The 57,431-nt window shown below is 63.0% G+C and carries 50 protein-coding genes and 1 pseudogene (1 of these 51 only partly in view); 31 read left to right on the top strand and 20 right to left on the bottom strand.

Annotated elements, in window-relative coordinates; all coding sequences use genetic code 11:
* Nucleotides 1-481 precede the first annotated feature (481 nt).
* A complete protein-coding gene (locus PQR42_RS14325; RefSeq protein ID WP_408385432.1) occupies nucleotides 482-3,685 on the top strand; it encodes an enterotoxin A family protein in 3,204 nt (1,067 codons plus the stop codon).
* Nucleotides 3,686-3,691: 6 nt separating this feature from the next.
* Here PQR42_RS14325 and cobA read toward each other — a convergent pair whose 3' ends face one another.
* The 6 genes from cobA to PQR42_RS14355 form a co-directional block, all read right to left on the bottom strand.
* Entirely contained in the window at nucleotides 3,692-4,450 is a 759-nt protein-coding gene (gene cobA / locus PQR42_RS14330; RefSeq protein ID WP_408385431.1) for a uroporphyrinogen-III C-methyltransferase, read from the bottom strand.
* Nucleotides 4,451-4,508: 58 nt separating this feature from the next.
* Nucleotides 4,509-5,822 (bottom strand): sulfate adenylyltransferase subunit 1, encoded by a 1,314-nt coding sequence (locus tag PQR42_RS14335; RefSeq protein WP_408385429.1) that lies wholly within the window; start codon nucleotides 5,820-5,822, stop codon nucleotides 4,509-4,511.
* A 21-nt stretch (nucleotides 5,823-5,843) separates the two neighbouring features.
* The gene (gene cysD / locus PQR42_RS14340) at nucleotides 5,844-6,806 is read right to left on the bottom strand and encodes a sulfate adenylyltransferase subunit CysD (protein ID WP_408214668.1); all 963 of its coding nucleotides are present in this window, start codon (nucleotides 6,804-6,806) and stop codon (nucleotides 5,844-5,846) included.
* Between the two features lie 110 nt (nucleotides 6,807-6,916).
* Nucleotides 6,917-7,663, bottom strand: coding sequence for a phosphoadenylyl-sulfate reductase (locus PQR42_RS14345; RefSeq protein WP_408214671.1), 747 nt, complete (start codon nucleotides 7,661-7,663; stop codon nucleotides 6,917-6,919).
* On the bottom strand, nucleotides 7,660-8,199 hold the full coding sequence (locus tag PQR42_RS14350; protein WP_408214674.1) for a DUF934 domain-containing protein: 540 nt from the start codon (nucleotides 8,197-8,199) through the stop codon (nucleotides 7,660-7,662). The genes PQR42_RS14345 and PQR42_RS14350 overlap by 4 nt, the downstream gene beginning before the upstream one ends.
* A 22-nt stretch (nucleotides 8,200-8,221) precedes the next feature.
* Nucleotides 8,222-9,901, bottom strand: a complete 1,680-nt coding sequence (locus PQR42_RS14355) for a nitrite/sulfite reductase (RefSeq protein ID WP_342960081.1) — start codon at nucleotides 9,899-9,901, stop codon at nucleotides 8,222-8,224.
* 221 nt (nucleotides 9,902-10,122) lie between these two features.
* On the opposite strand from PQR42_RS14355, the gene PQR42_RS14360 reads away from it, so the two are divergent.
* The 3 genes from PQR42_RS14360 to PQR42_RS14370 all read left to right on the top strand — a co-directional run bounded on the left by PQR42_RS14360 (nucleotide 10,123) and on the right by PQR42_RS14370 (nucleotide 12,680).
* On the top strand, nucleotides 10,123-11,064 hold the full coding sequence (locus PQR42_RS14360; RefSeq protein WP_408214678.1) for a CysB family HTH-type transcriptional regulator: 942 nt from the start codon (nucleotides 10,123-10,125) through the stop codon (nucleotides 11,062-11,064).
* A 32-nt stretch (nucleotides 11,065-11,096) separates the two neighbouring features.
* Nucleotides 11,097-12,266, top strand: a complete 1,170-nt coding sequence (locus PQR42_RS14365) for an ABC transporter substrate-binding protein (protein WP_408385426.1) — start codon at nucleotides 11,097-11,099, stop codon at nucleotides 12,264-12,266.
* A 153-nt stretch (nucleotides 12,267-12,419) separates the two neighbouring features.
* Complete coding sequence (locus tag PQR42_RS14370; RefSeq protein WP_012432018.1) at nucleotides 12,420-12,680, top strand: hypothetical protein; 261 nt, start codon at nucleotides 12,420-12,422, stop codon at nucleotides 12,678-12,680.
* 45 nt (nucleotides 12,681-12,725) lie between these two features.
* On the opposite strand, the gene PQR42_RS14375 is transcribed toward PQR42_RS14370, so the two are convergent.
* From PQR42_RS14375 to PQR42_RS14400, 6 genes are all read right to left on the bottom strand, one after another.
* Nucleotides 12,726-13,880, bottom strand: a complete 1,155-nt coding sequence (locus tag PQR42_RS14375) for a Gfo/Idh/MocA family protein (RefSeq protein ID WP_408385424.1) — start codon at nucleotides 13,878-13,880, stop codon at nucleotides 12,726-12,728.
* 30 nt (nucleotides 13,881-13,910) lie between these two features.
* Nucleotides 13,911-14,960, bottom strand: coding sequence for a sugar phosphate isomerase/epimerase family protein (locus PQR42_RS14380; protein WP_408385423.1), 1,050 nt, complete (start codon nucleotides 14,958-14,960; stop codon nucleotides 13,911-13,913).
* A 78-nt stretch (nucleotides 14,961-15,038) separates the two neighbouring features.
* Complete coding sequence (locus PQR42_RS14385; RefSeq protein ID WP_408214690.1) at nucleotides 15,039-16,001, bottom strand: substrate-binding domain-containing protein; 963 nt, start codon at nucleotides 15,999-16,001, stop codon at nucleotides 15,039-15,041.
* 89 nt (nucleotides 16,002-16,090) lie between these two features.
* Nucleotides 16,091-17,104, bottom strand: a complete 1,014-nt coding sequence (locus PQR42_RS14390) for an ABC transporter permease (protein WP_408214693.1) — start codon at nucleotides 17,102-17,104, stop codon at nucleotides 16,091-16,093.
* Complete coding sequence (locus PQR42_RS14395; protein ID WP_408214696.1) at nucleotides 17,085-18,572, bottom strand: sugar ABC transporter ATP-binding protein; 1,488 nt, start codon at nucleotides 18,570-18,572, stop codon at nucleotides 17,085-17,087. The genes PQR42_RS14390 and PQR42_RS14395 overlap by 20 nt, the downstream gene beginning before the upstream one ends.
* Nucleotides 18,573-18,575: 3 nt before the next feature.
* The gene (locus tag PQR42_RS14400) at nucleotides 18,576-19,655 is read right to left on the bottom strand and encodes a LacI family DNA-binding transcriptional regulator (protein WP_408214699.1); all 1,080 of its coding nucleotides are present in this window, start codon (nucleotides 19,653-19,655) and stop codon (nucleotides 18,576-18,578) included.
* A gap of 281 nt (nucleotides 19,656-19,936) precedes the next feature.
* Between PQR42_RS14400 and PQR42_RS14405 the strand changes: the two genes are divergently transcribed.
* The 5 genes from PQR42_RS14405 to PQR42_RS14425 all read left to right on the top strand — a co-directional run bounded on the left by PQR42_RS14405 (nucleotide 19,937) and on the right by PQR42_RS14425 (nucleotide 24,033).
* Complete coding sequence (locus PQR42_RS14405; RefSeq protein ID WP_408214702.1) at nucleotides 19,937-20,590, top strand: protein-L-isoaspartate O-methyltransferase family protein; 654 nt, start codon at nucleotides 19,937-19,939, stop codon at nucleotides 20,588-20,590.
* 57 nt (nucleotides 20,591-20,647) lie between these two features.
* Nucleotides 20,648-20,971 carry a rhodanese-like domain-containing protein gene (locus tag PQR42_RS14410; protein ID WP_091796474.1) on the top strand — a complete coding sequence of 108 codons (324 nt, stop codon included), beginning with the start codon at nucleotides 20,648-20,650 and terminating at the stop codon, nucleotides 20,969-20,971.
* A gap of 643 nt (nucleotides 20,972-21,614) precedes the next feature.
* On the top strand, nucleotides 21,615-22,085 hold the full coding sequence (locus PQR42_RS14415; RefSeq protein ID WP_408385422.1) for a DUF2844 domain-containing protein: 471 nt from the start codon (nucleotides 21,615-21,617) through the stop codon (nucleotides 22,083-22,085).
* Nucleotides 22,086-22,115: 30 nt separating this feature from the next.
* A complete protein-coding gene (locus tag PQR42_RS14420) occupies nucleotides 22,116-23,435 on the top strand; it encodes a DUF3443 domain-containing protein (RefSeq protein WP_408385420.1) in 1,320 nt (439 codons plus the stop codon).
* A gap of 145 nt (nucleotides 23,436-23,580) precedes the next feature.
* Nucleotides 23,581-24,033, top strand: a complete 453-nt coding sequence (locus tag PQR42_RS14425; RefSeq protein ID WP_408385418.1) for a DUF2844 domain-containing protein — start codon at nucleotides 23,581-23,583, stop codon at nucleotides 24,031-24,033.
* A gap of 318 nt (nucleotides 24,034-24,351) precedes the next feature.
* Here PQR42_RS14425 and PQR42_RS14430 read toward each other — a convergent pair whose 3' ends face one another.
* Entirely contained in the window at nucleotides 24,352-24,486 is a 135-nt protein-coding gene (locus PQR42_RS14430; protein WP_408385606.1) for a hypothetical protein, read from the bottom strand.
* 35 nt (nucleotides 24,487-24,521) lie between these two features.
* Here PQR42_RS14430 and PQR42_RS14435 point away from each other — a divergent pair.
* Nucleotides 24,522-25,616 (top strand): annotated as a pseudogene (locus tag PQR42_RS14435) (DUF3443 domain-containing protein); the annotation flags it as partial.
* A 101-nt stretch (nucleotides 25,617-25,717) separates the two neighbouring features.
* On the opposite strand, the gene PQR42_RS14440 reads toward PQR42_RS14435, so the two are convergent.
* The gene (locus tag PQR42_RS14440; RefSeq protein ID WP_408493654.1) at nucleotides 25,718-26,722 is read right to left on the bottom strand and encodes an aminotransferase class III-fold pyridoxal phosphate-dependent enzyme; all 1,005 of its coding nucleotides are present in this window, start codon (nucleotides 26,720-26,722) and stop codon (nucleotides 25,718-25,720) included.
* A gap of 169 nt (nucleotides 26,723-26,891) precedes the next feature.
* On the opposite strand from PQR42_RS14440, the gene urtA reads away from it, so the two are divergent.
* The 13 genes from urtA to ureG all read left to right on the top strand — a co-directional run bounded on the left by urtA (nucleotide 26,892) and on the right by ureG (nucleotide 39,601).
* Nucleotides 26,892-28,190: an urea ABC transporter substrate-binding protein gene (gene urtA, locus PQR42_RS14445; protein WP_132375782.1), complete on the top strand. Its 1,299-nt coding sequence runs from the start codon at nucleotides 26,892-26,894 to the stop codon at nucleotides 28,188-28,190.
* 201 nt (nucleotides 28,191-28,391) lie between these two features.
* Nucleotides 28,392-30,053 carry an urea ABC transporter permease subunit UrtB gene (urtB, locus tag PQR42_RS14450; protein WP_408385415.1) on the top strand — a complete coding sequence of 554 codons (1,662 nt, stop codon included), beginning with the start codon at nucleotides 28,392-28,394 and terminating at the stop codon, nucleotides 30,051-30,053.
* Between the two features lies 1 nt (nucleotide 30,054).
* Nucleotides 30,055-31,239 carry an urea ABC transporter permease subunit UrtC gene (gene urtC / locus PQR42_RS14455; protein WP_408385413.1) on the top strand — a complete coding sequence of 395 codons (1,185 nt, stop codon included), beginning with the start codon at nucleotides 30,055-30,057 and terminating at the stop codon, nucleotides 31,237-31,239.
* On the top strand, nucleotides 31,236-32,099 hold the full coding sequence (gene urtD, locus PQR42_RS14460) for an urea ABC transporter ATP-binding protein UrtD (RefSeq protein ID WP_408214723.1): 864 nt from the start codon (nucleotides 31,236-31,238) through the stop codon (nucleotides 32,097-32,099). The genes urtC and urtD overlap by 4 nt, the downstream gene beginning before the upstream one ends.
* 33 nt (nucleotides 32,100-32,132) lie before the next feature.
* On the top strand, nucleotides 32,133-32,825 hold the full coding sequence (gene urtE / locus PQR42_RS14465; RefSeq protein WP_408214726.1) for an urea ABC transporter ATP-binding subunit UrtE: 693 nt from the start codon (nucleotides 32,133-32,135) through the stop codon (nucleotides 32,823-32,825).
* A gap of 117 nt (nucleotides 32,826-32,942) precedes the next feature.
* Nucleotides 32,943-33,824 carry an urease accessory protein UreD gene (locus PQR42_RS14470; RefSeq protein ID WP_408385597.1) on the top strand — a complete coding sequence of 294 codons (882 nt, stop codon included), beginning with the start codon at nucleotides 32,943-32,945 and terminating at the stop codon, nucleotides 33,822-33,824.
* Between the two features lie 380 nt (nucleotides 33,825-34,204).
* Nucleotides 34,205-35,008 (top strand): transporter substrate-binding domain-containing protein, encoded by an 804-nt coding sequence (locus tag PQR42_RS14475; RefSeq protein ID WP_132375792.1) that lies wholly within the window; start codon nucleotides 34,205-34,207, stop codon nucleotides 35,006-35,008.
* Nucleotides 35,009-35,183: 175 nt separating this feature from the next.
* Entirely contained in the window at nucleotides 35,184-35,486 is a 303-nt protein-coding gene (gene ureA, locus PQR42_RS14480; RefSeq protein WP_011487082.1) for an urease subunit gamma, read from the top strand.
* Between the two features lie 19 nt (nucleotides 35,487-35,505).
* Nucleotides 35,506-35,811, top strand: coding sequence for an urease subunit beta (locus tag PQR42_RS14485; protein ID WP_408214733.1), 306 nt, complete (start codon nucleotides 35,506-35,508; stop codon nucleotides 35,809-35,811).
* Nucleotides 35,812-35,869: 58 nt separating this feature from the next.
* On the top strand, nucleotides 35,870-37,576 hold the full coding sequence (ureC, locus tag PQR42_RS14490) for an urease subunit alpha (RefSeq protein WP_408214736.1): 1,707 nt from the start codon (nucleotides 35,870-35,872) through the stop codon (nucleotides 37,574-37,576).
* 3 nt (nucleotides 37,577-37,579) lie between these two features.
* The gene (gene ureE, locus PQR42_RS14495; RefSeq protein WP_408385411.1) at nucleotides 37,580-38,269 is read left to right on the top strand and encodes an urease accessory protein UreE; all 690 of its coding nucleotides are present in this window, start codon (nucleotides 37,580-37,582) and stop codon (nucleotides 38,267-38,269) included.
* A complete protein-coding gene (locus PQR42_RS14500) occupies nucleotides 38,256-38,936 on the top strand; it encodes an urease accessory protein UreF (RefSeq protein WP_408385595.1) in 681 nt (226 codons plus the stop codon). The genes ureE and PQR42_RS14500 overlap by 14 nt, the downstream gene beginning before the upstream one ends.
* Nucleotides 38,937-38,947: 11 nt before the next feature.
* Nucleotides 38,948-39,601, top strand: a complete 654-nt coding sequence (gene ureG / locus PQR42_RS14505; protein ID WP_408214744.1) for an urease accessory protein UreG — start codon at nucleotides 38,948-38,950, stop codon at nucleotides 39,599-39,601.
* A gap of 4 nt (nucleotides 39,602-39,605) precedes the next feature.
* On the opposite strand, the gene PQR42_RS14510 is transcribed toward ureG, so the two are convergent.
* The 5 genes from PQR42_RS14510 to PQR42_RS14530 form a co-directional block, all read right to left on the bottom strand.
* The gene (locus PQR42_RS14510; RefSeq protein WP_408385409.1) at nucleotides 39,606-40,223 is read right to left on the bottom strand and encodes a Fic family protein; all 618 of its coding nucleotides are present in this window, start codon (nucleotides 40,221-40,223) and stop codon (nucleotides 39,606-39,608) included.
* Nucleotides 40,224-40,481: 258 nt separating this feature from the next.
* Complete coding sequence (gene waaA, locus PQR42_RS14515) at nucleotides 40,482-41,798, bottom strand: lipid IV(A) 3-deoxy-D-manno-octulosonic acid transferase (RefSeq protein ID WP_408385407.1); 1,317 nt, start codon at nucleotides 41,796-41,798, stop codon at nucleotides 40,482-40,484.
* A gap of 67 nt (nucleotides 41,799-41,865) precedes the next feature.
* On the bottom strand, nucleotides 41,866-42,750 hold the full coding sequence (kdoO, locus tag PQR42_RS14520; protein WP_408385405.1) for a Kdo hydroxylase KdoO: 885 nt from the start codon (nucleotides 42,748-42,750) through the stop codon (nucleotides 41,866-41,868).
* A gap of 49 nt (nucleotides 42,751-42,799) precedes the next feature.
* Entirely contained in the window at nucleotides 42,800-43,801 is a 1,002-nt protein-coding gene (waaC, locus tag PQR42_RS14525) for a lipopolysaccharide heptosyltransferase I (RefSeq protein ID WP_408385403.1), read from the bottom strand.
* Between the two features lie 242 nt (nucleotides 43,802-44,043).
* Nucleotides 44,044-45,438 (bottom strand): phosphomannomutase/phosphoglucomutase, encoded by a 1,395-nt coding sequence (locus tag PQR42_RS14530; protein ID WP_408214754.1) that lies wholly within the window; start codon nucleotides 45,436-45,438, stop codon nucleotides 44,044-44,046.
* A 292-nt stretch (nucleotides 45,439-45,730) separates the two neighbouring features.
* On the opposite strand from PQR42_RS14530, the gene PQR42_RS14535 reads away from it, so the two are divergent.
* The 8 genes from PQR42_RS14535 (at nucleotide 45,731) to PQR42_RS14570 (ending at nucleotide 55,192) form a co-directional block, all read left to right on the top strand.
* Nucleotides 45,731-46,993, top strand: a complete 1,263-nt coding sequence (locus PQR42_RS14535; protein ID WP_408214902.1) for an oligosaccharide flippase family protein — start codon at nucleotides 45,731-45,733, stop codon at nucleotides 46,991-46,993.
* On the top strand, nucleotides 46,990-47,820 hold the full coding sequence (locus tag PQR42_RS14540; RefSeq protein WP_408214757.1) for a glycosyltransferase: 831 nt from the start codon (nucleotides 46,990-46,992) through the stop codon (nucleotides 47,818-47,820). The genes PQR42_RS14535 and PQR42_RS14540 overlap by 4 nt, the downstream gene beginning before the upstream one ends.
* Before the next feature lie 39 nt (nucleotides 47,821-47,859).
* Nucleotides 47,860-49,008, top strand: coding sequence for a glycosyltransferase family 4 protein (locus tag PQR42_RS14545; RefSeq protein WP_408214760.1), 1,149 nt, complete (start codon nucleotides 47,860-47,862; stop codon nucleotides 49,006-49,008).
* A gap of 12 nt (nucleotides 49,009-49,020) precedes the next feature.
* Nucleotides 49,021-50,043 (top strand): UDP-glucose 4-epimerase GalE, encoded by a 1,023-nt coding sequence (gene galE / locus PQR42_RS14550; protein ID WP_408385401.1) that lies wholly within the window; start codon nucleotides 49,021-49,023, stop codon nucleotides 50,041-50,043.
* Between the two features lie 223 nt (nucleotides 50,044-50,266).
* The gene (locus PQR42_RS14555; protein WP_408214766.1) at nucleotides 50,267-51,484 is read left to right on the top strand and encodes an ABC transporter substrate-binding protein; all 1,218 of its coding nucleotides are present in this window, start codon (nucleotides 50,267-50,269) and stop codon (nucleotides 51,482-51,484) included.
* Nucleotides 51,485-51,603: 119 nt separating this feature from the next.
* Nucleotides 51,604-52,479: a branched-chain amino acid ABC transporter permease gene (locus PQR42_RS14560; RefSeq protein WP_132375813.1), complete on the top strand. Its 876-nt coding sequence runs from the start codon at nucleotides 51,604-51,606 to the stop codon at nucleotides 52,477-52,479.
* Nucleotides 52,480-52,487: 8 nt separating this feature from the next.
* Complete coding sequence (locus PQR42_RS14565; protein WP_408385399.1) at nucleotides 52,488-54,428, top strand: branched-chain amino acid ABC transporter ATP-binding protein/permease; 1,941 nt, start codon at nucleotides 52,488-52,490, stop codon at nucleotides 54,426-54,428.
* 29 nt (nucleotides 54,429-54,457) lie between these two features.
* Entirely contained in the window at nucleotides 54,458-55,192 is a 735-nt protein-coding gene (locus PQR42_RS14570; protein WP_310812798.1) for an ABC transporter ATP-binding protein, read from the top strand.
* A gap of 40 nt (nucleotides 55,193-55,232) precedes the next feature.
* Here PQR42_RS14570 and PQR42_RS14575 read toward each other — a convergent pair whose 3' ends face one another.
* Nucleotides 55,233-57,431: the 3' portion of an acetoacetate--CoA ligase gene (locus PQR42_RS14575; RefSeq protein WP_408385397.1), read on the bottom strand. It continues 897 nt past the right edge of the window; the window shows 2,199 of its 3,096 coding nt (coding positions 898-3,096); its start codon lies beyond the right edge, outside the window — the gene reads right to left on this strand; it ends in the stop codon at nucleotides 55,233-55,235.

The following is a 57,431-nucleotide window of genomic DNA, read 5'->3' on the forward strand; positions in this document are numbered from 1 at the left end:
GTTTCCGGATTCCCTAGGCATTCCCGGCAACCCACTTCCTGGAGCATCGAACATGCGCGTCTGCGATACGAACCAACGCTACATCCCTTGCGGTAGCAACGACGTCCCGACCGATCAGCAGAACGCAGACGGTTCAACGTCCAGTCAAGACATCTCCAAAAACGGTACAGGGCAAACGGGCACGCAGGCCTCGGATGCGGCAGGAAAAGCCCACCCCGCGCCGCCGACCACGCAAGTTGGAAACGCCCCCGGACCTCGCCTCACCACGTCCCAACGCGTGAAGCTCGACGCTGGCCGGCACGGGTCCGATGCATTCAGTGCAAGCACGTCGCCCACACAAGGTAGGTCAACGGCAGGGAGCGGCCGCGCGGCCAGCCATGCGCTCCGCACCGGCTCGCCCTCGCACGCGCTGCCTGCACACGCTGCCGAGCCCCACGAGAGCGTACGGGTCGAACGCGGTGTGGGTTCAAGCAAATGCGTCATGGATCGCGGCGGCAACGCGCTAAGGGACGGCGCCGTGGATTCCGAACGAATCGATCAGCGCGATTACCCGGAAAGCCAGGATCAGGTGCACGGCGGGTTATGCGAAGGAATGGTGCGAGAGGTCATGCGGCGAATGGATCTCGCGACCACCCCCGGGGTCCCCACGACAGTATCCCCGACTGGCCGCATGTTGCCGCTCACGGCGGTTCAAGGCATGCGTGCGGATGCCAGCCGGTCCTCGCCTGCGCGGAACGATATGTTCGGCCGCATCAATAACTTCCAGAACAACCGAACCGGGCTCAGATTCAATCACTACACATCGCAAGCGCCGGTCACTCTTGACCGCACGGGGACAAAACAAAGGCGCATTGAACGGTTTCTGGACCGCTTACACGATTCGCTACAGAAACCCGATGATATGGCCTATGTCCAGTTGGCTTTGGTGAAGAAAGACGTAAGGCGCGGGCACGCCCTTCTGATCCAGCGGGGACCTGACAATCGCTATTCGATCTTCGATCCTAACAATGGCGCCTTCCAATACGCCGACTGGGACCATATGGCCCATGCGTTAGAGAGATATCTGAACTCCGCCTTCCAGATGGGCCAGGCTTCAGGTGGGCCGCGTTCTAACGTTCGTCAAGACCAGTATGACGTCATTCCCTTCAAAATGCAGGTCTATTCGAACGCGCAGCACGCCGGAACGCCAGTCGACGAACTTCCCCCGCAACAGGGGGCGGCCGGTATTAGCCCACCCGACGGCGGCTGCGATGACATCATCTACAAGGAGCGTTCAACGGCGTGGAGCGACACATCGCTCGATGCACTTTTCCCGCAAGGATCGGCAACGTCCGGCCTGCACAGTCCGAATGAGAGCGTCGGCAGCTATGCGCTGCAGGAAGTCGCGTCGGGCAGATCGATCAATCTCCTTGCCGCCACGAACCTGCTACGTGGCTCGCTGAGCAATCCGTACGGGCACCACGGTATCGTCGACGCTCTGAATGTTGGGCACGAACGATATCAAACAGCCTCTACCACCGTATTACCGAACCACACCAGACACAGCGGCGTGCTCCATACGGCGAACGCGGGTGAGCTGGTCACCGATCTCAGGACGCACTTTAGCGAACCGTACGTCAGCGAAGATGCAACGACGCGCCATCCCAATGACTTCGCAGTAGTCGATCTGACGCTTAACCCACGAGCCGCTAGCGGGTCGAACCGAGAGCCCAGCCGGCCGGTCATCATCCAGCGGATGAACACCACGGACGACTATGCGAGCGATCAGTACCAGGTTTACGACCCGAACTCGGGGGTTTTCGTGTACCAAGGTTTTCAGAATCTGGCGTCCACCATGCGCCGCATCTACGATACCGGATATAGCGACGAGGGAGGCGTCCACCATGCGACGACCACGTGGTTTTCCAATGATTCCAGCATCGCCGACACCAGCCTCCCGGTCCTTGAAAGACAACCTCCCTCTCCGGTGCGGAACGTCACGCTGCTCCGCGCGGAGCATGCGGGTGGACTGGAGCACGCCAATGATGGCGCGCACGTACCGGAGAACTTTAATCTGCCGCCCGAGCCGGCCGATAACCGGCCTTCCATTCAGGATTACGTGCGCGCGCATATCGACGAACTGAAAAAACGTTCGGTCGATTCCCGGCCGGACGCCGAACCGCGGCTACTTTTCCGGCCTTCGACGGAGACACCCGAAGAAGTCAACAGGCAAGGCGGCTTCGACGCCGAATGGACACCGCTGAGCGAGATCAATCTGCGAATGCACAATTTCGACGTTGCCTCACACGAGGGGGAGACGGACAGCGCCGGCTATCTCGGCACTTTCGCTCTTCCGTCGGTTGCCGTCATACGCCAGCAGCATCAGCCCCGCCCCGGATACGTTTACGTCATCGCGGCCTCCCCCAACATGGTGGATGTCAACGGCAGCCTTGGACCACACGCCTTGGAGCGAAGAGACAGGGAATATGCGGCGATGGGGCATATCGACAACACGCAGGTAGTCGGCTGGTGGCGCACGGAAGACCTGCATAACAATCCCGCAACGAAGTACACACCCAACCACAATTTTCGCTGGGACGTGTACGACCATCTGCGAACCGCAGGCGCGCAACCACAGTTGGCGCGTTTTCCTGCTGGCAGCTCGGCCTGGCAGGAGCCCGCCTACAGACCGTTCGCAGGCACACGCCGACACAATGACCAGACGATCGCTGCGATCCCCAAGGAAGATCCCAACCGGACCCAGGCGGCCTTTTATCTGAACGCCATGATGAAAATCAATCAGGCGGCGGCCAAACAGTCGAACGGCGAAGATTACCGCGGGCCGATGACCATAGAGGCGTATGGCGGAGGGTCGTACATTCTTTATACGGATCGTTACGACCGTCCTTATATTGCGGAGAAAAGCTCTGCAGACAAGTACCCGGAAAACACACGGCAATTCGCGATGGGCGAGGACGGACGTCTCCATTATCCAAAGAACTACAACAAGGTGATACTGGTCGGCAGCGACGGTTATCTCCGAGTCGGACCAATTCCCGAGGACCCGGAGGATTTGAACGGGGTGTTTCGTTTCAGCGGTGGCCGTCTCGTTCACGCGAAGGACAACAAGTATCTGAACGTAGGTTATGGTTCTTCGCCATTCGTCGCTAACTATCAAAACGGTAGCTGGTCGCAATGGGGATTGAAGGATCCTGCCGGCCATGCGGTCACGCCGCCCATGTCCAACAGGAACAGCTATTCGCTGGAGGCCATGGCCTATAACCGGCGAAAGCTCTACGCCTTCAGTCAGGACCCGGATTCGGCGCTGCCGGCCGGCACGACGCACTTCGCCACGGAATTGGAGATGCTGGATATTCCGCCACGCAATATGCAGCAAAACATCGGATACCTGCAATCTTCTGGGGCGACCGACGTAGTTGCCCCCGAGTTGTTCAACGAAAATGCCGCCTGGCTCTTCAAAGATGGCTATTACGCGACCGCAACTAGCGAGAACGAACTCCAGGTGCGCACTGTTTCAGGAGAGATGATCTGGGAGGCAACGCACGACAAGCAAACGGGCTGGACATGGAGGCAAGCCGGCCCGATTGTCTCCACGGGTTTCCCAATTAGCGACGAGATATGGAACGGCATCAAGGCGCGAGAAATCGGCCGCCTCGATCAGGAAGACAAGCTGGCAAAGGTATAGCTACCCTCAAGCCGCGACCAGCATTCCCTTCGCCGAGCGGACCATCGCGTCCGCCTCGCGCGCGGCGAACGCTTCACCGATCATCAGCAAGCTGGGCTGCGACGCCTCGACCCACCCAACTGCCTCGCCGGCAGCGAGCCCTTGCAGCGTCAACGTCAGCGTGCGCTCGCGCTCCGTGCTGCAGGCCTCGACGATCGCGACCGGCGTGCCGATATCCCGGCCCGCGTCAATCAATTGCTGCGCGATCTTCACACCACTATCGCGGCCCATGTAGAACACCAGCGAATCCGCCTTGACCTGCTCGCGGATTTCCTCAGACCCTTGCGCGCGACTGAAGGTCGCCAGCGCCACGCTGCGCGATACGCCACGCAGCGTCAGGGAGCGCTTCAACGAAGCCGCGCTCGCCAGCGCCGCGGTAATCCCCGGCACCACCTCGTACTCGATGCCGGCCGCTTCCAGCGCTCGCATTTCTTCGTCGGCGCGGCCGAACAGCATCGGGTCGCCGCCTTTCAGGCGCACCACCACGTCGTGCTCGAGCGCGGCATCGACAATCTGCTTATTGATGAACTGCTGCGCAGTGGAAAGCTGCCCGCAACGCTTCCCAACGGCAATCCGCCGCGCGTGCGAAGGCGCATAGTCCAGCATAGCCGGTTCGACCAGCGCATCATGCAACACCACATCAGCAGTGCCCAGCAACCGCGCGCCGCGCACCGTAATCAGGTCCGCAGCACCCGGCCCTGCGCCGATCAGATAAACCTTACCCATTTGCCTCAACCTGTCCGTTAGGGCGCCAGCATGACGCAGCGATGCGCAAGCGCCGCACTTACGCCGAAAACGCCCGAATCATCCCAGCCGCAACGGTATGATGCGTCGCTTCGTCGATCAGCACGAACGCACCCGTGCCCTGATGCGAGTCGTACACATCGCACACCAGCGGCTTCTGCAACGTCAGCGCCACGCGGCCGATATCGTTCATCGTCAGATCCTTGCGATCGGTGGCCTGCGACAGCGTATGCACGTCGAGCACTTCCTTGATCGCACCGATCCGCGCAAACACCGTGTTGGTGGTCTGCTTCAACAGATACTTGCGTTGCGTCGACAGCGGCGTGTCATCGAACCAGCACAAGTCGGCCTCAAGCTTCTTCGCCGGTTCCGGCGCCGCTTCACGCAGCACGAAGGTGTCACCGCGCGAAACGTCGACGTCTTCCGCCAAACGGATCGTCACCGCTTGACCCGCGAACGCGCGGTCCACCGCAGCCGTGCCGCCCGGCACCGGCGCAATGATTTCGGCAACCGTCGCTTCACGATTGGCCGGCAACACGACGATCGTATCGCCGAGTTTCACTTCGCCGGCTTCGACACGGCCCATGTAGCCGCGGAAGTCGTCAGCCTGGCTGCCGTCCTGGCGCGCCACCCACTGAACCGGGAAACGCAGCGCCTGACCCGTCGGCACTTCGACCGGCAATGCTTCGAGCAGGTCCAGCAGCGGCTCGCCCGCGTACCACGGCATGCTTTCGCTCGCCGTCACGATGTTGTCGCCCTTGAGCGCCGACACCGGCACGAAGCGCACATCGCTCAAGCCCAGTTGACGCGCGAGTTCGACATACGCGTCACGAATTTCGTTGAAGCGCTGCTCGCTGTAATCGACGAGGTCCATCTTGTTGATCGCGACGATCGCGTGCTGCAAACCCAGCAGCTTGACGATCGCGCTATGACGCTTGGTTTGCGGCAGCAGTTGCGCCACACCATCAACGAAAGTCACGCGTGTCGCGTCGACGAGAATGATCGCCGCGTGCGCCGTCGACGCGCCCGTCACCATGTTGCGCGTGTACTGCTCGTGACCCGGCGTATCGGCGATGATGAACTTGCGCTTCGCAGTCGCGAAGTAACGGTACGCGACATCGATCGTGATGCCTTGCTCGCGTTCGGCTTCGAGGCCGTCGGTGAGCAGCGACAGATCGATTTCGTCGCCGACGGTACGCTTATTCTTCGCACGCGACAGTGCCGAGAGTTGATCTGAAAGCACAGCCTTGCTGTCGTACAGCAGGCGACCGATCAACGTGCTCTTGCCATCGTCGACGCTACCCGCGGTAATGAAACGCAGCACGCCGAGGTCTTCTGGTTGATGAATACTCATGATTGCATTGCCCTCGTGTGCTTAGAAATAACCTTGCTTCTTACGCTGTTCCATCGCGGCTTCGGAGACCTGATCGTCCATCCGCGTCGCGCCGCGTTCCGTGATTTCGGTCACGGCCGTTTCGGCGATGATCTTCTCGAGATCGTCAGCATCGCTTTCCACCGGGCACGTGCAGCTAATGTCGCCAACGGTACGGAAGCGCACCTGCGCGGTTTCGCTGACTTCGCCTTCACGCATCGGCGTGAGCGGCGTAACCGGCACGAGCAGGCCATTGCGGCGCACGATCTCGCGCTGATGCGCGTAATAGATCGACGGCAGTTCGAGCTGTTCGCGAGCAATGTACTGCCACACGTCGAGCTCGGTCCAGTTCGAAATCGGGAACACACGCAGATGTTCGCCGTTATGCAGACGCGCGTTATACAGGCTCCACAGTTCCGGCCGCTGAGCCTTCGGATCCCATTGACCGAATTCATCGCGGAACGAAAAGATCCGTTCTTTCGCGCGGGCCTTTTCTTCGTCGCGGCGCGCGCCGCCGATCAATGCGGTGTAGCCGTACTGTTCGATGGTTTCGAGCAGCGTCACGGCTTGCGCGGCGTTGCGCGAATCCGTTTCACGACGCAGACGCACCGTGCCGCGCTTGATCGAATCTTCGACATGACCAACCACCAGCTCAGCGCCGATCTCTTCCGCACGACGATCGCGGAAGTCGATCACTTCGTCGTAGTTGTGGCCGGTGTCGATATGCACGAGCGGGAACGGCAGCACGGTCTTGCGATTCGCGCCGATACCGAAGGCCTTCAGCGCGAGGTGCAGCACCACGACCGAATCCTTACCGCCCGAAAACAGCAGCGCGGGCTTGCTGCATTCAGCGACCAGTTCGCGCAGGATGTGAATCGACTCGGCTTCGAGCCAGTCGAGGTGATCCATACGGTTTGCCGTGTTGGCGAGCGGTGCGTTCACAGTGGAATCGAGCGTGGTGCTCATGTTTGGGTCCTTCGTTGGTTCGCGTCGCAAGCGGTTGCTCGCGTCGCGGAGTATTCAAATCGGTATGTGCGGCGTTCGGGCCAAAAAACCAAGGCCCGTTCACTCAAACTTCAGGCCGGAGTGTTCGCGCTGCGGTCAACCGCGATCGGCGTAATCGTCGTGATGTGCAGTCCGCATTCCTTCGTATCGCGCGACTCCCACCACCAGCGCCCTGCCCGGCTATCTTCACCGGGACGCACGGCGCGCGTACAAGGCTCGCAACCGATGCTCGGGTAGCCGCGCGCATGCAGCGGATTGACCGGCACGTCGAACGCTTTCAGGTAGGCCCACACTTCGGCCTCGGTCCAGTCGGTCAGCGGATTGAACTTGGCGATGTTGCGCGCGGCGTCGTGCTCTTCCGCATGCAATTCGGCGCGCGTCACCGACTGCTCGCGACGCTGTCCCGTGACCCATGCGCTGACATCCGACAGCGCGCGGTTCAACGGCTCGACCTTGCGGATTTCGCAGCAGCGCTTGCGCAGATCGACGCTTTCATAAAACGCGTTCAGACCGTGCGAGCCGACGTATTCCTCGACCGCGGCAGCTTGCGGATGAAACTGTTCAATGTCGTAACCGTAGCGCTCTTTCACGCGATCGAGCATGCCCAGCGTTTCCGCATGCAAACGGCCCGTGTTCAGCGAGAAGATGCCGATCTTCACGCCACGCGAGAGGATCGCGTGCGTGAGCAGCATGTCTTCCGCTGCGAGGCTGCTCGCGAGCTTCACGTTCGCGTGACGCGCGGCGATCGAGTCGAGCAGCGCATCGAGGCGCTCGACTTTCGCGGCGAGTTCCGGCGTGAGGGCTTGAACTTCGCTCATGCCGATGCCTTTGCCAGTTCGCCTGCTTCACGGCGGCGGAACAGCGGCGACGAGTTCACCGCGCCCTGATAGTTGAAGCTGAATTCGTCGAACGCTTTGAGCGCATCGTCGAAATCTTTGTCGGCGCGCAATGCGTAAGCATCGAAGCCGCAACGGAACATGAACGCGAGTTGATCGCGCAGCACGTCGCCAATTGCGCGCAGTTCGCCCTTGTAGCCATAACGCTCGCGCAGCAGGCGGCCGATGCTGTAGCCGCGGCCATCGCGGAACACCGGGAAGTCCACGCCGATCAGCGCGATCGTGTCGAAGTCCGCGACGATATCCGCCGGTTCGCTGTCCGGCGCGAGCCACACGCCGATTTCAGCCGCGCTACGCGAAGCGATCAACGCATCACGGGAAGCCTGCCACAACGCGAGCGGCACCAGCACCTTGCCTGCGGGCAATTCGTTCACCGCGGGCAGCGAGCCATCTTCCGCCGGGCGCACGACCGTCCAGTCATCGTTGACGATCGCGCGATTCTTGATGATAGAAGCCATCTGTTCAGTATCCTTTTCGCGGTTACGCGTGAGCCGGTTGACGCGAGGCGTACACGCGTTCCTTGAACGGGGTGATGCCGATGCGGTTGTACGTTTCGATGAAGCGCTCGCCTTCGTGACGGTTTTCCACGAACGTATCGATCACCTTGCTCATCACGTCCGGCATTTCTTCCGCCGAGAACGACGGGCCGATCACGCGGCCGAGGTGCGCGCCGGTGGCGCCCGTGCCCTGCTCGCCGCCGAGCGTCACCTGATACCACTCCGAGCCGTCCTTATCGACGCCCAGAATGCCGATGTTGCCGACGTGGTGGTGACCGCACGCATTGATACAGCCCGAGATGTTCAGCGACACGTCGCCGAGGTCGTACACGTAGTCCAGATCGTTGAAGCGTTCCTGAATGGCCAGCGCGATCGGAATCGACTTCGCATTCGCGAGCGAGCAGAAGTCGCCACCCGGGCACGCGATGATGTCGGTCAGCAAGCCGATGTTCGGCGTGGCGAAACCTTGCGCCTTGGCCTTTTCCCACAGCGCGAACAGGTCGCGCTTCTTGACGTTGGCCAGAATCAGATTCTGTTCGTGCGATACGCGGATTTCGCCGAGCGAGTACTCGTCGGCCCAATCGGCGACCGCTTCCATTTGCGCATCCGTTGCGTCGCCGGGAGCGATCGTGGTCGGCTTCAAAGACAAGGTTACCGATGAATAGCCCGACACCTTGTGCGGACGCACGTTACGCTCGACCCAACGGGCGAACGCACGGTTTTCCAGCAGATGCTTTTCGAACGAAGCGTCCGTATCCGCGAGCTTTTCGTACACCGGCGGCTGGAAGTACTGCGACACGCGATCCACTTCGGCTTGCGTGAGCGTCGAAGGACCGTCCTTCAGGTGTTGCCATTCTTCTTCGACTTGCGCCGAGAATTTCTCCGGGCTCAACGCCTTCACGAGAATCTTGATGCGCGCCTTGTACATGTTGTCGCGGCGGCCGTAGCGGTTATACACGCGCAGCACGGCTTCGCAGTACGTCAGCAGATGTTGCCACGGCAGATCTTTGCGGATGATCGCGCCGATGATCGGCGTACGGCCCATGCCGCCGCCGGCCAGGATATCGGCCACCAGTTCGCCCTGCTCGTTCTTCCTCAGATACACGCCCATGTCGTGAATCTGCACGGCAGCACGGTCTTCCTTCGACCCCGACACGGCGATCTTGAACTTGCGCGGCAGCCACGCGAATTCCGGGTGGAACGTCGACCATTGACGCAGAATTTCGGCCCACGGACGCGGATCGACCACTTCATCCGGCGCCACGCCGGCGAACTGGTCGGCGGTGATGTTGCGGATACAGTTGCCCGAGGTCTGAATGCCGTGCATTTGCACCGCGGCGAGCTTGCGCAGGATTTCCGGCGTTTCTTCGAGCTTGATCCAGTTGTACTGGATGTTCGAGCGCGTCGAGAAATGGCCGTAGCCGCGGTCGTGTTCGCGCGCGATCTGCGCGAGCACGCGCATCTGGTCGCTGCGCAGGTTGCCGTACGGAATCGCGATGCGGTGCATGTACGCGTGGCGCTGGTAGTACAGGCCGTTCTGCAGGCGCAGCGGACGAAACTCCTCTTCGCTCAATTCGCCCGACAAGCGGCGGCGAACCTGATCGGCGTACTGCGCGACCCGTTCATCGACGATGGTCTGGTCGTACTGATCGTATTGGTACATTCGGGGACCCCAATTTTTTGCAAGTGATGCACGGCGGTCCGGTTCCGCCGCGCCTTGGATACCTCCCTTTGTCACCATCTGCCTATGAACGTTTAGACCCATCGCTCATTTGCTTATGACAAATACAGATATCCATATTGAAAAAGATGGACAGATCGTAATAAACTCGCCTTATATTTCAAACGACTAAAAAATTCTTTTGATATGCGGAGAGGTTATATATGAACCTGCATCAATTCCGCTTCGTCCGCGAGGCTGTGCGGCAGAATTTCAACCTCACGGAAGCGGCCAAGGCACTGTTTACAAGCCAGCCGGGCGTTTCCAAGGCGATCATCGAGCTGGAAGACGAGCTCGGCGTGGAAATCTTCACGCGGCACGGCAAGCGCGTGCGCTCACTGACCGAACCGGGACGCATCATTTTGCAGTCGGTCGAGAAGATCCTGCAGGAGGTTGAAAGCCTCAAGCGAGTCGGTAAAGATTACGCGGCGCAGGATCAGGGCAATCTGGTGATCGCCGCCACCCACACCCAGGCGCGCTACTCGCTGCCTGCCGCCATCGCCGAATTCAAGAAGCGCTTCCCCAAGGTGCACCTTTCGATTCTGCAAGGCAGCCCGACCCAGGTCGCCGAAATGGTGCTGCACGACCAGGCCGATCTCTGCATCGCCACGGAAGCGATCGCTAACTATAAAGAGCTGGTCTCGCTGCCCTGCTTCCAGTGGCACCACGTCGCCGTCATGCAGCCGGATCATCCGCTGCTCGACCGCAAACTTTTGTCGCTGGATGATCTGACCCAATATCCGCTGATCACCTACGACAACGCGTTCGCCGGTCGCACCAAGATCAACGAGGCGTTCCGTCTACGTGGGCTGCATCCGGACATCGTGCTGGAGGCGATTGACGCCGACGTGATCAAGACCTATGTGGAACTAGGCCTCGGCGTCGGCATCATGGCGGATATCGCGTTCAACGCCGAGCGCGACCGGCACTTACGCGCCATGCCGGTCGGCCACCTGTTCGGCAGCAATGTGACGCGGGTCGCGCTGAAACAGGGCGCCTATCTGCGCAGCTATGTGTATACGCTCGTCGAACTGCTGTCGCCGAGCATGAATCGCAAGCTGATCGAACAGGCGCTCAAGGGCGAACACGAAACCTACGAACTTTGACATCACCACGCTTGTTGCCACGGAGACCCTCGATGACGTCGTATAAGAAGAAATTCAACGGCCTCGCCGCCGCTTTTGGTTTTGGCGCGCTCCTGCTCGCCACCGCTGCACACGCCGACATCAAGGTCGGCATCGATCTGTCGAGCACCGGCCCGGCCGCCGTGATCGGCATCACCAGCAAGAACGCGATGCTGATGTGGCCCGCCACGATCGCCGGCCAGAAAGCCGAGTACATCTTCCTCGACGACGCCTCCGACCCGGGCGCCGCCGTGCGCAACATCCGCAAGCTGATCAACGAAGACCACGTGGACGTGATCGTCGGCCCGAACATCACGCCGGCGGCCATGGCCGCGCTCGATCCGGTCGCCGAGAGCCAGACGCCGATGATCACGCTGATCGGGTCGGCCAGCGTGGTCGAGCCGCAGGAAGGCAAGAAGGTCTGGGCCTACAAGATGGCGCAGACCGACAGCGCGATGGCCGACGTGATGACGCGCTACATGTCGAACCACAATGTGAAGACGGTGGGCTTCATCGGTTTCGCGGACGGCTACGGCGAAAGCTGGCTCAACGAGTTCAGCAAGTTCGCGGCGCTGCGCCATATCCAGCTGGTCGCCACCGAGCGCTATAACCGCACCGATGCGAGCGTCACCGGCCAGATCCTGAAGCTGATGGCCGCCAAGCCCGACGCGATTCTGATCGCCGGGGCCGGCACGCCGACGGTGCTGCCGCAGCGGACGCTGATCGAACGCGGCTTCAAAGGCCCGATCTACCAGACGCACGGCATCGCCACGCCCGAGTTCATCAAGCTGGGCGGCAAGGACGTGGAAGGCACGCTGTTCCCGACCCAGCCGGTCGTGGTCGCGCGCACGCTGCCGGCCGATCATCCGGCGAAGAAGGCGGCGCTCGCCTTTACGAACGAATACGAAGCGAAGTACGGCGCGGGCAGCGTGACGCAGTTCGCGGGCGATGCAGCCGGCGTGTACCCGCGTTTGCAGGACGCCGTGGCCCGCGCGTTGAAGACGGCGCAGCCGGGCACGCCCGCGTTCCGCACGGCGCTGCGTGACGAGCTGGAGCACGCGCATGAGCTGGTCGTGCCGAACGGCGTGGTCAACACGAGCCCGAAGGATCACGTGGGCCTGGATCAGCGCGCGAGCGTGATGGGCACTATCAAGAACGGCAAGTTCGTTTATTTGAGCCAGTGAGCCAACCCGTCCACATTCGCCGTCCGCCGCTCTGCCCAATGCTTTGTTCGGGGTGAACCTCATTACCGGCGCCTGACCAGTCCAAACGCCGACAGTCAGGCGCGCGGCGTATTGCTGTTAAAGTGCATAGCTTCAACTAGCCGTTTCCCCATCATGCGCACCACCCGAGCCATCCACGCCGTCGAGCGGTTGAAAACCCGCAGCGGCAATCCGCAGTTCGCCGCGATCAGTCTGTCCGGCGGCCTGTTTTATCTGGTCGACAAATCGAGCGGCACGGACAAAAAAGTCTCCGATCCGCTGACGCTCGACGACTTCGTCAAATTCGTCGATGGGTTCGGGCCGCCGAAGCCGCGCAAAGCGAGCAAGCTGGATATCGCGTTCGAAGAGCAAATCAAGAAGAGCAAAGGCGGTTGAGCGGGGCGGCGAACCCCACTCGTCCAGCCGCGACACAAAGCCGCCTCAAGCGCTTCGCGCAATCTCCCGCCACTGCCCATCCGCCGCGCTGCTCGCGAGCATGGCGTCGATAAAACGTAGCCCCGCCACACCGTCCTCCACTGTCGTGAGCAACAGGCTCTCGGCGGGCAACGCGCGCCCCGCGTCCAACGCTTCGATCTGCAACGCCGCGTCTTTGTATAACTGCGCAAACGCCTCCAGATAACCTTCAGGATGTCCCGCCGGCACGCGCGTCGCATGGGCCGCGATCGTGCTCTTCACGCGCCCGCGTGTCAGGCGCTCAGCCGCACCTCCCAATGGCGTGAACCACAATTCATTGGGCTCCTCCTGATCGAACGCAAGACCGGCTTTCGTCCCATACACCCGCAAACGCAAGGCGTTCTCCGCGCCGCTCGCCACCTGGCTCGCCCATAGCATGCCGCGCGCGCCGTTCGGATAGCGCAGCATCGCTTGCACGTGATCGTCGATGCGACGGCCCGGCACGAACGTATGCACTTCCGCCGCGAGCGCATGGGGCATCATGCCCGTGACGAACGCGGCAAGATGATACGCATGCGTGCCGATATCGCCGAGACATCCCGCCGGCCCGGCTAACGCAGGATCCGTGCGCCAGCCCGCCTGCTTGTTCGTGCCGCTCGTTTCGATCGGCTCCGCCAGCCAGTCCTGCGCGTATTCGACCTGCACGACGCGTATTTCGCCCAACTCGCCGCTTTCGATCAACTCGCGGGCATGACGCACCAGCGGATAGCCGGAGTACGTATGCGTCAATGCAAACAGCCGGTTCTTCTCGCGAGCCAGTTTCGCCAGCGCCTCGCCTTCCGCCAGCGAGATCGCCAGCGGCTTGTCGCACACGATGTGGATCCCGGCTTCGAGAAACGCCGTCGCCACCGGCGCGTGCAGATGATTCGGCGTGACGATCGCCACCGCGTCGATGCCGTCATCGCGCGCGGCTTCGGCGCGCGCCATCTCGCGCCAGTCCGCGTAGCTGCGCGCGATCCCGGCCTCATCGGCGCTCGCCTGCGCGCGCTGCGGATCGGACGACAGCGCGCCCGCCACCACTTCGAAACGATCGTCGAGCCGCGCCGCGATCCGATGCACCGCGCCGATGAACGCGCCCTGTCCGCCGCCGACCATCCCCAGCCTGAGCCTTCGTTGTGGCATCGCCTTCACTCCTTTGCGTGTTGCTCGCCGTCAGATGCCGAGCACGCGCTTTAACTGCGCGGCGTCCACGCCGCTGCCGGCGAAGTCGTCGAATGCATGCTCGGCCACGCGGATAATGTGCCGGCGAATGAACTCCGCGCCTTCGCGCGCGCCGTCGTGCGGATGCTTCAGCGCGCACTCCCATTCGAGCACGGCCCAGCCGGGGAAATCGTATTGCGCCATCTTCGAGAAGATCGCGCCGAAATCGATCTGCCCGTCGCCGAGCGATCTGAAGCGCCCCGCGCGCTCGACCCAGCCGCTATAGCCGCCATACACGCCCTGCTTGCCGGTCGGACGAAACTCCGCGTCCTTCACATGAAACGCCTTGATGCGCTCGTGATAGATGTCGATAAACGCAAGGTAATCGAGCTGCTGCAAAACGAAATGACTCGGGTCGTACAGAATGTTCGCGCGCGCATGCTGCTTCACCGCGTCGAGAAAACGCTCGAAGGTCACGCCGTCGTGCAGATCCTCGCCCGGATGCAGTTCGTAGCACACGTCGACGCCGGCGGCGTCGAACGCGTCGAGAATCGGCGTCCAGCGGCGTGAGAGTTCGTCGAACGCGGCTTCGACCAAACCTGCCGGACGCTGTGGCCAAGGATACAAATACGGCCACGCCAGCGCGCCCGAAAACGACACGTGCGTGCTCAATCCCAAACGCTGCGAAGCCTTCGCCGCCAGCTTCATCTGGTCGATTGCCCACTGCGTGCGTGCTGCCGGATCGCCTCGCACCTGCGGCGCGGCGAAACCGTCGAACAACGCGTCATAAGCCGGATGCACGGCAACGAGTTGCCCTTGCAGATGCGTCGAGAGTTCGGTGATCGTCACGCCCGCGTCGTCCGCGACCTCGCGCAACTCGTCGCAATACGTCTGACTCGCCGCCGCCTGTTCGAGATCGATCAGACGGCTGTCGCACGGCACCTGAATGCCCTTGAAGCCGAGACCCGCGGCCCACTCTGCGAGATGCGCGAGGTTGTCGAACGGCACCTCGTCGCCCATGAACTGGGCGAGAAAGATCGCCGGCCCTTTGATGGTTTTCATCGTACGGTTCCTCGAACGAGGGCGCGCTCGCCGTGCCGCTGCGGCAGAAAGCCCGGCGGCGCGCCCCGGATGCTCAGGTCAGAACGGCGAGTCCGGGAAATAGAACTGCTGCGCGTTTTCCTTCGTGATCAGCACCGACGGAATGATCGTGGTGGGCGGCAGCTTCTCGCCTTTCAGACGCGCTTCGGCGGTCAGCTTGATGGCGTCGTAGATGAACTTCGGCGAGTACGACACGTCGGCCTTGATCATCGGCGCGCCGTCCATCACGTTCTTCACCATACCCTTCGACCCCGCGCCGCCGAACACGATCTTGATGTCGGTGCGTTTGGCCTGCTCGATCGCCTTGATCACGCCGACCGCCATGTCGTCGTCCGCGGCCCAGACGGCGTCGATATGCTTGAAGCGCGTCAGGTAATCCTGCATAACCTTGAAGGCGTCGTCGCGATTCCAGTTCGCGTACTTGGCGTCGAGGATCTTGATGTTCGGATACGCCTTCAGCACGCCCGTAAACGCCGTCCAGCGTTCGTTGTCGAGCGTCGTCGGAATACCTCGCAGCGCAACGATATCGCCCTTGCCGTCGAGCGCTTTCGCCAGATACTCGGCGGGAATTTTGCCGAACGCGGTGTTGTCGCCCGCCACGTACGCATCCTGCGCGCTGGTGTCGGTCAGGCCGCGATCCACCACCGTCACGTACACGCCTTTCTTCTTCACCTGCGCGACCGGCTGCGTGAGCGAGGCCGATTCGAACGGGAAGATCACGAGCGCATTGATCTTGTTGACCGTCACGAGATCCTGCAACTGGTTCGCCTGTTCGGGCGCGCCGGCCGCGGTCTTCACGATCACTTTCAGATCGGGATGCGCCTTCTCCAGATCGGTCTTGGCCTTGTTCGCCCACCAGACGATGCCGCCCGTGAAGCCGTGATCGGCCGTCGGAATCGCAACGCCCAATGTGACTTTTTCATCGGCACGCGCAATGTTCGCCGTGCCCAGTATCCCCAACGCCAGCATGCCGGCGCCGACCGCTCGAATGACCTGCTTCATGGTTGTGTCTCCTTTTGTGAGGCGTTCATGCGCCCCGATTTTCAACTCACCGTGATTGCAAATTTAAAGCGCAATATGAAGCGCCACCGCTACCGCCGTCCACGTTGTACGAACGCGACGAAGATAATCACTACGCCCTGCACCGCCGCGTTCAGATACACGCTGATGATGCTGGTCAGATTCAGAATGTTCGCGATCACCGAGAGCAGGATCGCGCCGATCACGGTGCCGATCACGCGGCCTTCGCCGCCTTTGAGCGCGGTGCCGCCGACCACCACCGAAGCGATCGCTTCGAGTTCCCATAGCAAACCCGTTGTCGGCGTGGCCGAGCCGAGCCGCGGCACGTACAGCACAGTGGCCACGCCCACGCAAATCCCAAGCAGCACGTACGTGACGATCTTCACGGTATCGACGCGAATCGCCGCATAACGCGCGACCTGTTCGTTCGAACCGATCGCCTGCACGTGACGGCCGAACGCGGTGCGGTTGAGAATCAGCGCGCCGCCCGCCGCCACCACGAGGAACACCCAGATCGGCACCGGCACGCCGAACAGGCTCGCGTAATACACCGGGCCGTACAGATCGGATAACGAGTTATCGAGCGTCAGCGCGCCGCCATCGGCGAGCCAGGTGAGCACCGCGCGAAAGATGCCCAACGTGCCGAGCGTGACGATGAATGGCTCGATGCGTCCTTTGGTGATCAGCAAGCCGTGCGCGCAGCCGAACAGGCCGCCGAGCATCAGCGCGCCCACGATACCGAGCGTGAGAATCATCAGCGGCGGGAACGAGTGTCCGCCGACACCCGCCGCGAGTCCGTTCATCAGCCAGATCATGCTGCCCGCGATCAGCGCCGCCATCGAGCCGACCGACAGATCGATGCCGCCCGAAATGATCACGAAGGTCATGCCGACCGCGATGATGCCGATGAACGACGTGCGCGTGAGCACGTTCATCATATTGTCGACGGTCGCGAAATCGCGGTTGAGCAGCGTACCGATGACGCACAGCGCGATGAGTCCGACGAGCGGCCCGAGCGCATACAGTCGATGCGCGAAGCGCAACGCACGGCCGGATTGCACGGCTTCAGTGGGTGCCGGTCGCATGGGCGATCAACTCCTCTTCAGTCAGATGTTCGAGCGTGAGCGTGGCTTGCAGGCGTCCCGCGCGCATCACGGCGACGCGGTGGCACAGGCCGATCAGCTCGATCAGTTCGGATGAAATGACGATCACCGCGCGGCCCTGCGCGGCGAGACGATGAATCAGAAAATAGATGTCGCGTTTCGCGCCGACATCGACGCCGCGCGTCGGCTCGTCGAGCACGATCACGTTCGGGTCGGGTTGCAGGAATTTGGCGAGCGCGAGCTTCTGCTGATTGCCGCCGGAGAGCATGCGCGCGCGGCTCGACAGGTCGCCCGTGCGGATGCCGAATTCACTCACGGCTTTGGTCAGCGCGGCGCGCCCCGCTTTCATGTCGAGCAGCGGATGCGCATAGCGTTCGAGCGTCATCAGCGTGACGTTGTCCTGCAGGCTCAGGTTCACATGCAGGCCTTTGCCTTTGCGGTCCTCACTGAGATACGTGATGCCGTGGCGCATTGCGTCGCGCGGGCTTTTCAGATCGGCGGGACGGCCGGCGACTTCAATGCGGCCCGCCGTGCGCTTGCGCAAACCTATGATCGCTTCGAACGCCTCGGTGCGGCCCGCGCCCACCAGTCCCGCGAAACCGAGCACTTCACCGGCGCGCACGTCGAAGCTCAGATCTTCGACCCAATCCGGCACTGCCAGGCCTTCCACCTTCAACGCGAGCGGCGCGTCGGCGGACACGGTGATCTTGTCGGGAAACATGTCCGAAAGCTCGCGCCCGACCATCAGGTTCGCCATCTGCTGCCGCGCGAGTCCCGCGGTTTCGCCCCGCGCAACGAAGCGGCCGTCGCGCATCACGATCACTTCATCGGTGATGCGCTCGACTTCGTCCAGCTTGTGCGAGATGTAGATGATGGTCACGCCGTCGGCCTTGAGCTTCGCCATCAGCGTGAAGAGGCGTTCGGTCTCGGACGGCGTGAGCGTCGCGGTCGGTTCGTCCATGATGAGCAGCCGCGCGCGGCGCGACAGCGCCTTGGCGATCTCCACCATCTGCTTTTCTGCGACGATCAATTCACGCACTTTCGTATCGGGCGCCTTTTCCAGACCGACTTGCGCGAGAAAACGCGCGGCCTCGGCGCGCATGGCGGCGTCGTCGACGAACCAGCCGCGCTTTTTTTCATGACCGAGATACATGTTCTGCGCGATCGTCAGATGCTCGGCGAGATTGAACTCCTGGTGGATCAGCACGATGCCTTGCGCTTCGGCGTCGCGCGAACCGATGAACTGATGCGCGCGGCCATCGACCAGCAAGGTGCCCGAGGTTGCGGTCTCGTAGCCTGCAAGGATCTTCATCAACGTGGATTTGCCCGCGCCGTTCTCGCCGAGCAGACCGTAGATGCGCCCCGGCGCCAGCTCGAAGCTCACGCCGTGCAGCACGCGCACGGGGCCGAAGTCTTTGCGGATGTCGTCGAAACGGATCGCGAGACTCATGATTCAGGCGCTCCCCCGAATCACGAGCCGATGCGGCAGCAGCACGCCCGGCACGTTCGCCAACGGATTGGCGAGCCGCTGCAGCAGCAGACGCGCTGCGGTTTCGCCCAGCTCGCGCATGGGCTGCGCGATGGTGGTGAGCGGCGGATCGATCTGCGCGGCGAGCGAGATATCGTCGAAGCCGACCACCGCGATGTCGTCCGGCACGCGCTTGCCAACGCTGCGCAAGCCGTGGATCACGCCGATGGCGAGCGTATCGGAGACCGCGAAGATCGCGCTCGGCGCCTGCGGCTGATTCATCAGCGTGGCCGCGGCCGACGCGCCCGCTTCGTAGTCGAGGCTGTTCAGGTTCATGCGCCAGCGTTCGTCCGGCGTGATGCCCGCTTCGGTCAGCGCGTCCAGATAGCCCTGCTGACGCTGCCGCGCGTATAGGTAATCGACATCGGAATTGATGAGGCCGATGCGGCGGTGGCCGCGCGCGAGCAGATGCCTGACGGCGTCGCCCGCGGCCCGGTAATTGTCGATGCCCACGTACGGCACGCCCATCGCCGGGTCGAACTCGCAGCACGCGACCCACGGCAGCGCGCTGGAGGCCTCGCCGAGCGCCTGCTGGATGGTGGCCGGGTCGAGACAGATCGCGCCGTCCGCGCGGCGCCGCCGCAGCAGATCGAAGTAGCTGCGCTCGCGGCCCGGATCGGCGCCGGTGTCGCACAGCAGCATGAAGTAGCCGTGCTGGCGCGCCACGCTGTCGATGCCGCGTACGATTTCCGCGTAAAAGGGGTTGCCGACGTCCGGGACCATGGTCAGCAGCAGACGGCTCTCGGCGGTGCGCAGGTTGCGCGCGAGTTCGTTGACGCGGTAGCCGCTCGAATCGATGGCGGCCAGCACCTTGTCGCGCGTGGCGGGCCGCACGTTCTCGTGGCCGTTCAGCACGCGCGACACCGTGGCCACCGAGACGCCCGCCTGCTCGGCCACGCCGGCAATCGAAATGCCATCGGCCGCGCCGCGCAACGGCTTGACGCCGGGCTGGGGATGCGCCGCGGACACCGCCGTGGAAGCCTTCCTGGACGACGATCTGGACAAGTGAACTCGCCTCGAAAATGTAATCGATTACATTTTTGAGCGATAGACGTGGGAAGCGCAAGGACTGATCGCTAGGGATTAACACGGGGGCAGGTGTGATCCGGCTGGTGACACGCTCCGGCGTGGGAAGGGGCGCGCCCTGCCCGCGAGGGCGCTGATCGGCATCGTCATTTGGTACAATCCCGCAGTTACCCTGACGGGCCTTGCGTGTCGTTTGTCCTGCGAGGCCGGTGGTCAGAGGCACATCGCAAAACTCGCCAAACCATACAGCCGAACCCACCATGAACATCGAGCAAGCGCGTTTCAACATGATCGAACAGCAGATCCGCCCCTGGGAAGTGCTCGACCAGGACGTGCTGAATCTGCTCTCGATCGTCAAACGTGAAAACTTCGTCCCCGCCGTGTATCGCGAGCTGGCCTTCGTCGACTTCGAAGTGCCGCTGCCGGCCGGCCAGCACATGCTGGCCCCGCGTGTCGAAGCGCGCGTGCTGCAGGAACTGGCGGTGAAGAAACACGAAAGCGTGCTCGAAATCGGCGCGGGTTCGGGTTACATGGCCGCGTTGCTCGCGCACCGCGCGCAGCACGTGCTGACGGTCGACATCGAACCGGAACTCGCTGAACTGGCGAAGACCAACCTGATCGCCAACGGCGTGCTGAACGCCGAAGTCGCTACCGGCGACGCCGCGCGCGGCTGGGCCGGCGCCGCGCCGTACGACGTGATCTGCGTGTCGGGCGGCCTGCCGGTGCTGCCGCAGGAAATGCTCGACCATCTGAAGATCGGCGGCCGTCTGGCGGCGTTCGTCGGCACCGCGCCGGTCATGAAGGCGCAGATCATCACGCGTATCGACGAGAAGCAATACCGCATTGCCGACGTGTTCGAAACGTATGTCGAGCCGCTCATCAACGCCGTGCAGCCGTCGCGTTTCAAGTTCTGATTCACACGATCCGGACGGCGGCCACGCCCGCCGTCCTCTGAACTGGATGTTCTGCTGATGCAAAACCTGACCGCTCCGGCGCTCGCCGAATGGCTCGCCGATACTTCGCGTCCCGCGCCCGTGCTGCTCGACGTGCGCGAGCCGTGGGAAATCCAGACGGCGTCGATCGCCGGCGCCGTGTCGATTCCGATGCGTGAGATTCCCGCGCGCAGCGAAGAACTCGACGACGACGCGCAAATCGTCTGCGTCTGCCATCACGGCGCGCGCAGCGCCCAGGTCGCGATGTTCCTCGAATCGCGCGGCCATACCAACGTCTTCAATCTGCAAGGCGGGATCGACGCGTGGTCGCGTCAGGTCGATCCGTCCGTTCCGACCTACTGATCTCCCGGCCGTACTGACGCGCCAGCAGGCGCTGGTCCTCACGGCCGCTCTGGTGTTTGCCTGCGCGCTTCACACACTACCCGCGCAGGGCGTCGCCTTCTCCCAGCTTTACGACGAAGCGCGATCCAACGACGAGCAACTGCAAAGCGCACACGCCTCGTTCGCCACAGCGAAGAGCTGCCGCTCGCGCGCGCCAAACTGCTGCCGCAATGCTTGGCGCCATCCGGGTATTGCGGCTAAAGGCGCTGCGGGCGAGTTTGAGCGGCGAGTAATGCCGGATGGGGCGGTGGTGCGGTAGGCGGTGGTGCGGTAGGCGCTGTGCGCTTGTGGTCTTTGCTTCTCGTCCTGGCTTCTGTTTCCTGCTTTTCTCCCCTGCCTCTCTCCCTGCTTTTGTCCCTGCATCCCTCCCTGCTTTCCGTCCTTTGGCTCTCCGGCGCTTTTTTTCGCTCCAGGCCGCTCCCGCGCCAGGTTGCCGCGCGGCTAGCACCCGGTTCAATTAGCGCCTCTGCCAAGCCGCCCCTTCAGCGGAACACTAACGGCTAGCTTTCGTTACGCCGCTTCACGCATCCACTTCCGAAATTTCATACGGTTTCCTGAGCATTGCACAGGCACCATGCTTCCGACCTTTTTGGGGAGCCATGTGATGAGACTTTCGAAGTTCGCGATGCTAGCCGCAACCCTGTTGCCGCTCTCGTCGCATGCCACCTTGGGCGGTGTGCCATCCACAAGCGCATCGTCGCCGCCCCTGCTGCGCGCCACGCCGCAATCCGCCGCCGCGACGCCCGCGGCTCGACCTGCGAACGCGGTGGCCTACTCCATGCGCCAGTCGGTCGACGCCAACGGCGTCACCATCCGCGAATACGTGCTGCCCGAGAACGTCGTGTTCGCGGTCAAGTGGAGTGGACCGATCCGCCCGGACATGACGACGCTGCTCGGCAGCTACTTTCCCAACTTCGTCAACGCCGGCCAAAGCCGCGCGACCGGCACGGGGCCGCTTATCGACGGCAACGACGACTTCCGCATCGAGTCCGCCGGCCGCATGGGGCGCTTCAGCGGCACGGCCTGGCTGCCGCGCCTGATGCCGGCCGGCGTGCGTCCGGGCGATCTGAAATAAGAACGGCGTCGAGCCATGAGAAAACAGAACATGAACACACTAAAGAAGACGCTATGGGTCGTCGCGGCCTTCGCGGGGCTCGCTCTCTGCGCGTGCGGCGGCGGCGGAAGCTCGAGTGGCAACCAGGGCAGCAACTCCATGGGATGGGACGCCAAGCCCGACTGGACCCCGGCGCCGACCGGCTCCGGCGGGTCCGGTAGCTCGAACAATTCATCCACTCCGGCCACCGGCGACAATACGGTGGCGGTTCGCGTCGATAAATCGACGGGCAACATCAACAGGCTTCTCGCATCAATCAAGGTTTGCGTGCCGGGCGCACAGGGTGCAAGCCAGTGCGTGACCGTCGACAACATGCTGGTGGACACCGGCTCGACGGGCGTGCGCATTTCAGCCCGCGCGATACCCACGCTGGCTCCTCTGCTGCTCACCCAAGCGGGCGCGGTGGACGACAAGGTCGGCTCGGCGCCGATTGCCGAGTGCGCGCCGTTCGCGTCGGGCTATACCTGGGGTTCGGTCAAGCGCGCCGATATCACGATCGGCAGCAAGACGGCGAGCAATATTCCGATCCAGGTGGTTTCCGATGGCGCGTTCTCCACGCCGGACGACTGTATTGCGCACAACGGCCACGACTTGGGCAAGTCCCTCGACGTGATGGGAGTCAGCGGCATTCTCGGCATCGACAACTTCACAGGCGATTCCCTCGATGCCTTGACCAAGGCGGTGCCCGGCCTTTACTACTATTGCCCGTCGCAAAACAGTTGCATCAATACGCGCATGCTGGCGAGCAAAGAGGTCACGAATCCTGTCGCCGCATTCGCCACGGACAACAACGGCATGGTCATCCGTCTGCCGGCTGTACCGGCCACGGGTCAGGCAAGCGTGACGGGCCAGTTGGTATTCGGCGTCAGCACGCAGCAGAACAATGCGTTGCCGGCGAATGCAACGGTCATTGCGTTGGACAAATACGGTGCGTTCACGACGCAGTACAAGGGGCAGGTGTTCAATCAAAGCGCGATTGATAGCGGCACCCTTAGCTACGCGTTCCCGGATAGCTTGATTCCAGTTTCCATTGACGGCTTGTACACGCCGACGAGTACGCTGACTCTGACCGCGACGATCGAGCCGAACAACGGAACAAGCGCGCCGCTCCAGATGCCGTTTTCGATCGACAACGCCAACACTCTGATGGCAAGCGGAAATGCCGCGTTCATCAACATCGGCCAGTACTTTTCGAATAGTGACGACAACATGTTCCTGTGGGGACTGCCTTTCTTCTATGGCCGCGATGTCTACAACGTGATTGGCAATGCCAAGGTCGGCAAGCTGACAGGACCGTTCGTCGCGTTTTGACGACTGACCGCGTGGCCGAGGCGGGAGGCGCTGCTTGATGGCAGCGTCTCCTCGCGACATTTCCGATTTTGCATTGAGACTTTTCAGGCAATCCCAATAACACCCGGCTGGCACCATGCTCCGATCTGTTTTCTGGAGCAATGTGATGAATTTTGTGAAGGTCGCGCTGGCTGTGGCGAGCGTGTTGCCGCTCGCTTCTTATGCGGCGTTGGGCGGTGCGCCGGGTACCGGCGCGCCGCCGCAGTCGGTGCTGCGATCGGCGGTTTCTCTCAACACGTCCGCAGCGCCCACGCCGTATACGATGCGCGCATCGTATGGCGCCGATGGCGTCACGATTCATGAATACGTCCTGCCCAGCAACGTGGTGTTTGCCGTCACCTGGCAGGGCCCGGTGCGCCCGGACATGAGCGCGCTGCTCGGCAGCTACTTTCCCAATTTCACGAATGCTGCCGCCGAACGCGCGCGCGGCGTCGGCCCGATGATCGAACACAACGGCGATTTCCATATCGAGTCAGCTGGTCGCGCGGGACGCTTTTTCGGTAAGGCGTATCTGCCGCGCCTCGTTCCCACCGATGTTCGCGTGGAGCAACTGCAATGAAGCGGCGTGCGGATTCATCCAACACATTGAACATGACGACTTTGAATAAGACGCTTTGCTGCGCGCTTTTGGGTGCGAGCGTGGCGCTGTCCGCTTGTGGCGGCGGTGGCAGCGGTGGCAGCGGTGGCAGCGGTGGCAGCGGTGATGATGGCAGCGCCAATGCGGCGAAAAATAACGTCAAGCCCGCGTCGGGGACGGCGGGCACGACGCCGGCTTCGTCGCCGGGCGCGAGTGCTGCGCCTACGCCGAGTCCGGCTCCGATGCCCGCTCCGAGTCCTACACCGACTCCAGCGCCGACGCCTGCTCCGAGCACTACGCCTACGCCAATTCCGGCGCCCACACCTGCGCCAATTCCAAAGCCGACTCCGACTCCGACACCAACGCCAACGCCGACACCAACATCAACATCAACATCAGCACCGACTCCAACTCCAACTCCAACACCAACTCCAACACCAACTCCAACACCAACTCCCACCGCCAACACCGCCCCCATCACCATCGAGCGATGGACGGGCAACTACGCGAACATGCCGTACGTGACCGCGACGATCTGCATCCCAGGCGTTCAGGGCAGCAATCAATGCGCGACCGTCGATCACATGCAACTCGACACCGGGTCGGTCGGCGTGCGCGTGCTCGGCAGCGCGTTGGGTTCGGCGCTCGCTGCCCGCTTGCCGACGCAATCCGGCGCCACCGACGATCCGACCGGCAACGCGTCGATCGCCGAATGCGCCGTGTTCGGCTCGGGCTACACGTGGGGGTCCATCAAGCGCGCCGACGTCACGATCGGCGGCAAGACCGCGGGCAACATGCCGCTGCAGGTGATTGCAGACGGCCAGTACGCGACGCCGTCGGATTGCCAGTCGCGCGGCGTCTACAACCTTGGCTCGGCAACGGCACTCGGCGCCAACGGCGTGATCGGCATCGGCCCGGCGCAGCGCGATTTCCCCGCCGCGGCCCAGACCGTGCTGCCATCGGCTTACTACTACTGCACCTCCGCGACGTCATGCACGAACACACGTGTGCCGCTCGACACGCAGGTCATGAATCCGGTCGCCGATTTCACCTCCGACAACAACGGCACGATCATCCGTCTGCCGGCGCTACCCGCGGGCGGCCAGGCGAGCGTCACGGGTGAGTTGGTGTTCGGCATCGGCACGCAGAAGAACAACGCCATGCCCTCGCAGCCGAACATTCTCGCGCTCGACCAGTACGGTTATTTCACGACCACGTACAAGGGCAACACGTTTAGCAGCGCCATCGACAGCGGCTCCAACGCGAATATCTTCGCGGACTACACAGTGCCCTATTCCGGTGACTGGTACGTGCCGGCCACCACGCTCAGCCTGTCCGCGATTCTCACAGGCGTCGACAAGGCCGCCGCGTCCGTCAACGTGCCGTTCTCGCTGGCTAACGGCTGGAACCTGATGGCAAATCAGTACGCGGCCTACGACAGCCTCGGCTCGCCATCGGCCGGCATGTTCATCTGGGGCCTGCCGTTCTTCTTCGGCCGCAGCGTGTATACCGCGATCAACAACGTGGTGATCGGCAAGCAACCGGGGCCATTCATCGCTTTCTGATCGAGGGCCCGCTTCGCAAGTCCAGCAACAGAAAACAGAAAACGGCCGGCGCCACACAACGCCGGCCGTTTTGCGCTCCGAACAAAAGCGCCGCTAATCCGCTACTCCACCTCCCTCAACACCTCCGCCACCGTCCCAAAGATCTCCTCGAGCTGCGCCTCCTCGACGATCAAGGGCGGCGAGAACGCGAGAATGTCGCCCGTATAACGCGTCAACACGCCCTTCTCATAGCAACGCACGAACACATCGTAAGCCCTCGCCCCAGGCGCGCCTGACCGCGGCGCCAACTCCACCCCACCCACCAACCCAAGATTGCGCACGTCGATCACATGACGCTCGCCTTGCAGCTTATGGATCGCCTTCTCAAACACCGGCGCCATCCGCGCGGCCCGTTCGAACAGTTGATCACGCTCATACAGATCGATCGTCGCGCATGCGGCAGCAGCGGCAATCGGGTGCCCCGAGTACGTATAGCCATGGAACAACTCGATGCCGCCCGGCGCACCGTTCACGATCGAGTCGTGAATTTTCGCGCTTGCCGCCACCGCGCCCATCGGCGCGGCTGCATTATTGGTGCCCTTGGCCATGGTCAGCATGTCGGGCGTGACGCCGAAGTACTGCGCCGCGAACGGCGCACCCAACCGCCCCCAGTCGGTGATCACTTCATCGAAGATCAGCAGGATGCCGTGCTTGTCGCAGATCTCGCGCAGCCGTTGCAAATAACCCTGCGGCAGAATCAGCACACCCGTTGAACCAGCCACCGGCTCGACGATCACCACGGCAATCGTCGACGCATCGTGCGACGTGTAGTACATCCCCTTCGCACTCGCCAGCAACCGCGGCGCGCTCTTGAACTGGCGGTTCGCCGTGAAAGGCATCCAGAACGCGGACATATCGGGCGGCTTGACACCGGCGCGCTCATTCATGTCGTGTCTCCTCGCGTGAGTGGACTTTCGTGTAGGCACAGCGCGGCCCATGCACAAAGGGGCGGCGGCCATGCACCGCCGACGCCCGCTGGCGGACACCCGCGCTTCGTTGCGGCGCGGCACGCACCCGAACGAGGCGAAGCGGCCGGTCCTGCACCAATTCTGCGCCGCATTACGCATAAGCCGGCCGGCGCGCAGCCGCGCCGCAGCATGCACTTCGCGTTGTTCAAGGCGAATTTACTGCATGGCATGTGCCTTGCAGTACACAAGCGGCAAGTCATGCGGGATAAGCCCTGCTGGCTGAAATCGACGCCCATAAACAGTCACCATCAATGGCAAGGGGATATACATGAAACGTCGCAGTCTGTTGAAGTTCGGCTCCATGTCAGGCGCGCTGGCGCTTGCAGGTCAGGTTCCGTTTGCGCAGGCGCAGTCGGGCAGCGGTCCGATCAAGGTGGGCATTCTGCATTCGCTGTCGGGCACGATGGCGATCTCGGAGACATCGCTCAAGGACACCGCGTTGATGACCATTGCGGACATCAACAAGAACGGCGGCGTGATGGGCCGTCAACTGGAGCCGGTGGTGGTCGACCCGGCGTCGAACTGGCCGCTCTTCGCTGAGAAGGCGCGTCAACTGATCACGCAGGACAAGTGCGCCGTGGTGTTCGGCTGCTGGACCTCGGTGTCGCGCAAATCGGTGCTGCCGGTGTTCGAGGAACTGAACGGCCTGCTGTTCTACCCGGTGCAATACGAAGGCGAGGAAATGTCGCGCAACGTGTTCTACACGGGCGCTGCGCCGAATCAGCAGGCGATTCCGGCGACCGAATACCTGATGAGCGCGGAAGGCGGCGGCGCCAAGCGCTTCTTCCTGTTGGGCACCGACTATGTGTACCCCCGCACGACCAACAAGATCCTGCGCGCGTTCCTCAAGTCGAAGGGCGTGCAAGAGGCCGATATCCAGGAGGTCTACACGCCGTTCGGCCACAGCGACTATCAGACCATCGTCGCGAACATCAAGACCTTCTCGCAAGGCGGCAAGACCGCGGTGATCTCGACGGTGAACGGCGACTCGAACGTGCCGTTCTACAAGGAACTGGGCAACCAGGGGCTGAAGGCGTCGGACGTGCCGGTCGTCGCGTTCTCGGTCGGCGAGGAAGAACTGCGCGGTATCGATACGAAGCCGCTGGTCGGCAACCTGGCTGCGTGGAACTACTTCATGTCGCTGCGCAACCCGGCCAACGAGAAGTTCAAGAAGCAATGGGCCGCATGGGTCGCGCAGAACAACCTGCCGGGCGGCACCAAGCGCGTGACCAATGACCCGATGGAAGCGACGTTCGTCGGCATCCATTTGTGGAAGCAGGCGGTCGAGAAGGCCAAGAGCACGGACGTCGACAAGGTCCGCGTGGCGATGGTCGGCCAGAGCTTCGCGGCGCCGTCGGGCTTCACGCTGGAAATGGACGGCAATCACCATCTGCACAAGCCGGTGATGATCGGCGAGGTGCGTGCGGACGGTCAGTTCAACGTGGTGTGGCGGACCAAGACCGCGATTCGCGCGCAGCCGTGGAGCCCGTTCATTGCCGGCAATTCGAGCAAGCCGGATGTGGTCAGCTCGATCCCGGCGTTCCTGAAGCGCTCGCGCGTCGCGTGACAGGAAGGCGTGCCGCGGCGGCAAAGCTAGCCGCCGTGACACGCCGATGCCATCTCGCGACGGACGCGCCCACCGCGTCCGCGTTCGTGCCGTGATCCGGCGTCCCGGCGGCACAACCTTCGCGCGCAGCAACTCGACGGCGCGGCAACGGCGCTTGCCCACATGCCGCGTCGCTCCGCCGGATTTTCTTCAAAGGCCACCATGGCGTTTTCAATCCTCACATCCGCACGACAACGCGCACGAACACTGGCACGACGACTCGCGCGGCGCGGCGTCGCATGCGTGGCGCTCGTGCTGCTCGCCGGCGCGCCGCTGGCCGCGTTCGCGCTGACCCAGGCCGATGTCGCGCCGCTCGCCGGCGACGACTTCGACGCGAAATCCGCGGCCATCGACAAACTGATCGCCAATCACGACAAGGAATCGATGGCGGTACTCAAAGCGCTATCCGAAGACAGCGCGCTCGCCACCGACGCTGGCGCCGTGCTGCTTCAAGACGGCGATACGGCGAAAGACGCGGTCACCGGCAAGACCGTCGCCGCAGGCGATGCGCAGCCGGTCACGCTGAACAACCTGCTGCGCTCGAAAGTCGCCGGCGCGCTGTCTGGCGTGCAACTCGATTCGCCGGACAAGGCGACGCGTGACGCCGCGATTACCTCGCTGCTGCAAAATCCGGATCCGTCGATTAAACCGCTCGTCGACGCGGCTCGCGCGAAGGAAACCGATCCCGTCTTGAAGAAGCGCCTCGACACGCTGTGGGCGATGACCGCCCTGCACGACGCCGATCCGGCCAAGCGCCTCGAAGCCGTGCAACTGGTCGCCGCGCGGCACGACCTCGACATGAATGAACTGCTGCGCCCGCTGGTCGCGAAGAAGCCCGACGGCACCTTCGTGGAAGCCGACGACCGCGTGCGCGCCGCCGCGCAAAGCGGCATCGACGAACTCGATGCGATCCAGCGCCGCAGCCAGATCGCCGGCACGCTGTTCGCGGGCCTATCGCTCGGCAGCGTGCTGCTGCTCGCCGCGCTGGGTCTGGCCATCACGTACGGGTTGATCGGCGTGATCAACATGGCGCACGGCGAATTCCTGATGATCGGCGCGTATGCGACGTACGTCGTGCAAAACCTCTTTCAGCGCTTCGCACCCGGCGCATTCGACTGGTATCCGCTGCTTGCCATTCCGGCTTCGTTCGTCGCCGCGGGACTGGTGGGCATCGTGCTCGAACGGCTGGTGCTCAAGCACCTGTACGGCCGTCCGCTCGAAACGCTGCTGACCACGTTCGGTATCAGCCTGATCCTGATTCAGGCGACGCGCATGCTGTTCGGCGCGCAGAACGTGCAGGTGGTCAATCCTGCGTGGATGAGCGGCGGCGTGACCGTCTTACCCAATCTGATCCTGCCGTACAACCGGCTCGCAATTCTCGCGTTCTCGCTGATTGTGGTCGGCATCGCGTGGGCTGTGCTCACGAAAACGCGTCTCGGTCTTTTCGTGCGTGCCGTCACCCAGAACCGGCGCATGGCTGCCTGCGTCGGCGTGAAGACCGCTCGGGTCGATTCGTATGCGTTCGCGTTCGGTGCGGGTATTGCCGGGTTAGGCGGCTGTGCGCTCTCGCAGATCGGCAATGTCGGACCGGACCTCGGCCAGAGCTACATCATCGATTCGTTCATGGCTGTCGTGCTGGGCGGTGTCGGTCAACTGGCCGGCACGGTGATCGGCGGCTTCGGCCTCGGGCTCATCAGCAAGGCAATCGAACCGTTCTGGGGCGCGGTGCTCGCGAAGATCGCGGTGCTCGTGCTAATCGTGTTGTTCATCCAGAAGCGTCCGCAGGGCATGTTCGCCCTCAAGGGCCGTAGCGCGGAGGCATGAGATGACATCTGCAACCTCATCGGCTCACGTCGGCGCCAGCAGCGGCGGCGCTCTTGCCGGACGCGAAGCGCAAACGGGCTTCGCGCTCGGCTTGCCGCCGCGTCCTGCACTGTTATCGCGACGCGCGTGGCTCGCGTTGATCGCGTTGATCATCGTCTTCGGCCTTGGCGTGCCGTTCGCCACGCTGGTGGTGCCCGAGACGAGCGCGCTGCATCTGTCCGCCTACGCGATGACGATCACCGGCAAGTTCATGTGCTACGCGATCGCGGCGCTCGCGCTCGATCTCGTGTGGGGCTACTGCGGCATTCTGAGCCTCGGCCACGCGTTGTTCTTCGCGCTCGGCGGCTACGCGATCGGCATGTATCTGATGCGCTCGATCGGTCACGAAGGCAAATACGGCAGCGACCTGCCCGACTTCATGGTGTTTCTCGACTGGCATCAACTGCCGTGGTACTGGCAAGGCACGCAGCATCTCGGCTACGCGCTGCTGTTGGTTGTGCTGGTGCCGGCGGTGGTCGCCTGGGTGTTCGGCTTCTTCACGTTCCGCTCGCGGGTGAAGGGCGTGTACCTGTCGATCATCACGCAAGCCATGACCTTCGCCGCGATGCTGCTGTTCTATCGCAACGAGACGGGCTTCGGCGGCAACAACGGCTTCACCGACTTCAAACGCATTGGTGGTTTTCCGATCACGCATCCGGGCACGCGCACCGCCCTGCTGCTGATCACCTTTGCGGTGCTGATCCTCGCCTTCATCGGCGCGCGGGCGATCGTCACCTCGAAGCTCGGCCGCGTCGTCACCGCGGTGCGCGACGGCGAAACGCGTTTGATGTTCCTCGGCTACAGCCCGCTCGCGTACAAGCTGTTCGTGTGGACGGTGTCCGCCGTGTTGTGCGGCATTGCCGGCGCGCTGTACGTGCCGCAGGTCGGCATCATCAATCCGGGCGAGATGTCGCCGGGCAACTCGATCGAAATGGCGATCTGGGTCGCCGTGGGCGGACGCGGCACCTTGATCGGCCCGATCATCGGCGCCTTCGCGGTGAATGGCGCGAAGAGCTTCTTCACGGCGAACTTCCCTGAATACTGGCTGTTCTTTCTCGGTCTGATTTTCGTGCTGGTCCCGCTGCTGCTGCCGAACGGCATCATGGGGCTGATCGAACTCGTGACGCGCAAGAGGAACCGCTCATGAACGAAAACCCGATGGTTCCTGATCTGGCTTTACCGGAAGAACCCGCTGAAACCTCGTTGAGCGGCGTCGCCAGCATGGGGCACGCGGTCGTGCCCGGCGAGATCGACGTGTCGCACGGCACGATCCTGTACCTCGAAGACGTGACCGTGAGCTTCGACGGTTTTCGCGCGCTCAATGCGTTGACGTTGTCGATCGATGCGGGCGAATTGCGTTGCATCATCGGTCCGAACGGCGCCGGCAAGACGACGATGATGGACGTCATCACCGGCAAGACGGAGCCGGACTCAGGCAAGGTGTATCTCGGGCAGACGATTGATCTGACCCGGATGAACGAGCCGTCGATTGCGCGTGCGGGCATCGGGCGCAAGTTTCAGAAGCCCACGGTGTTCGAACAGCATCCCGTGTGGGAAAACCTCGAACTCGCGATGAAGGCCGACAAGGGCTGGTGGGCCTCGTTACGCGCGCGTCTGGATCGCGAGGCGCAAGCACGCATTGAAGAGACGCTCGCGTTGATCGGTCTGGAGAGCGAAGCGCGGCGGCTCGCCGGCGAACTCTCGCACGGCCAGAAGCAACGGCTCGAAATCGGTATGTTGCTGATGCAGCAGCCGGCGCTGCTGCTGCTCGACGAACCGGCCGCCGGCATGACCGACGACGAAACCATGCAACTCGCCGAGTTGCTCAATCATCTGCGCGGCACCTGTTCGATGATGGTCGTCGAGCACGATATGGAGTTCGTGGCGGCGCTATCAGGCGAGAGCGGCAAGGTCACGGTGATGGCCGAAGGACGCGTGCTCGCTCACGGTACGCTCGACGAAGTGAAGCGCGACGAGACGGTCATCGAGTCTTATCTGGGCCGGTGAAACGGGTCGGTGAAATAAAAAGGTCGAACGGACATGCTAGAAGTAGAAAACCTGAACCAGTACTACGGCGGCAGCCACATTCTGCGCGATGTGAAGCTCACCGTGCCCGACGGCAAACTCACCGTTCTGCTTGGCCGCAACGGCGTGGGCAAGACCACGCTGCTGCGCTGCCTGATGGGCGTCGTGCAGACGAAGAGCGGGTCAATCGCCTGGCGCGGTGCGCCGATCACCAAACTGCCAACTTACTCGCGCGTGGAGAAGGGCCTCGCTTATGTGCCTCAAGGGCGCGATATCTTTCCTCGGTTGACCGTTGAAGAAAATCTGCTGGTGGGTGCTGCCAGCAAGAAGGCGCCCAAGAAGATCCCGGATCGCATCTATGAACTGTTTCCTGTGCTGAAGGATATGCGCAGCCGGCGCGGTGGCGATCTTTCCGGCGGTCAACAGCAACAGCTTGCCATTGGGCGGGCGTTGATGAGCGATCCGCAACTGCTCATTCTTGATGAACCCACTGAGGGTATCCAGCCGTCGATCATTCAGGATATCGGCCGCACGCTGCGTCAATTGGTCGAGGAAATGGGCATGACGGTGCTGCTCGTCGAGCAGTATTACGACTTCGCCAAGGACATCGCCGATCGGTATTGGGTGATGAGCCGAGGGGAGATCATCGCGGGCGGTGAAGGCGCCAATATGGATGCGGATGGTGTGCGGGCGTTGATCGCCGTGTGAGGGGCATTGGGCATGGCCCGTGCTATTCTCGACGCATCCTGTGTCAGCGCGATTGAGCGCTGTCTGACGTGCCGCGGGCACGTTTTGCTTTTCTTCGTCTGTTCGCACTCCATTCGCATGTCGCTGCACGAAAATCACGTTACGCTCGCCACCGCCCAGGCCGGTGCGCATTCGCTATGGCGCGCGCGTCTTGAGCTTGGGTTCGTCAAGGATGGCGAACGGACTACGCTCAAGCATCGGTTGCATGATGGGCCGTTGCGGGTTCAAAGGCCGCTTTATCCTGAAGGCCGCGGCATCTGTCATGCGGTGATCGTGCATCCGCCGGGTGGGATCGCGGGTGGTGATCAGCTTGCTATCGATGTCGATGTCGGCGACGGTGCGCATGCGGTCATTACCACGCCGGGGGCGACCAAGTGGTACAAGTCCAATGGACGCGAAGCTCAGCAGCGTATCGCGGTGCGCGTCGGTGAGCGGGCTAAGCTCGATTGGCTGCCGCAGAATAATATCGTTTTCGATCATGCGAATGCGAAGCTCGATTTTTCTTTGACGCTTGGTGAGGGCGCGACTGCGATTGGGTGGGATGCCACTCAGCTTGGGCGGCAGGCTGCCGGGGAACGGTGGTCTGACGGCCGTTTGTGTGCGGTGTCGCGGATTGTTGGAGCTAACGGAGAGTTGCTCTGGTTTGAACGGGCCAGCCTCTCGGCAAATGATTCGCTGCGCGATGCTGCTCAAGGCTTGGCCGGGTTTCCCGCTTATGGGACGCTTTGGGCTGTTGGGGATGCTTGTGATGATGCGCTTGCCGAAGCGTTGACTGCTCAACTGCCGTTTGATGTTTCTGTTCGGGTTGCGGCTTCTTGTGTTACTTCTCGGGTGTTGGTCGTGCGCGGGGTTTCGAGGTCGATGGAGATGTTGCAGCAGGCGCTTATCAAGTGCTGGATTCAGTTGCGGCCGGTTGTGCATGGGGTTGAGGGCGTGCCTTTGCGGATTTGGACTACTTGAGGTGGTTGGCTGTGCGTTTTGCGGTGTTGGTCTTGGGCCTTTCCTTGAATTCTTATCGGTCTATTAGCGTTGCCCCTGTGCGGGGCGGCACCTGCTTCTCTTCGCGGCAGTGACAAGGCGCTCATTCTTCCGGCGGCGCTGCGCGCGCCGTCGCAAACGGACCTATCCGTAATTTCGTCGGCTTCGCCTTTCACCGTCGCAAGTCAGGCGGCGCACCAAACCGGCGCATCTCGACGCTTCAACTGTGTGCGTCGCTCGTCGTTCCGTCCCGCTAGCCCATGCTGCACCGCCATGGCACACACCTTGCGTCAAAATCCCCCACGATGCTGCCGCGTCCTGACGGCAGCCGACCGGCTCGTCGCCACCACCGCTCACAGAACATGACTCGATCGACTCTTCGCCCCGCGCGTCGCGCCTGGCTCGCCGCACTGTTGCTCTCGCCCGTCCTCGCCGTCAATGCACCCGCCGCCCACGCGGATACGCTCGACAACATCGCGAAAGCCGGTGTGCTCAAAGTCGCCGTGCCGGAAGACTATCCGCCGTTCGGTTCGGTCGGCGCGGACATGAAGCCGCAAGGCTACGACATCGACACCGCCGCCCTGCTCGCGAAGTCGATGAACGTGAAGCTCGAACTCGTGCCGGTCAATAGCGCCAATCGCATTCCCTATCTGCAAACGGGCAAGGTCGATCTGGTGATCTCGTCGCTCGGCAAGACGCCGGATCGCGAGAAGGTAATCGACTTCTCGACCGCCTATGCGCCGTACTACCAGGGCGTGTTCGGTCCCGCCGATATCAAGGTCAGCGGCCCCGCCGATCTGACCGGCAAAACAGTCGGCGCAACCCGCGGCGCGCTCGAGGAAATCGGTCTCACGCAAATGGCGCCGAACGCGACCATCAAGCGCTTCGAGGACAACAACGCGACCATCGCCGCGTTCCTGTCGGGCCAGGTGCAGTTGATCGCCGCGGGCAACATCGTCGCGGCCGCTATCCTCGCGAAGAATCCGCCGCGCCGCCCGGAACCGAAGTTCGTCATCAAGAATTCGCCGTGCTTCGTCGGCATGAACAAGAACGAACCACGCCTGCAACAGAAAGTGAATGCCGCCATCGTGCAAGCGAAGCAGGACGGCACGCTCAACACGATGTCGAAGAAGTGGTTCAGCGCGCCGCTGCCGGCTGACCTGTAAGCGCGCCGTTAGCCGAACTTGATACCGTGGCTGGCTTATCCGGCATTGCACTCGTCATGGATTCATCCCGTGTCTGACACGCGATCGCGTCCATGACGCGCAGCGCCTATCATTGTCGCAGCCGCTCCCGCCCGGGATCGTCACAACGACCGTTGCAACCCTACGCACTCATTCGATGAAGCTGACACCTCGCGAGAAGGACAAGCTGCTGATCTTCACCGCCGCGCTGCTTGCCGAACGGCGCCGCGCGCGCGGCCTCAAACTGAACTACCCGGAAGCGATCGCCTTCATCACCGCCGCGCTGATGGAAGCGGCCCGCGACGGCAAGACCGTCGCCGAGGTGATGCACTACGGCACCACCCTGCTCACCCGCGACGACGTCATGGAAGGCGTGCCGGAGATGATCCCCGACATCCAGGTCGAAGCCACGTTCCCCGACGGCACCAAGCTCGTCACCGTTCATCACCCGATTCCTTAAATAAGCAAGGCAGCTCCAGATGATTCCCGGCGAACTCCTCATCGACGACGGCGAACACGAACTGAACGCGGGCCGCGCCACCGTCACGGTGGTCGTGTCGAATACCGGCGACCGTCCGGTGCAGATCGGCTCGCACTATCACTTCTATGAAGTGAACGAGGCGCTCTCATTCGATCGCGAAGCCGCGCGCGGCTTCCGGCTGAATATCGCGGCGGGCACCGCCGTGCGCTTCGAACCCGGCCAGGAGCGCACCGTCGAACTGGTTGCATTGGCGGGTGATCGCGTCGTCTACGGCTTCAACGGCAAGGTGATGGGCAAGCTGTGATGCCCCTCCCTCTCTCGGCACGAGCCCAGATCGCCCTGCTCATTTCCGGACCCACACCATGACCTTACGCATTGGCCGCCGCGCATACGCGGAAATGTTCGGCCCCACCACCGGCGACCGCGTGCGCCTCGCCGACACCGAGTTGCTGATCGAAGTCGAGCGCGACTTCACCACTTACGGCGAAGAAGTGAAATTCGGCGGCGGCAAAGTGATTCGCGACGGCATGGGCCAGTCGCAGCGCGTGCATGCCGACGTGGTCGATACCGTCGTGACGAATGCCGTGATTCTCGATCACTGGGGCATCGTCAAGGCGGACATCGGCATCAAGGACGGCCGCATCGCCGCGATCGGCAAAGCGGGCAATCCCGACATCCAGCCGAACGTGACGATCGCGATCGGCGCCTCCACCGAAGTGATCGCGGGCGAAGGCCTGATCGTGACGGCGGGCGGCATCGACACGCATATTCACTTCATCAGCCCGCAGCAGATCGAGGAAGCGCTCGCGAGCGGCGTGACCACGATGCTCGGCGGCGGCACCGGTCCGGCCACGGGCACCAACGCGACCACGTGCACGCCGGGTCCGTGGCATCTCGAACGCATGCTGCAAGCCGCCGACGGTTATCCGATGAATCTCGGCTTTCTCGGCAAGGGCAACGTGAGCCAGCCGCAGCCCGCGCTGGAACAGATCGCCGCGGGCGCGATCGGCCTGAAGCTGCATGAGGACTGGGGCACCACGCCGGCCGCGATCGACAACTGCCTCTCGGTTGCGGACGACACCGACACGCAGGTGGCGATCCACACGGATACGCTGAACGAAGCGGGTTTCGTCGAAGCGACCGTGGCCGCGTTCAAAGGCCGCACGATCCACACGTATCACACGGAAGGCGCGGGCGGCGGCCACGCACCGGACATCATCAAGGTATGCGGCGAAGCGAACGTGCTGCCGTCTTCGACCAATCCGACGCGCCCGTACACCGTCAATACGCTCGAAGAACATCTCGACATGCTGATGGTGTGCCACCACCTGGACCCGTCGATTGCGGAAGACATCGCGTTCGCCGAATCGCGCATTCGCCGCGAGACGATTGCCGCCGAAGACATCCTGCACGACCTCGGCGCGCTGTCGATGCTGTCGTCGGATTCGCAGGCCATGGGCCGCGTCGGCGAAGTGATCATCCGCACGTGGCAGACGGCGCACAAGATGAAGGTGCAACGCGGCGCGCTGCCCGAAGACAACGCGCGCCACGACAACTTCCGTGCGAAGCGCTACGTCGCCAAGTACACGATCAACCCGGCGATCACGCACGGCATCGCGCATGAAGTCGGCTCGATCGAGCCGGGCAAGTGGGCCGATCTGGTGTTCTGGGAACCCGCGTTCTTCGGCATCAAGCCGTCGCTGATCCTCAAGGGCGGCATGATCGCCATGGCGCAGATGGGCGACCCCAACGCGTCGATTCCGACGCCGCAGCCGGTGCACTATCGCGAGATGTTCGCGACGCGCGGCGGCGCATTGGGACGCACGTCGCTGACCTTCGTCTCGCAGATGGCCGCGGATGCGCGCGTCGCCGAACGTTACGGCTTGAACAAGCGTATCGTTGCGGTCAGGAACTGCCGCAACATCTCGAAGGCAGACATGATCCACAACGCGTGGCGCCCGGCGATCAGCGTCGATCCGGAAACCTATCAGGTGATCGCCGACGGTCAGTTGCTGACCTGCGAACCGGCCACCGTGCTGCCCATGGCGCAACGCTACTTCCTGTTCTAAACCATGCGCACCATCGACAAACTCATCGCGCCGCATCTGAAGCTCGCGCCCGTGCTGGTCAAGCGCGCGCCGACGTTGACGCTGGCGTTCGACGACAGGCGCAAGAGCCGGCTCGCGGCTACGCTCGATAGCGGCGAAGAAGTCGCGCTGCTGTTGCCGCGCGGCACCGTGCTGCGCGACGGCGATGTATTGGTCGCTGAGGACGGTGGCCTCGTGCGCGTCGTCGCCGCGCCGGAAACGGTGCTGGTTGTTCGCGCGAAAGATGCGCTGACTTTGACCCGCGCCGCCTATCACCTCGGCAATCGCCACACGCCGGTGGAAGTCGGCGCGGACTATCTGAAGCTCGAATACGATCCGGTGCTGGCCGATATGCTTAAGCGCATCGGCGCGACGGTCGATCAGGTTTCAATGCCGTTTCAGCCGGAATCCGGCGCGTATGGCGGCGGGCATAAGCATGGTCATGATGAAACGTTCGCGGAAGACTATGCGTTAGCGCAGCAGGTTTTCGGCGAGCATCATGGGCATGAGCATTCGCATGACCATGAGCATGGACATAGCCACGCGGTGCAGGGGCATTCGCATGAGCACGGCCATGAGCATGCGCACGATCACGACCACGACCACGATCACGGCGATCACGTCCACGACGAATCGTGCGGCCACGGGCATCACCACCATCATGCGCATCGCTGAACTGACGGCGCTGCTGCATCTTGCTTCGCCGGCGCTGCCGATTGGCGCATTCAGCTACTCGCAGGGTCTCGAAGCCGCCATCGAAGCGCAACTGATCACCGATGCCGACTCCGCCCGCGACTGGATCGCCAGCGGCCTGACCGACGTGCTTGCGCATGGCGAGTTGCCGTTCCTCGCGCATCAGATGGAACGTTGGCATACGCATGACGCCTCGGCCCTCGCGCACGCCAACAGCGAATTCCTGGCGAGCCGTGAATCCGCTGAATTGCGCCGCGAAACGGAGCAGATGGGCTGGTCGTTGAGACAGTTGTGCGCATCGCTCGAATGGGGCGATGCCGACCGGCGCGCGACGCTCGCCTCGATGACGCCGCTCGCTCAACCCACGGCGTTCGCCTTCGCCGCCTACGCCCACGACGCAGCCGTCGACGCCGCCCTCGCCGCCTACGCCTTCAGCTGGGTGGAAAACCAGGCGGCCGCCGCGTTGAAGGCCGTGCCGTTGGGACAACTTGCCGGCCAACGCATTATCGTCGCGTTGCGCGAGCCGATCGATGCCGCCGTCACGCGCGCCATGGCCACATCGCCCGAAAACATCAACACCTTCGCGCCGCAACTCGGCATTCTCTCGGCGCGTCACGAGTCGCAGTATTCGCGGCTCTTTCGCTCATAACACGAACCATCATGAACGCACCTCATCATCCCGCCCACTCGACCGTCCGCACAAAGAAACTGCCGCCGCTGCGCGTGGGCGTCGGCGGCCCGGTCGGCTCGGGCAAGACCACGCTGCTCGAAATGCTCTGCAAGGCGATGCGCGAACAGTACGACCTCGTCGCCATCACCAACGACATCTATACGAAAGAAGATCAGCGCCTGTTGACGGTAGCGGGCGCGTTGCCGGCCGAACGGATCATGGGCGTCGAGACGGGCGGCTGTCCGCACACGGCGATCCGCGAGGACGCGTCGATCAATCTCGAAGCCGTCGACCGCATGCTGACGCGTTTCCCCGATGCGGATATCGTGTTCATCGAATCGGGTGGCGACAACCTCGCGGCGACGTTCAGTCCGGAACTGTCGGACCTGACGATTTATGTGATCGACGTGGCGGGTGGCGAGAAGATTCCGCGCAAGGGCGGCCCCGGCATCACGAAGTCCGATCTGCTGGTGATCAACAAGACGGACCTCGCGCCGATGGTCGGCGCGAATCTCGAGGTGATGGCGTCGGACGCGAAGAAAATGCGCGGCGAGCGGCCCTTCGTGATGTGCAATCTGAAGGCGCTCGACGGGTTGGATGTGGTGGTGAGGTTTATCGAGGAGAAGGGGTTGTTGAAGGTTTGAGGCTTCACTCGCCCGGATGGCATTCCAGCAGGAATGCCATCATTTCGGAGCCGTCCTTCGAAAGGTAAAAACGCACCATCTTTTCGTTGAAGTCGGCCGCACGCTGCGCGGGAACACTGATCGCGTCAATACCGTTCGCCATCAGCACGCCGTTCATCATGAACCGTGACGTGCGTTTGTTGCCGTCGAAGAAAAACTGCTGCAATGCGCCGAAGAGGAAAAAGGCACAACCGCGTTCGAAGGGGTTGGAGACCTGATCAGTCAGCGCGCGGGTGCCTGCAGCAAAGACGCGGTTGAGTTCCGGGGCGCCCGGCAAGGTCGGTAGCGGCGTATGGCGTCCCGCTTCGCCCAATGCGACGTCGGGCGTGTAACGTGTTTCCTCGCCCTCGCCTCGAAACACACCCCATTCAAGAGCCTCGTTACGGGCGACAAGCCGATGCAAGTCGCAAAACGTAGCCTTGTCGAGTGCAAATCGCCCGTTCTGCACGATCGCCAGCAAATGCTTCGAACTCTCAGCGAGGTTCAGGACCTGCTCCTGATCCGAGATTTTCCGGCCGCCGACGGTAACGCCGTCAAGCAGTGTCTTGACCTCGGGGAACGTAAATGGATTGCCTTCCAGCACACTCGCATCCCACACGAATTCCGGCAGCATCCGATGAAAACGGAAGCACACCCGTTTGATCGAATGAGTGGGGATGTCTTGCGGAATCGCGGCGCGGTCCCATTGAAAGCCGAGGTCGGTGAAAAGCGTCATCGCGGGCGGTGAGAGAGCGGTTTAAGTCACAGGGCCGGTAATGACCAAGCCCGATCTTCGCAGGATATATTATTTATTGATTCGCTAAGCAATGAGCCAGGCACCGTATTTCACAGCCCCCCTCCCTCACTCCCCCTCCGGCAACAACGCCATCAACACATCCACGGTCCGCGCCGTCGCGCCACGATGACGCGCGGCGAACGCCGACGCCGCGCCGCCCATGGCCAGTCTTCTGGACTTGTCGCCGAACAACTCGCGCAATGCGCGCCCCAGATCGGCCGGGTCCTTTACCTGTACCGCAGCGCCCGCCGCAACCGCATCCGCGGTGGCCTGCGTGAAGTTGAACACATGCGGACCGATCAGCACAGGCACACCGACCGCGCACGCCTCGATCAGATTCTGCCCGCCCAACGGCAACAAACTGCCGCCGATGAACGCCAGATCCGAAGCGGCATAGTAAGCGCCCAATTCGCCCATCGAGTCACCCAGCAGTACCTTCACACCCGCGGGCAAAGCCCGCACGCCACCGCTCGCGGCCGCCGCCGACGCCACCTTCGCATCCGGCGCCCACGCCGACCGCCGCTCGAGCCGTAGCCCAGCCTTCTCGACCAGCCCCGCCACTTCGTTGAAACGTTGCGGATGACGCGGCACCAGAATCAGCAGCGCGTCATCGGTGCCGAGCGCCGCGAACGCCTGCAGCACCAGTTCCTCTTCACCTTCGCGCGTGCTCGCCGCGACCCACACCGGACGCGCGCCGATTGCCGCGCGCCACGCATGTCCGCGCGCCGCCAGTTCCGGCGGCGTGCTCATGTCGAATTTCAGATTGCCGAGCACGGCTGCATTGCGCGCGCCGAGCGCAGTCAACCGCTCGGCATCCGATGGACTCTGCGCCAGCACGCGCGCAAAGCCCCCGAACACGTCCTTGGTCGCACTGCCGAACTTGGCCGCGCGCTTATACGAGCGCGCCGACATCCGCGCGTTGGTCAGCACCAGCGGCACGTCCGCGCGACGGCACTCGTCGATCAGCGTCGGCCACACTTCGGTTTCCATCACCAGACCGAGCGACGGCCGCCACGCTCGCAAAAACCGCCGCACGGCATGCGGCATGTCGTACGGCAGATAGCTGCGCAACACACGGTCGCCGAAAATCTGCTCGCCGGTGGCGCGCCCGCTCGGCGTCATGTGCGTCAACAGAATGCGTGCGTCGGGACGCGCCTTGATCAACGCGTCGATCAGCGGTTGCGCGGCGCGCGTCTCGCCCACGGACACCGCGTGCACCCAGATCAGCGGCGCATTGTCTTCAGGCAACCGGCCGCGCGAGTAACCGAACCGCTCGCCGATATGCTCGCGATAACCGCGTTCCTTGCGCGAGCGGATCAACAGGCGCAACACCGCCAGCGGCGCGATGATCCACCAGAGCGCGTGATAGATCGCCCTCAGCATCGGCACTCCGACTGCCTGAAGGGACGAGCCAACGCGTCGGGCGAAACCGGCAAATGGAGCGCGGCGCTCAAACCAGCGCCCTGCCCTTCAGGCGCTCGAGAATGCCGAGCGGCGCGCATTCGGGCTGCGCCATCGACTTGACCGGCAAGAAGAAGGTCTGCTCCAGCATGAACTGCCCGGACATCACCGCGTGCGAGGTCTGATCCGAGAAACACACCCAGACGCTGCCGGGCGGAAACGGCATGGTCTCCTGCGGGCTCGATTGCTGATAGTCGAGGTCGGCCTTCATGCCGTCGTGCAGATGCAGCATCAGATGGTCGTACTCGCTGCGCGGCGTCTTGGTCACGTGCAGCAGGTTCAGCAGCCACGCCGCGCCCGGCATCTGCGGCTTGATGCGCGGCAGGAAGCGTTTGGCCATGTCCTCGAACGGTTCGCCGACGCGCCACACGCGCGGCGCGCCATGCGGATTGACGTTGGTGAACACGCGCAGAATGCGCTCGCCGTAGTTCGGCCGCGAAGGAAAGGCGTCCACATGCAGACGGCTATCGTCTTTGCGCCATGACGTCTCGCGCGTTTCCACCTGATGCAGCCGCAAGCTGGTCGGCGCCACGCGCAGCCTGCCGTTGTATTCGGGAAAGAGCCCGTCGACCAGCGTGCGCGCATTGGTCTGATAACGCGCGATCAATGCGCGCACGGCGGATTGCGTGACGGCGTCGCCGGCCACGCCATGCAACGCGCCGCCATTGGGTTCGAGGCTGATGTTCTTGCGGCTCGGGTCGGCGAGCGCGGGGTCGAGCAGCGCCTGTTCGCCGCCTTCGATCGCGAAGCGCAGATTCGGGAAATACAGCACTTTGCCGCGTTCGACGCCGGCAAGCAGCGTCTCGCGCGGCACGGACAGATTGCGTCCGTGCCAGTCGGCGTTCGCTACTTCGATGATCTGGGTTTCGTTCATGGTCGCCCTTGAAAACGGTTGGAGCGCAAGGCGAAGCGCCCCGGACGTGTCATAGCAGGCCGAAGCCCGCGAGTGCCGACTTCACCTGTTGCAGCGTGGGCGGCTGTCCGGCCGTGCCGAGATTGACGACGTTCGGCGACCAGTAGCCGCCAGTGCGCCACGCAGTGGCGAAATTGTACAACTCGACCGTGGGCCGCTTCAGCGCCGCGGCGATGTGAACCAGACCTGTGTCAACACCGACCGTCGCAGCCGCGCCTTCGATCAGGCCGACCACCGCGGGCAACGTGAGTTTGGGCGGCACGATGGCCGCTGCGCCGAACTCCTTCGCCAGACGCTCGCTGGTGGCGCGCTCCTCCTCGCTGCCCCACGGCAGCACGATCGAGGCACCGCGCCGCACCAGCGACTGCCCCAGTTCGATCCACGCGGTGTCCGGCCACTGCTTGTCGGCGCGCGAGGTGGCGTGCACGAACACGACGTACGGCACCGGCAGGTTCAGATTCGCCTCCGACAAAGCCAGCGCGGCGCGCCCGGTGTCGATGCCGAAGTCGATGTCATCGGTGGGCTGCGGCGGGGGGTCGTCCAGCGCCGCGGCCACCAGTTGGCGCGTGCGCTCGACCACATGGGTGCGCGGCTCGATTGGCACGCGCTTGTCGTAGAAGAAGCGCACCGGCCATTCGAAGCCCGCGCCCTCGGTGCGGTTCGCGAGGCCGACCAGCGTCCCGCGCGCCATGCTCGCGACCCACGCGGTCTTGATGAGCCCCTGGCAGTCGATCACGAGGTCGTAGTGCTCGGCGGCGAGCGCGCGGCGGAAGGCGCCGATCTCGCGCCAGTTGTCGACCGACAGAATGCGCTTGCGCCAGCGCCGCAGGGACACGGGAATCGCCCGCCGCACGCCGCTCACGAGTTGCACGAGCCCCACGAAGCTTTCTTCGACGAGCCAGTCGATCTGGGCATCGGGATGGCGGCGTCGGATGTCGGCGATCACCGGCATGTTGTGAACGACGTCGCCCAATGACGACACCCTCACGATCAGTATCTTTTGCACGCTCAAGAGTGGGAAAACCGGCTATCCGGCCCGAAGATGCGTTGAGAGAGCCCCCGAACCTGTCGCTTCGCGCCAGGCTCCCCATGGGGAATGAGAAAACTTGGGGCGGCCCGGCGTTTTCTCACGAGGACGGCAATTCTAGCGCGTTGCATGTAAATGGCATGAAAAAACGCGGCGCGGTAAGAGAAACCCGCGCCGCGTTCGACGGCCACCGCGGTTCGAACCGAACCGTGGCGCCGCTCATGCGTTTAGAACGGCAGCTTCGCGTCCGGCTTCTCCGCCATGATCACGCGGCGGAAGTCTTCCTGGATGCGCTTGAGCGCCGCGTCGTTATCGGCTTCGAAACGCATCACCACGACCGGCGTGGTGTTCGACGAACGCGCGAGACCGAAGCCGTCCGGATACTCGACGCGCAGGCCGTCGATCTTCACGACGTCGTCCGCCCCGGTGAACTTCGCGTTTTGCTGCAGGCGGGCGATCAGTTCGAAGTTTTCGCCTTCCTCGAGCTTCAGTTGCAGTTCCGGCGTGGAGTTCGAGTTCGGCAGCGAGTTCAGCAGCTTGCTCGGGTCTTCCACACGCGTGAGGATTTCGAGCAGACGCGCGCCGGTGTACAGGCCGTCGTCGAAACCGTACCAGCGGTCCTTGAAGAACACGTGACCGCTCATTTCGCCGGCCAGCGGCGCGCCGGTTTCACGCAGCTTCGCCTTGACGAGCGAGTGGCCGGTCTTCCACATGAGCGGCTCGCCGCCCTTGTCCTTCACCCACTTAGCGAGGTTGCGCGTGCATTTCACGTCGTAAATGATCTGCGCGCCCTTGTTGCGCGACAGCACTTCTTCGGCGAACAGCATGAGCTGACGGTCCGGATAGATGATCTGGCCGTCTTTGGTGACCACGCCGAGGCGGTCGCCGTCGCCATCGAACGCGAAGCCGATTTCAGCGTCCGTTTCCTTCAGCGCGCGAATCACGTCCTGCAGGTTTTCCGGGTGAGCCGGGTCCGGGTGATGGTTCGGGAAGTTGCCGTCGATCTCGGTGAACAGTTCGACCAGTTCGCAGCCGAGCTTCTTGAACAGCTGGGGCGCGAGGCCACCGGCCACGCCGTTGCCGGTGTCGACCACGATCTTGATGGGACGCGTGAGCTTGATGTCGCTCGCGATACGCTCGAGATAGGCGTCGGCGATATCGTACTCGGCGTACGTGCCGCTGCCTTCGGAGAAGTTCTCGTCGACGATGCGCTGATGCAGCGCGAGAATCTGTTCGCCGTAAATGGCCGCGCCGCGCAGGACCATCTTGAAGCCGTTGTAGTCCGGCGGATTATGACTACCCGTCACGACGATGCACGAATCGACGCGGCGTTCGCCGCCTTCAAGCTGCAACGGCACGCTGGCCGCGAAGTAGCCCACCGGCGTGGGCACCATGCCCACGTTGACCACGTCGACGCCGGCCGCACGCAGGCCGTCCGACAGAGCCTGGACGAGCTCGGGACCCGACAGGCGCCCGTCACGCGCGACCACCACGGCGTCGCCGCCTTGCGCCCGCACTTCGCTGCCGAACGAGCGGCCGATCGAACGCGCTGCATCGGCGTCGAGCGTCTTGCCGATTACACCGCGAATGTCATACGCCTTGAAAATAGATTTGGAGATCATGTTGGCTCACTTGCGTGCAATGGAGAATTTTGACCGGCGCACCGATGATGAATCGGTAAAACACAGCGATGCGCCCTTGCCGGAAGCGATCCGGTTCCAACTTATAATTGCGCTTTTCGGACCAGCCTTATAGCACCATTCTAATGCTTAGACGCCCTCCAAATGTAAAGTTGCCGCGACAGTCGGCTGGGTGGGCAAACGCGCGCACTGCGCCGCTCGGGTCATGCGCACCGCTCGCGCTCACGGTGCCGTCGGCACGCTCGGCGCAAGCGGACCGGCGAGCGGCCAGCGGATGCTGACGCTCAAACGCTTCGCCAATCCGGACGTCACGCGCGCCTTCACGAATATCGTCTGGCTCGGGCTGGAACGGCTCACGCAGATCGGCGTGGCAATCGTGATCAGCGGCATGCTGGCGCGCTACTTCGGGCCGGACACGTTCGGCAAATGGCAATACGCGAACACCCTGCTGCTGGTGCTCTCGCCCATTACCTGGGTTTGCGGCGCCGAAATTCTGGTGCCCACCATCGTCAACCGGCCGCCGGCGCAACTCGGCACGGTGCTGGGCAGCGCTTTCGCGCTGCGTATTTCCGTGTCGGTGGCGGCCTTGCTGCTGACCTGGCTCGGTGTCGCCCTGCACTTCTTCGAGCCGCTGGTCGGCGCCATGCTGGCCGGCCTCGCCGTGACCATGCTGTTTCGCGAACCGTTCGTCGGCGTGATCAATGCGTGGCTGCAAAGCATGACCTACAGCAAGCCGCAGTTGCTCACCAGCATGAGCACCGCGGTGCTGAAGGCCGCGCTGGTCTATCTGCTGGTGCGCGCGGCGGCCACGCCCGCGCGCTTCGGCTGGCTGTGGGCACTCGAATCGGCGGCGATCGGCGCGGTCCTGCTGATCTATTACATGCGCCGGCATGGCGGCAAGCTCGGCTGGCGTCTCGACCGCTCGCTCTTCAGGCACTTCGCGAGCGCCGGCACGGTGTTCTGGCTCGGCCTGATCTGTATGTATCTGTTCCTGAAACTGGATCGGCTGATGCTCGAACGGGCCATTTCCTTCGCTGATCTCGGACGCTATTCCGCCGCCCAGCAGTTGAACGAAAACTGGATCACGCTCGCCTTGATGCTCGCGCAGACCATCGCGCCCGCCTTCGTCTATCGTGTGCAGGAGGCCGCCCAGTTGCGCCGCAACATGTGGCGGCTCACCGCCATGACCGCCGTGTTGATGGTGAGTGGCGCGATCGTGCTGGATCTGCTGGCCGGGCTGATCATCCGCCGCGTGTTCGGGCCGCAGTTCGAAGGCGCGATCGAGATCTTCCGCTGGGCCGTGTGGCTGTCGGTACCCGCCGGCATCGAGGCGATCGGCAATCTGATCGTGTTGAAATATCAGGCCAAATTCGTGTTGCTCGCGAAGTGGCTGCTGGCGCTGGCCGTCGCGTTCGTGGTCAATCTGCTGGCCATTCCGCGCTTTGGCGCATATGGCGCGCTTGTCGGCCTCGCGGCCGGCTATCTGGCGGCCGCGTCGGTTAATCTTTATTACATTCGTTTCAAATTGCGCCCATGACGAACTCACCCGCCACCGCGCAAATGACCCTCGACGACGTCGCGGTGCTGATTCCCGCCTACAACGGCCAGGCCGATGTCGACCTCACGCTCGCGTCATTCAGTGAAAGCGCGCCGGTGCACGTGCTGATCGTCGACGACGGCAGCACGCCGCCGATCGTCGCGCCGGCCATCGCCAATATGAAGATCGAGGTGCTGCGCATGGCGCGCAACGGCGGGATCGAACGTGCCTTGCAAACCGGTATCGACGCCCTTGCGCAGCGCGGCTTTCGCTATGCGGCGCGCATCGACGCGGGCGACCGCTGCGTGCCGCAGCGGCTCGCCAAACAACGCGTGTTCATGGAATTGCATCCACGCGTGGCGGGCCTCGGCATGTGGACGCAGGTCGTCACCCGCGAAGGCAAGCCGCTCTTCATGCTGACGCCGCCCGCCGAACCGGACGCGATCCGCCGCTTGCGCTTCTTCCGCTCATGCCTCGCGCATCCTTCGATGATGCTGCGCATCGACGCCGTGCGCGCGGTCGGCAATTACCGCGCCGAGTACCGCTCCGCCGAGGACCTCGATCTGTTCGTGCGGCTGATGGAGCGCTACGACTGCGCGAACCTGCCGGAGCTCGGGCTCTACTACGAACTGAACGAAGGCGGCATCAGCGCGACCAAACGGCGCCGCCAGGTGAGCTCGACGCTGCGGCTGCAACTGCGCTACTTCAACGCCGCCAACCTGTACGACTGGCTGGGCCTCGCCAAAAATCTGCTGCATCTGGTGACGCCTTACCGCGCGCTGCAGCGGATCAAGCGCAGCCTGCTCACGCCGCGCGCGAGCCATTAAATCATTCACCACCCCAATCACCGCCGAGCTCGTTCCCGCATGAAGCCTGCCTTGAAGTCGACGCCCGCGTTGCGCATTACACTCGTCTGTAACACCGCCTGGGCAATCTATACCTATCGGCAAGGGCTGATCCGTATGCTGGTTGGACGCGGCGTCGACGTGACGGTGCTCGCGCCGCGCGACCGCACGTTCGAACTGCTCACCGCCATGGGCTGCCGCTGCATCGAATTGCCGGTCGCCTCCAAAAGCACCAGTCCACGCGACGACCTGCGCACGCTGTACGCGCTGTACCGGCAATACCGGACCATCCGCCCGCACGTGGTGTTCCACTACACGATCAAGCCGAACATCTATGGTTCGATCGCCGCGAAGCTGGCGGGCGTGCAGTCGGTTGCGGTCACAACCGGATTGGGCTACGTGTTCATCCAGCACAGCCGTGCCGCGCAAGTAGCCAAAAAACTGTATCGTTTTGCGTTCCGTTTTCCGCGCGAAATATGGTTTTTGAATCGCGACGATCAAGCCGCGTTTGTCGAACGGAATTTGTTGGTGCATCCTGAGCGCGCGAGGTTGCTGCATGGCGAAGGCGTCGATCTCGCGCAGTTCGCTTTCACGCCGTTGCCCGAGCGGACCGACTACCGCTTCGTGCTGATCGGACGGCTGCTGTGGGACAAGGGCGTGGGCGAATATGTCGACGCCGCGCGGCGTTTGCGTGAACGTTACCCGCACGCACGGTTCCAATTGCTCGGTCCGGTGGGCGTCGACAATCCCAGCGCGATTACGCGCGAAGAAGTGGCGGCGTGGGAACAGGAAGGCATCATCGAGTATCTTGGTGAGGCGCACGACGTGCGGCCTCTCATCGCCGAGGCGGATTGCGTTGTGCTGCCGTCGTATCGCGAAGGCGTGCCGCGCACGCTGATGGAAGCCTCGGCAATGGGCCGGCCGATCGTCGCGACCGACGTGCCGGGCTGCCGCGAGGTGGTGGCGGACGGCGTCAACGGATTGCTGTGCGAAGTGCGCAATGCAGAAAGCCTGGCGGCCACGCTGGCGCGCATGCTCGACATGAGCGGCCCAGAGCGGCGAGCCATGGCTGAACGCGGCCGGAAGAAAGTCGCGGAAGAATTCGACGAACGCGTGGTCGTCGAAACGTATAAGGACCTGGTGCAGAAAATGACGGGCGTTTTACTTTAACGGAGCAACAGCATGACCACGAAGGGCACGATTCTGGTAACGGGCGGCGCGGGCTTTATCGGCTCGCACACCTGTGTCGAACTGCTGAACGGCGGTTACGACGTCGTAGTAATCGACAATCTCGTGAACAGCAACCGCGAATCGCTGCGGCGCGTGGAAAAGATCACCGGCAAGGCGGTGACCTTCTACGAAGCCGACGCGCGCGACCAAGCGGCGCTCAACCGTATTTTCGACGCCCACCCGATCACGGGCGCGATTCACTTTGCCGCATTGAAGGCGGTGGGCGAGTCGGTCGCGAAGCCAATCGAGTACTACAGCAACAACGTCGGCAGCCTGCTGACCTTGCTCGGCGTGATGCGCGACCGTAACGTCAAGCAGTTCGTGTTCAGTTCGTCGGCCACCGTCTACGGCGTGCCGAAGAGCTCGCCGATCGACGAGTCGTTCCCGCTGTCGGCCACCAATCCCTACGGCCAGTCGAAACTGATCGCCGAGCAGGTATTGCGCGATCTGGAAGTGGCCGATCCGTCGTGGCGCATTGCCACACTGCGCTACTTCAATCCGGTCGGCGCGCACGAGAGCGGCCTGATCGGCGAAGATCCCGCCGGCATTCCGAACAACCTGATGCCGTATGTCGCGCAGGTCGCGGTCGGCAAGCTCGAGAAGCTTCGCGTGTTCGGCGGCGACTACGACACGCCCGACGGCACCGGCGTGCGCGACTATATCCACGTCGTCGATCTGGCGCGCGGACATCTGGCCGCGCTCGACGCGCTGGTCAAGCGCGACGCCAGTTTCGTCGCGAACCTCGGCACGGGCCAGGGCTATAGCGTGATCGATGTGGTCAAGGCATTCGAGAAAGCCGCCGGCCGGCCGGTGCCGTATGAAATCGTGGCGCGCCGCCCCGGCGACGTCGCCTCGTGTTTCGCCGATCCGGCCGCGGCCGAGAAGATCATCGGCTGGCGCGCGCAGTTCGGTATCGAGCGGATGTGCGCGGATCACTGGCGCTGGCAGTCCACGAATCCGCAAGGATTCGCGTGAGTTGAATGACGTCGACGGCGGCGCGAAGGAGCCGCCAGGCAGGGGTTCCGCCGCCGTCGATTGCGGGATTGCACCACGCGGGTAATTCCGCATATTACTAATACTTTACGATTTCTATACTGACTCACCGATTGACGGTCAGGCTTCCTAAGAACGTGTGAATCGGCGCGCATGAGCCCGCATCGAGGCTTCATGCAAGAAAAGACATGCTACGGAGACAGCTATGGGAATTCGCTTGAAAAGCGTTGTGGGTGCGCTCGCCCTTTGTGCCCTCGCCAATGTCAGCTACGCGGCGGATCCGATCAAGATCGGCGTCGATGGACCTTTCACCGGTGGCTCGTCTTCGATGGGCGTGAGCATGCGCGACGGCGTGCGCCTCGCGACCGCCGAGATCAATAAAGCCGGTGGCGTGCTGGGCCGCCAGATCGTGCTGGTGGAACGCGACGACGAAGCGAAGAACGAACGCGGCGTGCAGATCGCGCAAGAGCTGATCAACAAGGAAAAAGTCGTGGCGGTGGTCGGCTACATCAACACCGGCGTCGCGCTCGCTTCGCAGCGCTTCTTCCAGGAAGCGAAGATTCCCGTGTTCAACAACGTCGCCACAGGCAGCATCGTGACGAAGCAGTTCACCGATCAGCCGGATAACTACGTGTTCCGCAATGCCGCCGCGGACCGCATCCAGGCGCCGATGATCGTCGAAGAGGCCGTGACCAAACGCGGCTTCAAGAAAGTCGCGATTCTCGCCGACTCGACCAACTACGGTCAGCTCGGCCGCGAAGACCTCGAAAAAGCGCTCGCCGCCAAAGGCGTGAAACCCGTCGCCGTCGAGAAATTCAATATCAAGGACGTCGACATGACCGCGCAGCTGCTCAAGGCCAAAGAGGCCGGCGCGGAAGCGGTGCTGACATACGGGATCGGACCGGAACTCGCGCAGATCGCCAACGGCATGGCCAAGCTCGGCTGGAAAGTGCCGCTGATCGGCAGCTGGACCCTGTCGATGGCGAACTATATCGACAACGCGAGCACCAACGGCGAAGGCGCACGCATGCCGCAGACGTTCATTCAGGAAGCGAACACGCCGAAGCGCAAAGCCTTTATCGAAGCGTATCTGAAGGAATTCAAGCCGAAGAACAACCGGATCGACTCGCCGGTGTCCGCCGCGCAAGGTTACGACTCGGTCTATCTGCTGGCCGCCGCGATCACCCAGGCCGGCTCGACCGACGGCCCGAAGGTGCGCGCCGCGCTCGAGACCCTCAACACCAAGGTGGAAGGCGTCGTGATGGTCTACGACAAGCCGTTCACGCACGACGACCACGAAGCAATCAGCCCCAACGTGCCGGTGGTCGGCGAGGTCAAGGGCGGCCGCGTGGTCTATGCGTACGAAGCCGACAAGAAAGGCGGCGGCCAGTTGCGCAGCAAGCAGGCGAGCTCGGCGAACTGAGCGTGAAATAAGCGCGAAAGCAAGCGCGAAGCACGCGCGGCGGCATGCTACGAAGCCGCACCCGCCTCGAGGCGGGCGCGGCTTTGCTTCATATCCGGTGAACTCCAAGGCGGTCGACGATGGCCATTCTTCTGCAGCTCATCTATAGCGGCATTGCGCTCGGCATGATCTACGCCGTGATCGCATTCGGCTATCAACTCACATTCGCCACGTCCGGCACACTGAACTTCGGCCAGGGCGACGCGCTGATGCTCGGCGCGCTGGTCGGCCTCACGCTCGTCACGCTCGGCGTCAATTACTGGCTGATGATTCCGCTCGTCTGCGTGTTCGGTCTGCTGCAAGGCGCATTTGTCGAGCGGATCGGGGTGCGGCCCGCGATCAAGATCAAATCCGAATTCGGCTGGATCATGTCGACGATCGCGCTCGGCATCATCTTCAAGAACGTTGCGGAGAACCTCTGGGGACGCGACGATCTGCGCTTCCCTTCGCCGCTGCCGGAAGCACCACTGAAAGTGTTCGGCGCCAATGTGCTGCCGATGGAATTGCTGGTGGTCGGCGGCGCCCTCGTGATGATGCTGGCGGTCGAGTTCTTCAACCGCAAGACGATCTTCGGCAAGGCGGTGGTGGCCACCGCGAACGACCGCGACGCCGCGGCGTTGATGGGCATCAATACCGGTCTCGTCATCACGTTTTCGTACGCGTTGTCTTCGCTGACCGCCGCTTTTGCCGGCGTGCTGATCGCACCGCTCACGCTCACCGGCGCGACGATGGGCGCGGTACTTGGACTCAAGGCGTTCGCGGTGGCGATCATCGGCGGGCTGTCGAGCGGGCTGGGTATCGTGGTGGGCGGCGTGATTCTCGGCATCGCGGAGACCACGACCGGCTTCTACCTCTCCACCGGTTACAAGGACGTACCCGGGCTCGTGCTGCTGCTGATCGTGCTCGCGTTGAAACCTGCCGGCCTGTTCGGCAAGACGTCGATCAAGAAAGTGTGAGGACCGCCGTGAATCCGAAGAAACTCATTGCGTCCGCACTGGCGCTGATCGCGCTCGCGGTGTTTCCCGTGCTGTCGGGGAACCCGTATTACATCCACCTGCTCGAGACGATCATGATCTACGCGATCCTGCTCTTCGGTCTCGACATCGTGGTCGGCTATACCGGGCAGGTGTCGCTCGGGCATGCCGGGTTGTTCGGCGTGGGCGCTTACACGGCCGGCGTGTTGTTCTTCAAGCTCGGCATGCCGTTCATCGTCACCGCGCCGCTGGCGATTCTCATCACCGCCGGTTTCGGCGCGATTCTCGCGCTGCCGGCGTTGCGGGTGTCCGGTCCCTACCTCGCGATGGTAACGCTCGCGTTCGGCACGATCCTCCAGATTCTCATCAACGAGATGGATTTTCTGACCAACGGGCCGATGGGCGTGAAGATCCCGAAGCCCTCGATCGGCGGGCGGCCGATGAACGAAGTCGAATACTACTGGCTCGTCGCGGCGCTGCTGGTTGCCTCGTTGATCGTCGTGCACCGTGTGCTCAGATCGCATCTGGGCCGCGCCTTCGAGGCGCTGCGCGATAGTCCGATCGCGTCGGACTGCATGGGTGTGTCGGTGTACCGCTACAAGGTGTATGCGTTCGTGATCAGCGCCGGATTTGCCGGACTGGCCGGCTGCCTCTATTCGTATTCGGAGCAGTACATCTCGCCGAATACGTATAACTTCGAACTCACCATCCTGTTCCTGCTCGCGATCATCATGGGCGGCCGCAAGACCCGCACCGGCGCGCTGCTCGGCTCGGCGATCATCGTGCTGCTGCCCAAACTGCTCGACGACATCGACATGTTCCGCACTGTCGCCTCCGTGCTGGCGGCGGTCGTCGTGATCGGTGCGGCTGTCGCGCTGGCGCGCAAGGTGTCCACGCCGCGCAAGGTCGCGATTCCGGTTTTGGGCACGGTGGGTCTCGCCGCGTTTTCCTACCGGATCGATACGCTCGCCGACTGGCGGTTGACGATCTTCGGGCTGATGATTCTGCTGGTGGTGTATTACCTGCAGGACGGTGTGGTCGGCTTCGTGCGCAAGATCGTGATGCATGGCAGGGTTCGCACGGTTACCGTCGACACCACGAGACCGGCCGCGATCGTTGGCGATGCGATTCAGGCGGTCCAGGCAAGCGGTACGGAAGACATTCTGCAATTGCGCGGCATCCTGATGCAGTTCAGCGGACTGAAGGCGCTCAACAACGTCGATCTGACCGTGCGGCGCGGCACGATTCACGGACTGATCGGCCCGAACGGATCGGGCAAAAGCACGATGATGAACGTGCTGACCGGTATCTATGTACCGACCGCGGGCACGCTCGACTATCGCGGCGCCTCGCTCGCGGGCAAGACCTCCGCACAGATTGCGCTGTCCGGTATCGCGCGCACTTTCCAGAACGTGCAGTTGTTCGGCGAAATGACCGCGCTCGAGAATGTGCTGGTCGGCCTGCATCACACGTTCAACGCCAATCTCGCGGATGTCGGGCTGATGTCGTCGCGTTATCGACGCGAGGAACGCGCCGCCCGCGAGCGCGCATTCGGCATGCTGCGGTTCGTCGGTCTGGACAATGTCGCCGCCGAAGAAGCCCGCAACCTGCCGTACGGCAAACAGCGGCTGCTCGAAATCGCGCGGGCGCTCGCACTCGATCCGCAACTGCTGCTGCTCGACGAACCCGCCGCGGGACTCACTGCGCCGGATATCAAGGAACTGGTCGCGATCATTCGCAAAGTACGCGATCACGGCATTACTGTCGTGCTGATCGAACATCACATGGACGTGGTGATGAGCGTGTGCGACCGGGTTTCGGTGTTGGATTTCGGGCAGAAAATCGCCGAAGGGAAGCCTGCCGATATTCAGTCTAACGAAAAAGTCATCGAAGCTTATCTCGGCGGCCAGCCTGCCGGCCAAGCGGCGTGAACCGACCCAACACGCCTACAGGAACAGACATGTTATCGATCAGAAATCTGCATGCGGGCTACGGCAAGGTCAAAGTGCTGCACGGCATTTCGATCGATGTGCCGAAGGCGTCGGTCGTCACGCTGATCGGCTCGAACGGCGCGGGCAAAACGACGACGATGCGGGCGATCTCCGGCATGATCCGGCCGAGCGCCGGTGAGATCACGATGGGCATCGGCGCCGACGCGAAGCGTATCGACGCGCTGGAATCACATCGCATCGCGCGGCTCGGACTCGCGCATTCGCCGGAAGGCCGGCGTGTGTTCGCGACCATGAGCGTGACCGACAACCTGATGCTCGGCGCGTTCCCGCGCCTGACATCGGCGCGGCCGCGCGGCGATGTGAAGGCCGATCTGGAGCGCGCGATCGAAATGTTTCCGCGGCTCAAGGAACGGCGTCACCAACTAGCCGGCACGCTTTCCGGTGGCGAGCAGCAGATGCTGGCCATGGCGCGCGCGATCATGATGAACCCGGATCTGGTCTTGCTCGACGAACCGTCGATGGGACTCGCGCCCATTCTGGTCGAAGAGGTGTTTCGCATCATCGGGAATCTGAAGAGCCAGGGCGTCACCATGTTGCTGGTCGAACAGTTCGCCGCCGCGGCACTCAATGTGGCCGATTATGGCTATGTGCTGGAGAACGGCAGGATCGCGGCGCATGGGCCCGCGGCGGAGTTGCGCAACGATCCCTCGGTGAAGGCGGCGTATCTGGGGGCGAGTCACTGAGGTGCACGTGGGTTCCCGGCGGATAGCGCGTTTATCGAACTCATAGGCTTGCGAGACCGCGATCAAGCTCCGCCGCCACGAACTGCACGTTGGGTTCGACGATCAGATCTGCGTGGCCGCCGGCGACTTCCGTCACCACCAGCCCGGCGCGCGCGATGCGCCGCCAAAGCAGCACTGGGTCGCCGTGTCCATTCTGCGCAACCGCTCCACGGACATAGATGATGGGTCCCGCGTCGTAGGGCTTGGGCCGATAGGCCGCCATCGCGACCCGCGTCGTTTCGCGCATATGCCGCAGCAGCGCCGGCATCGCGGGGCTATAGCCTTGGGGCCGCCGCGCCATGAGCCCCGCGCGCATCCGCAGGTGATCCATCACGCCCGTGAGGCGGTCGTTCAGATAGCTGGGAAGCCGCGCCACGGGAAGCGTGCGCAGGGCTTGCCAATGTAAGCGGGCAGAGCCCGCACGCCGCCGCAAACGAGCCATCCACGGCAGGCAATGTTGATCCACGTACGTGTCGAGCATGAAAAGCAATTCGATCCGCTCACCCGCGCGTCGCAACTGTTGTGCGACCTCAAACGCCAATAGCCCGCCGAATGAATAGCCTGCCAACGCGTACGGCCCTTTTGGCTGTACGGTGCGCATCTGTTCAATGTAGCTCGACGCCATGTCTTCGACGCGCAACTGCGCCGGTTGCTCACCGTCGAGACCGCGCGCCAGCAGGCCATATACCGGACGCGGACTATTCAGCGCGCCGATCAACGCAAGGCACTCCATCACCGAGCCGCTCGCGCTGTGCATGAGGAAAAGCGGCAGGCCGGTGCCGGCGCGCACCGGCACGAGCGTCGGCGAAGACGGCGGCAGCGCGTCGTCGCAGATGAGCGTGGCGAGCCGCGTGATCGTCGGCGCAATCATTAGCATGGTGAACGGAATCGCGCGCCCAGTCGACTGGCGGACTTCCGCGAGCAGACGCATTGCCAGCAGCGAATGACCACCGAGATCGAAAAAGTTGTCGTCGCGACCGATCGGCGCGGCGCCGAACAACTTCTCCCATTGCGCCTGCAGATGCGCCTCGAGTTGCTCGCGGCTCTCCCCCACCGGCGGCACTTCACGCGCGGCCAGATTCAGCGCCGGATGACGCCGGATCGCCTCGATGCACTCGGGATTGCGCAACGCCGCCGTATTGCCGATCGGCAGGCCATTGACAGCGTTGCGCGCAGCGACTTCGGAAAGCTTGCCGTTGTGAGTTGTCGGCAAAGCGTTGACTGCGATGATACGGTCCGGCACGTGCGCGGGCGACGCGCGGCGCGCAAGGTCGCGGCGTACACGGGCGGCGAGCGAACCGTTCAACACGGCGCCGTCGGTCAGCACTAGCAGCAACACGACGCGCGACTCGAAGTCGTCGGAGAGCGATTGATTGCTGGACGTATCTCGCACTCGCTGCTCGACGACCAGGGCGTCGCGGATATCTGGAATATCGTTCAAAACCCGGTAGATCTCAGCCGGACCCACATTGATGCCGCGCACATTCAGCACGCCGTCGGAGCGGCCGTGCATCCGTACGCCGCCGTCCGGCGAAAACGAGACCAGATCGCCGTGCGTCCAGACACCCGGATTGCTGGCGAAATAAGCCGCGTGAAAGGCCCTCCCGTCGATGTCGCCGAAGAACCCGAGAGGACGCGATGGAAACGGATTGACGCAAACGAGCTGGCCAACGCCATCGGTGCGCGCCCCTCGCTCCCATGCCTGGACGTCGAGCGCAAGGCTCTTGCATTGGGCTTCGCCAGCGTAGACAGGCAGATTCGGATTGCCGAGCACAAAACAGCCGAGAATGTCCGTACCGCCCGAGATGGATTGCAGCTGCAGCGCCTTCACGTGAGCGTGCACCCATTCGAATTGCGCGTCGAACAGTACGGCTCCGGTCGACAACATCGCGCGCAACGCGCCGAGGTCGAACTTCGCGCCGCATTCCAGACCCGCTTCCTCGCACATTTTCAGGTAAGCGGGGCTCGTGCCGAACACCGTGACGCGCTCTTCCGCTACGAGGCGCCATAGCGTGTCGACCGTCGAGATCGGGCCATCGTATGTCACGATCTCGACGCCGGAAGCCAATGCGGACAGTTGCCAGTTCCACATCATCCAGGCGCAACTCGTGTGGAAATACAGTCGATCACCTTGCCGCAGGTCCGTATGCAGACGATGCTCCTTCAGGTGCTCGAGCAGTGTGCCCCCGGCACCGTGGAC

It is taken from the genome of Paraburkholderia sediminicola (assembly GCF_046027355.1).
GTDB classification, from domain to species: Bacteria; Pseudomonadota; Gammaproteobacteria; order Burkholderiales; family Burkholderiaceae; genus Paraburkholderia; species Paraburkholderia sediminicola_B.

What these genes read in the sequence shown, in the direction of transcription:
- urtB (WP_408385415.1), top strand. Translation starts at nt 28,392, where the DNA reads ATGGCGTTTTCAATCCTCACATCCGCACGACAACGCGCACGAACACTG.
- ureE (WP_408385411.1), top strand. Translation starts at nt 37,580, where the DNA reads ATGCGCACCATCGACAAACTCATCGCGCCGCATCTGAAGCTCGCGCCC.
- cysD (WP_408214668.1), bottom strand. Translation starts at nt 6,806, where the DNA reads ATGAGCACCACGCTCGATTCCACTGTGAACGCACCGCTCGCCAACACG.
- PQR42_RS14385 (WP_408214690.1), bottom strand. Translation starts at nt 16,001, where the DNA reads ATGAAGCAGGTCATTCGAGCGGTCGGCGCCGGCATGCTGGCGTTGGGG.
- waaA (WP_408385407.1), bottom strand. Translation starts at nt 41,798, where the DNA reads ATGCTGAGGGCGATCTATCACGCGCTCTGGTGGATCATCGCGCCGCTG.
- PQR42_RS14370 (WP_012432018.1), top strand. Translation starts at nt 12,420, where the DNA reads ATGCGCACCACCCGAGCCATCCACGCCGTCGAGCGGTTGAAAACCCGC.
- PQR42_RS14380 (WP_408385423.1), bottom strand. Translation starts at nt 14,960, where the DNA reads ATGAAAACCATCAAAGGGCCGGCGATCTTTCTCGCCCAGTTCATGGGC.
- PQR42_RS14345 (WP_408214671.1), bottom strand. Translation starts at nt 7,663, where the DNA reads ATGAGCGAAGTTCAAGCCCTCACGCCGGAACTCGCCGCGAAAGTCGAG.
- PQR42_RS14535 (WP_408214902.1), top strand. Translation starts at nt 45,731, where the DNA reads ATGCTGACGCTCAAACGCTTCGCCAATCCGGACGTCACGCGCGCCTTC.
- PQR42_RS14470 (WP_408385597.1), top strand. Translation starts at nt 32,943, where the DNA reads ATGTCGCTGCACGAAAATCACGTTACGCTCGCCACCGCCCAGGCCGGT.
- PQR42_RS14390 (WP_408214693.1), bottom strand. Translation starts at nt 17,104, where the DNA reads ATGCGACCGGCACCCACTGAAGCCGTGCAATCCGGCCGTGCGTTGCGC.
- ureC (WP_408214736.1), top strand. Translation starts at nt 35,870, where the DNA reads ATGACCTTACGCATTGGCCGCCGCGCATACGCGGAAATGTTCGGCCCC.
- PQR42_RS14570 (WP_310812798.1), top strand. Translation starts at nt 54,458, where the DNA reads ATGTTATCGATCAGAAATCTGCATGCGGGCTACGGCAAGGTCAAAGTG.
- PQR42_RS14540 (WP_408214757.1), top strand. Translation starts at nt 46,990, where the DNA reads ATGACGAACTCACCCGCCACCGCGCAAATGACCCTCGACGACGTCGCG.
- PQR42_RS14325 (WP_408385432.1), top strand. Translation starts at nt 482, where the DNA reads ATGGATCGCGGCGGCAACGCGCTAAGGGACGGCGCCGTGGATTCCGAA.
- PQR42_RS14545 (WP_408214760.1), top strand. Translation starts at nt 47,860, where the DNA reads ATGAAGCCTGCCTTGAAGTCGACGCCCGCGTTGCGCATTACACTCGTC.
- PQR42_RS14440 (WP_408493654.1), bottom strand. Translation starts at nt 26,722, where the DNA reads ATGCGTAATGCGGCGCAGAATTGGTGCAGGACCGGCCGCTTCGCCTCG.
- PQR42_RS14500 (WP_408385595.1), top strand. Translation starts at nt 38,256, where the DNA reads ATGCGCATCGCTGAACTGACGGCGCTGCTGCATCTTGCTTCGCCGGCG.
- urtC (WP_408385413.1), top strand. Translation starts at nt 30,055, where the DNA reads ATGACATCTGCAACCTCATCGGCTCACGTCGGCGCCAGCAGCGGCGGC.
- PQR42_RS14405 (WP_408214702.1), top strand. Translation starts at nt 19,937, where the DNA reads ATGAACATCGAGCAAGCGCGTTTCAACATGATCGAACAGCAGATCCGC.
- kdoO (WP_408385405.1), bottom strand. Translation starts at nt 42,750, where the DNA reads ATGAACGAAACCCAGATCATCGAAGTAGCGAACGCCGACTGGCACGGA.
- urtE (WP_408214726.1), top strand. Translation starts at nt 32,133, where the DNA reads ATGCTAGAAGTAGAAAACCTGAACCAGTACTACGGCGGCAGCCACATT.
- PQR42_RS14560 (WP_132375813.1), top strand. Translation starts at nt 51,604, where the DNA reads ATGGCCATTCTTCTGCAGCTCATCTATAGCGGCATTGCGCTCGGCATG.
- ureA (WP_011487082.1), top strand. Translation starts at nt 35,184, where the DNA reads ATGAAGCTGACACCTCGCGAGAAGGACAAGCTGCTGATCTTCACCGCC.
- urtD (WP_408214723.1), top strand. Translation starts at nt 31,236, where the DNA reads ATGAACGAAAACCCGATGGTTCCTGATCTGGCTTTACCGGAAGAACCC.
- PQR42_RS14485 (WP_408214733.1), top strand. Translation starts at nt 35,506, where the DNA reads ATGATTCCCGGCGAACTCCTCATCGACGACGGCGAACACGAACTGAAC.
- PQR42_RS14530 (WP_408214754.1), bottom strand. Translation starts at nt 45,438, where the DNA reads ATGATCTCCAAATCTATTTTCAAGGCGTATGACATTCGCGGTGTAATC.
- PQR42_RS14425 (WP_408385418.1), top strand. Translation starts at nt 23,581, where the DNA reads ATGAATTTTGTGAAGGTCGCGCTGGCTGTGGCGAGCGTGTTGCCGCTC.
- cobA (WP_408385431.1), bottom strand. Translation starts at nt 4,450, where the DNA reads ATGGGTAAGGTTTATCTGATCGGCGCAGGGCCGGGTGCTGCGGACCTG.
- galE (WP_408385401.1), top strand. Translation starts at nt 49,021, where the DNA reads ATGACCACGAAGGGCACGATTCTGGTAACGGGCGGCGCGGGCTTTATC.
- PQR42_RS14355 (WP_342960081.1), bottom strand. Translation starts at nt 9,901, where the DNA reads ATGTACCAATACGATCAGTACGACCAGACCATCGTCGATGAACGGGTC.
- PQR42_RS14555 (WP_408214766.1), top strand. Translation starts at nt 50,267, where the DNA reads ATGGGAATTCGCTTGAAAAGCGTTGTGGGTGCGCTCGCCCTTTGTGCC.
- PQR42_RS14360 (WP_408214678.1), top strand. Translation starts at nt 10,123, where the DNA reads ATGAACCTGCATCAATTCCGCTTCGTCCGCGAGGCTGTGCGGCAGAAT.
- PQR42_RS14365 (WP_408385426.1), top strand. Translation starts at nt 11,097, where the DNA reads ATGACGTCGTATAAGAAGAAATTCAACGGCCTCGCCGCCGCTTTTGGT.
- PQR42_RS14350 (WP_408214674.1), bottom strand. Translation starts at nt 8,199, where the DNA reads ATGGCTTCTATCATCAAGAATCGCGCGATCGTCAACGATGACTGGACG.
- PQR42_RS14335 (WP_408385429.1), bottom strand. Translation starts at nt 5,822, where the DNA reads ATGAGTATTCATCAACCAGAAGACCTCGGCGTGCTGCGTTTCATTACC.
- PQR42_RS14420 (WP_408385420.1), top strand. Translation starts at nt 22,116, where the DNA reads ATGAACACACTAAAGAAGACGCTATGGGTCGTCGCGGCCTTCGCGGGG.
- PQR42_RS14415 (WP_408385422.1), top strand. Translation starts at nt 21,615, where the DNA reads ATGAGACTTTCGAAGTTCGCGATGCTAGCCGCAACCCTGTTGCCGCTC.
- urtA (WP_132375782.1), top strand. Translation starts at nt 26,892, where the DNA reads ATGAAACGTCGCAGTCTGTTGAAGTTCGGCTCCATGTCAGGCGCGCTG.
- PQR42_RS14475 (WP_132375792.1), top strand. Translation starts at nt 34,205, where the DNA reads ATGACTCGATCGACTCTTCGCCCCGCGCGTCGCGCCTGGCTCGCCGCA.
- PQR42_RS14395 (WP_408214696.1), bottom strand. Translation starts at nt 18,572, where the DNA reads ATGAGTCTCGCGATCCGTTTCGACGACATCCGCAAAGACTTCGGCCCC.
- ureG (WP_408214744.1), top strand. Translation starts at nt 38,948, where the DNA reads ATGAACGCACCTCATCATCCCGCCCACTCGACCGTCCGCACAAAGAAA.
- PQR42_RS14375 (WP_408385424.1), bottom strand. Translation starts at nt 13,880, where the DNA reads ATGCCACAACGAAGGCTCAGGCTGGGGATGGTCGGCGGCGGACAGGGC.
- PQR42_RS14410 (WP_091796474.1), top strand. Translation starts at nt 20,648, where the DNA reads ATGCAAAACCTGACCGCTCCGGCGCTCGCCGAATGGCTCGCCGATACT.